The organism is Bradyrhizobium cedriense (assembly GCF_054602315.1).
The window spans coordinates 796,737-852,587 of sequence record NZ_JBTSWB010000002.1; the positions used below are offsets into that span (position 1 = coordinate 796,737).

At 65.8% G+C, this 55,851-nt stretch carries 51 protein-coding genes (2 of these 51 running past the window's edge); 25 read left to right on the forward strand and 26 right to left on the reverse strand.

Annotation, left to right across the window (positions count from 1 at the left end; all coding sequences use genetic code 11):
* Both ACYCVF_RS09965 and ACYCVF_RS09970 read right to left on the reverse strand, forming a co-directional pair.
* Positions 1-846 carry the 5' portion of a bifunctional helix-turn-helix transcriptional regulator/GNAT family N-acetyltransferase gene (locus ACYCVF_RS09965; RefSeq protein WP_459602100.1) on the reverse strand. Its footprint begins 114 nt before the window's first position, so only the first 846 of its 960 coding nucleotides appear in the window; it begins with the start codon at positions 844-846; its stop codon lies off the left edge, out of view.
* A gap of 62 nt (positions 847-908) precedes the next feature.
* Entirely contained in the window at positions 909-1,484 is a 576-nt protein-coding gene (locus ACYCVF_RS09970; protein ID WP_459602102.1) for a glycosyltransferase family protein, read from the reverse strand.
* A 322-nt stretch (positions 1,485-1,806) separates the two neighbouring features.
* Here ACYCVF_RS09970 and ACYCVF_RS09975 point away from each other — a divergent pair, with 322 nt between their 5' ends.
* Entirely contained in the window at positions 1,807-2,646 is an 840-nt protein-coding gene (locus ACYCVF_RS09975) for an RMD1 family protein (RefSeq protein ID WP_459602104.1), read from the forward strand.
* Here ACYCVF_RS09975 and ACYCVF_RS09980 read toward each other — a convergent pair.
* Positions 2,640-3,839, reverse strand: a complete 1,200-nt coding sequence (locus ACYCVF_RS09980) for an acetate/propionate family kinase (protein WP_459602106.1) — start codon at positions 3,837-3,839, stop codon at positions 2,640-2,642. The genes ACYCVF_RS09975 and ACYCVF_RS09980 overlap by 7 nt on opposite strands.
* A 4-nt stretch (positions 3,840-3,843) precedes the next feature.
* Positions 3,844-6,258, reverse strand: coding sequence for a phosphoketolase family protein (locus tag ACYCVF_RS09985; RefSeq protein ID WP_459602108.1), 2,415 nt, complete (start codon positions 6,256-6,258; stop codon positions 3,844-3,846).
* A gap of 209 nt (positions 6,259-6,467) precedes the next feature.
* On the opposite strand from ACYCVF_RS09985, the gene ACYCVF_RS09990 reads away from it, so the two are divergent.
* The 4 genes from ACYCVF_RS09990 (at position 6,468) to ACYCVF_RS10005 (ending at position 10,826) form a co-directional block, all read left to right on the forward strand.
* A complete protein-coding gene (locus ACYCVF_RS09990) occupies positions 6,468-7,631 on the forward strand; it encodes a PA0069 family radical SAM protein (protein WP_459602110.1) in 1,164 nt (387 codons plus the stop codon).
* 24 nt (positions 7,632-7,655) lie between these two features.
* Positions 7,656-8,111, forward strand: coding sequence for a VOC family protein (locus tag ACYCVF_RS09995; RefSeq protein WP_459602112.1), 456 nt, complete (start codon positions 7,656-7,658; stop codon positions 8,109-8,111).
* A 77-nt stretch (positions 8,112-8,188) separates the two neighbouring features.
* On the forward strand, positions 8,189-9,061 hold the full coding sequence (locus ACYCVF_RS10000; RefSeq protein ID WP_459606546.1) for a ribonuclease HII: 873 nt from the start codon (positions 8,189-8,191) through the stop codon (positions 9,059-9,061).
* 256 nt (positions 9,062-9,317) lie between these two features.
* Complete coding sequence (locus tag ACYCVF_RS10005; RefSeq protein ID WP_459602116.1) at positions 9,318-10,826, forward strand: glycosyltransferase family 39 protein; 1,509 nt, start codon at positions 9,318-9,320, stop codon at positions 10,824-10,826.
* Positions 10,827-10,971: 145 nt separating this feature from the next.
* On the opposite strand, the gene ACYCVF_RS10010 is transcribed toward ACYCVF_RS10005, so the two are convergent.
* Positions 10,972-11,778: a uracil-DNA glycosylase gene (locus tag ACYCVF_RS10010; RefSeq protein WP_459602118.1), complete on the reverse strand. Its 807-nt coding sequence runs from the start codon at positions 11,776-11,778 to the stop codon at positions 10,972-10,974.
* Positions 11,779-11,913: 135 nt separating this feature from the next.
* On the opposite strand from ACYCVF_RS10010, the gene ACYCVF_RS10015 reads away from it, so the two are divergent.
* The 3 genes from ACYCVF_RS10015 to ACYCVF_RS10025 all read left to right on the forward strand — a co-directional run bounded on the left by ACYCVF_RS10015 (position 11,914) and on the right by ACYCVF_RS10025 (position 16,576).
* On the forward strand, positions 11,914-13,575 hold the full coding sequence (locus ACYCVF_RS10015) for an electron transfer flavoprotein-ubiquinone oxidoreductase (RefSeq protein WP_459602120.1): 1,662 nt from the start codon (positions 11,914-11,916) through the stop codon (positions 13,573-13,575).
* A gap of 290 nt (positions 13,576-13,865) precedes the next feature.
* Entirely contained in the window at positions 13,866-15,662 is a 1,797-nt protein-coding gene (locus ACYCVF_RS10020) for a tetratricopeptide repeat protein (RefSeq protein ID WP_459602122.1), read from the forward strand.
* 29 nt (positions 15,663-15,691) lie between these two features.
* Positions 15,692-16,576: a 4-(cytidine 5'-diphospho)-2-C-methyl-D-erythritol kinase gene (locus tag ACYCVF_RS10025; protein WP_459602124.1), complete on the forward strand. Its 885-nt coding sequence runs from the start codon at positions 15,692-15,694 to the stop codon at positions 16,574-16,576.
* A gap of 103 nt (positions 16,577-16,679) precedes the next feature.
* Here ACYCVF_RS10025 and ACYCVF_RS10030 read toward each other — a convergent pair whose 3' ends face one another.
* From ACYCVF_RS10030 to ACYCVF_RS10050, 5 genes are all read right to left on the reverse strand, one after another.
* Positions 16,680-17,558 (reverse strand): alpha/beta fold hydrolase, encoded by an 879-nt coding sequence (locus ACYCVF_RS10030; RefSeq protein WP_459602126.1) that lies wholly within the window; start codon positions 17,556-17,558, stop codon positions 16,680-16,682.
* The gene (locus ACYCVF_RS10035; RefSeq protein WP_459602739.1) at positions 17,551-18,183 is read right to left on the reverse strand and encodes a LysE family translocator; all 633 of its coding nucleotides are present in this window, start codon (positions 18,181-18,183) and stop codon (positions 17,551-17,553) included. Before ACYCVF_RS10035 ends, ACYCVF_RS10030 begins: the two co-directional genes overlap by 8 nt.
* A gap of 48 nt (positions 18,184-18,231) precedes the next feature.
* Positions 18,232-19,494 carry a beta-ketoacyl-ACP synthase II gene (gene fabF / locus ACYCVF_RS10040; RefSeq protein WP_459602128.1) on the reverse strand — a complete coding sequence of 421 codons (1,263 nt, stop codon included), beginning with the start codon at positions 19,492-19,494 and terminating at the stop codon, positions 18,232-18,234.
* Between the two features lies 1 nt (position 19,495).
* Positions 19,496-20,011: a winged helix-turn-helix transcriptional regulator gene (locus tag ACYCVF_RS10045; RefSeq protein ID WP_459602130.1), complete on the reverse strand. Its 516-nt coding sequence runs from the start codon at positions 20,009-20,011 to the stop codon at positions 19,496-19,498.
* A gap of 313 nt (positions 20,012-20,324) precedes the next feature.
* Complete coding sequence (locus ACYCVF_RS10050) at positions 20,325-21,332, reverse strand: polyprenyl synthetase family protein (RefSeq protein ID WP_459602132.1); 1,008 nt, start codon at positions 21,330-21,332, stop codon at positions 20,325-20,327.
* Between the two features lie 129 nt (positions 21,333-21,461).
* Here ACYCVF_RS10050 and ACYCVF_RS10055 point away from each other — a divergent pair, with 129 nt between their 5' ends.
* From ACYCVF_RS10055 to glyS, 6 genes are all read left to right on the forward strand, one after another.
* On the forward strand, positions 21,462-21,689 hold the full coding sequence (locus ACYCVF_RS10055; RefSeq protein WP_011085319.1) for a putative signal transducing protein: 228 nt from the start codon (positions 21,462-21,464) through the stop codon (positions 21,687-21,689).
* Positions 21,682-22,446: a tRNA1(Val) (adenine(37)-N6)-methyltransferase gene (locus tag ACYCVF_RS10060; protein WP_459602741.1), complete on the forward strand. Its 765-nt coding sequence runs from the start codon at positions 21,682-21,684 to the stop codon at positions 22,444-22,446. Before ACYCVF_RS10055 ends, ACYCVF_RS10060 begins: the two co-directional genes overlap by 8 nt.
* A 214-nt stretch (positions 22,447-22,660) precedes the next feature.
* Complete coding sequence (locus tag ACYCVF_RS10065; RefSeq protein WP_459602134.1) at positions 22,661-23,569, forward strand: S49 family peptidase; 909 nt, start codon at positions 22,661-22,663, stop codon at positions 23,567-23,569.
* A gap of 104 nt (positions 23,570-23,673) precedes the next feature.
* The gene (locus ACYCVF_RS10070; RefSeq protein ID WP_061029212.1) at positions 23,674-23,865 is read left to right on the forward strand and encodes a hypothetical protein; all 192 of its coding nucleotides are present in this window, start codon (positions 23,674-23,676) and stop codon (positions 23,863-23,865) included.
* 210 nt (positions 23,866-24,075) lie between these two features.
* Positions 24,076-25,011 carry a glycine--tRNA ligase subunit alpha gene (locus ACYCVF_RS10075; protein ID WP_459602136.1) on the forward strand — a complete coding sequence of 312 codons (936 nt, stop codon included), beginning with the start codon at positions 24,076-24,078 and terminating at the stop codon, positions 25,009-25,011.
* A complete protein-coding gene (glyS, locus tag ACYCVF_RS10080) occupies positions 25,011-27,110 on the forward strand; it encodes a glycine--tRNA ligase subunit beta (protein WP_459602138.1) in 2,100 nt (699 codons plus the stop codon). The genes ACYCVF_RS10075 and glyS overlap by 1 nt, the downstream gene beginning before the upstream one ends.
* A gap of 247 nt (positions 27,111-27,357) precedes the next feature.
* Here the strand turns inward: glyS and ACYCVF_RS10085 are convergent, their stop codons facing one another.
* The gene (locus ACYCVF_RS10085) at positions 27,358-27,711 is read right to left on the reverse strand and encodes a DUF1236 domain-containing protein (RefSeq protein ID WP_459602140.1); all 354 of its coding nucleotides are present in this window, start codon (positions 27,709-27,711) and stop codon (positions 27,358-27,360) included.
* A gap of 223 nt (positions 27,712-27,934) precedes the next feature.
* On the opposite strand from ACYCVF_RS10085, the gene ACYCVF_RS10090 reads away from it, so the two are divergent.
* The 3 genes from ACYCVF_RS10090 to ACYCVF_RS10100 all read left to right on the forward strand — a co-directional run bounded on the left by ACYCVF_RS10090 (position 27,935) and on the right by ACYCVF_RS10100 (position 33,054).
* A complete protein-coding gene (locus ACYCVF_RS10090) occupies positions 27,935-28,090 on the forward strand; it encodes a DUF3096 domain-containing protein (RefSeq protein WP_008562090.1) in 156 nt (51 codons plus the stop codon).
* A 96-nt stretch (positions 28,091-28,186) separates the two neighbouring features.
* Positions 28,187-31,114 carry a pyruvate, phosphate dikinase gene (gene ppdK, locus ACYCVF_RS10095; RefSeq protein WP_459602143.1) on the forward strand — a complete coding sequence of 976 codons (2,928 nt, stop codon included), beginning with the start codon at positions 28,187-28,189 and terminating at the stop codon, positions 31,112-31,114.
* A gap of 488 nt (positions 31,115-31,602) precedes the next feature.
* Positions 31,603-33,054, forward strand: coding sequence for a cell wall hydrolase (locus ACYCVF_RS10100; protein WP_459602145.1), 1,452 nt, complete (start codon positions 31,603-31,605; stop codon positions 33,052-33,054).
* A gap of 123 nt (positions 33,055-33,177) precedes the next feature.
* Here the strand turns inward: ACYCVF_RS10100 and nadC are convergent, their stop codons facing one another.
* From nadC to nadA, 3 genes are read right to left on the reverse strand one after another with little or no spacing between them, the layout of a single operon-like run.
* Positions 33,178-34,056, reverse strand: a complete 879-nt coding sequence (nadC, locus tag ACYCVF_RS10105; protein ID WP_459602147.1) for a carboxylating nicotinate-nucleotide diphosphorylase — start codon at positions 34,054-34,056, stop codon at positions 33,178-33,180.
* 10 nt (positions 34,057-34,066) lie between these two features.
* Positions 34,067-35,674: an L-aspartate oxidase gene (locus ACYCVF_RS10110; RefSeq protein WP_459602149.1), complete on the reverse strand. Its 1,608-nt coding sequence runs from the start codon at positions 35,672-35,674 to the stop codon at positions 34,067-34,069.
* A gap of 9 nt (positions 35,675-35,683) precedes the next feature.
* Positions 35,684-36,790 carry a quinolinate synthase NadA gene (gene nadA / locus ACYCVF_RS10115; protein ID WP_459602151.1) on the reverse strand — a complete coding sequence of 369 codons (1,107 nt, stop codon included), beginning with the start codon at positions 36,788-36,790 and terminating at the stop codon, positions 35,684-35,686.
* Between the two features lie 333 nt (positions 36,791-37,123).
* Between nadA and ACYCVF_RS10120 the strand changes: the two genes are divergently transcribed.
* From ACYCVF_RS10120 to ACYCVF_RS10140, 5 genes are all read left to right on the forward strand, one after another.
* Positions 37,124-38,377: an MFS transporter gene (locus tag ACYCVF_RS10120; protein ID WP_459602153.1), complete on the forward strand. Its 1,254-nt coding sequence runs from the start codon at positions 37,124-37,126 to the stop codon at positions 38,375-38,377.
* A 40-nt stretch (positions 38,378-38,417) separates the two neighbouring features.
* Positions 38,418-39,404: an acrylyl-CoA reductase (NADPH) gene (gene acuI, locus ACYCVF_RS10125; protein ID WP_459602155.1), complete on the forward strand. Its 987-nt coding sequence runs from the start codon at positions 38,418-38,420 to the stop codon at positions 39,402-39,404.
* Positions 39,405-39,519: 115 nt separating this feature from the next.
* The gene (locus ACYCVF_RS10130; RefSeq protein ID WP_459602157.1) at positions 39,520-40,107 is read left to right on the forward strand and encodes a hypothetical protein; all 588 of its coding nucleotides are present in this window, start codon (positions 39,520-39,522) and stop codon (positions 40,105-40,107) included.
* A 162-nt stretch (positions 40,108-40,269) separates the two neighbouring features.
* On the forward strand, positions 40,270-40,515 hold the full coding sequence (locus ACYCVF_RS10135) for a DUF6894 family protein (protein WP_459602159.1): 246 nt from the start codon (positions 40,270-40,272) through the stop codon (positions 40,513-40,515).
* Positions 40,516-40,738: 223 nt separating this feature from the next.
* On the forward strand, positions 40,739-42,427 hold the full coding sequence (locus tag ACYCVF_RS10140; protein WP_459602161.1) for a methyl-accepting chemotaxis protein: 1,689 nt from the start codon (positions 40,739-40,741) through the stop codon (positions 42,425-42,427).
* Positions 42,428-42,430: 3 nt separating this feature from the next.
* On the opposite strand, the gene ACYCVF_RS10145 is transcribed toward ACYCVF_RS10140, so the two are convergent.
* The 6 genes from ACYCVF_RS10145 to ygfZ all read right to left on the reverse strand — a co-directional run bounded on the left by ACYCVF_RS10145 (position 42,431) and on the right by ygfZ (position 49,151).
* Positions 42,431-45,133 (reverse strand): DUF2339 domain-containing protein, encoded by a 2,703-nt coding sequence (locus ACYCVF_RS10145; protein ID WP_459602163.1) that lies wholly within the window; start codon positions 45,131-45,133, stop codon positions 42,431-42,433.
* A gap of 51 nt (positions 45,134-45,184) precedes the next feature.
* Positions 45,185-46,150, reverse strand: coding sequence for an NUDIX hydrolase (locus ACYCVF_RS10150; RefSeq protein WP_459602165.1), 966 nt, complete (start codon positions 46,148-46,150; stop codon positions 45,185-45,187).
* A gap of 235 nt (positions 46,151-46,385) precedes the next feature.
* On the reverse strand, positions 46,386-46,892 hold the full coding sequence (locus ACYCVF_RS10155; protein ID WP_459602167.1) for a tyrosine phosphatase family protein: 507 nt from the start codon (positions 46,890-46,892) through the stop codon (positions 46,386-46,388).
* Positions 46,893-47,035: 143 nt separating this feature from the next.
* On the reverse strand, positions 47,036-47,650 hold the full coding sequence (locus tag ACYCVF_RS10160) for a YfbR-like 5'-deoxynucleotidase (protein ID WP_459602169.1): 615 nt from the start codon (positions 47,648-47,650) through the stop codon (positions 47,036-47,038).
* On the reverse strand, positions 47,647-48,273 hold the full coding sequence (locus ACYCVF_RS10165; protein WP_459602171.1) for a DNA-3-methyladenine glycosylase I: 627 nt from the start codon (positions 48,271-48,273) through the stop codon (positions 47,647-47,649). Before ACYCVF_RS10165 ends, ACYCVF_RS10160 begins: the two co-directional genes overlap by 4 nt.
* Positions 48,270-49,151: a CAF17-like 4Fe-4S cluster assembly/insertion protein YgfZ gene (ygfZ, locus tag ACYCVF_RS10170; protein WP_459602173.1), complete on the reverse strand. Its 882-nt coding sequence runs from the start codon at positions 49,149-49,151 to the stop codon at positions 48,270-48,272. The genes ACYCVF_RS10165 and ygfZ overlap by 4 nt, the downstream gene beginning before the upstream one ends.
* 101 nt (positions 49,152-49,252) lie before the next feature.
* On the opposite strand from ygfZ, the gene ACYCVF_RS10175 reads away from it, so the two are divergent.
* Positions 49,253-50,584, forward strand: a complete 1,332-nt coding sequence (locus ACYCVF_RS10175; RefSeq protein ID WP_459602175.1) for a dihydroorotase — start codon at positions 49,253-49,255, stop codon at positions 50,582-50,584.
* Between the two features lie 159 nt (positions 50,585-50,743).
* A complete protein-coding gene (locus tag ACYCVF_RS10180; protein WP_459602177.1) occupies positions 50,744-51,613 on the forward strand; it encodes a sulfurtransferase in 870 nt (289 codons plus the stop codon).
* A gap of 169 nt (positions 51,614-51,782) precedes the next feature.
* On the opposite strand, the gene ACYCVF_RS10185 is transcribed toward ACYCVF_RS10180, so the two are convergent.
* From ACYCVF_RS10185 to ACYCVF_RS10200, 4 genes are all read right to left on the reverse strand, one after another.
* Complete coding sequence (locus ACYCVF_RS10185) at positions 51,783-52,049, reverse strand: hypothetical protein (RefSeq protein ID WP_025034564.1); 267 nt, start codon at positions 52,047-52,049, stop codon at positions 51,783-51,785.
* Positions 52,050-52,259: 210 nt separating this feature from the next.
* A complete protein-coding gene (locus ACYCVF_RS10190; protein WP_459602180.1) occupies positions 52,260-52,637 on the reverse strand; it encodes a TIGR02301 family protein in 378 nt (125 codons plus the stop codon).
* 45 nt (positions 52,638-52,682) lie between these two features.
* Positions 52,683-53,117, reverse strand: a complete 435-nt coding sequence (locus ACYCVF_RS10195; protein ID WP_459602182.1) for an NUDIX hydrolase — start codon at positions 53,115-53,117, stop codon at positions 52,683-52,685.
* A 3-nt stretch (positions 53,118-53,120) separates the two neighbouring features.
* Entirely contained in the window at positions 53,121-53,621 is a 501-nt protein-coding gene (locus tag ACYCVF_RS10200; RefSeq protein WP_459602184.1) for a hypothetical protein, read from the reverse strand.
* Between the two features lie 63 nt (positions 53,622-53,684).
* Here ACYCVF_RS10200 and ACYCVF_RS10205 point away from each other — a divergent pair, with 63 nt between their 5' ends.
* On the forward strand, positions 53,685-54,443 hold the full coding sequence (locus ACYCVF_RS10205) for an SOS response-associated peptidase (protein ID WP_459602186.1): 759 nt from the start codon (positions 53,685-53,687) through the stop codon (positions 54,441-54,443).
* Positions 54,444-54,523: 80 nt separating this feature from the next.
* Here ACYCVF_RS10205 and ACYCVF_RS10210 read toward each other — a convergent pair whose 3' ends face one another.
* A complete protein-coding gene (locus ACYCVF_RS10210) occupies positions 54,524-55,717 on the reverse strand; it encodes a CaiB/BaiF CoA transferase family protein (protein ID WP_459602188.1) in 1,194 nt (397 codons plus the stop codon).
* A 37-nt stretch (positions 55,718-55,754) separates the two neighbouring features.
* A protein-coding gene (locus ACYCVF_RS10215) for a glycine/sarcosine/betaine reductase selenoprotein B family protein (protein WP_459602190.1) crosses the window boundary here: on the reverse strand, positions 55,755-55,851 show its 3' portion. It continues 833 nt past the right edge of the window; the window shows 97 of its 930 coding nt (coding positions 834-930); its start codon lies off the right edge, out of view; its stop codon occupies positions 55,755-55,757.

Consider the following 55,851-nt stretch of genomic DNA (forward strand, 5'->3'; position numbering starts at 1 on the left):
AATGCTCTGCGTCCACAGCGTCATCTTGCTGTAGCCTCGCTCGCGTGCGCCATGAATGCATTGCTCGACCAGCGCGCGCCCGACACCGAGCCCCCGTGCATTCTTCTCCACCAGCAACAGGCGCAGCTTGGCGATCTCGTCCGTGGCCTTGACCAGAAAGATCGAGCCGACCGGCTCGCCGCCGGCCTCCGCGATCCAGCAATGCTCGCGCGCGGCGTCGTAGTTCTTGATGAACTGTGCGCAGATCTCGGCGACCAGCGCCTCGTAGCTGATGTCCCAGTTGTACTCCGCGGCATAGGCGATGGCCTGCCGGGAGACGACCCAACCCATGTCACCGACGCGATGGCTGCGCAGGATGAAAGCCGCGGGCTGGCTTCGACGTTGCTCCAGCACGGACTCGATGGTTGCCATGGCCTGCGTGAGCCGCGTCACGTCGCTGGCCGAAAGCCGAGCCAGCATGGCGGCGACCTCGTTTTGCGAGTTCAGGTTCAGCTTGGCAAAGGTCTGGCGGCCCTTGGCGGTGAGGCTGAGCTGGTATTGCCTGCGATCTGCGGGCAGGGGCCTTCGCGTGATCAGTCCCTTTTCATCGAAGCTCTGGACGATGCGGCTGAGATAGCCGGGGTCCAGACCCAGCTCGGTTCCGATCTCTTTTGCCGCGAGGTCGTCGCGATGCGCCATTTCATAGAGCACCCGGGCTTCGCTGAGCGAAAACGGGCTCTTTCCAAGGTGCTGGTCGAGCACACCCAGCTTGCGGGTATAGAAACGATTGAAGGCTCGGACGGCTGCGATGTGGTCGTCGGCGACCTGTCCAGCCGCTGGGCTTGATGGCGAAGATTGGGACGGCATGGGACACCTCGATAGTTGCCATTGTCAATTAATCGATTGACTTTGGCAAGTATCAGGCCGCTTCAGCCGACCATGACGATCCGGCTGCGCAGCAGAGTCCGGGACGACCGACCGAGCCGCCTGAGCAACCGCGCCTCGGAATGGCGGGCTTGGGGCGGGTATCCGCCGATCCGGTCATAGTGATCACGTGCGATCAACAGCCCCTGATCGCCGAGCGGACCGACCAGCCTGCGCGCCACGGCCCGGAGGACGTCGCGCAACGAGGTATTCCTGTAAGGCGAGCGCGCATAGCGGAATACCGCTGCACGATCCCGGCCGCTGGTTGCGACGGCCTGGATGAACTGCGTGGTTTCCTCGATCCAGCCGGTCTCCAGCACGGCGCCGGCGGGCAGGAACATCAACCATGGCGACCGGGCCTGGAGTGCGCCGGCGGCGAGCGCAGCGCCTTGCGAGGGTCCCTCGAACCCTATGAAACGGCAGCCTGCGACGTCGGCAACGCGCTCAATGACGCCGTTGCGGGTGCCGTCGACCAGAAGGACCTCCCGGATGACGCCTGCAGCAGCGCCGGGGACCAGCGCGGCCAGGGTTGCGACGGCCGTCTGCTCGACACCTTCGGTCGCAATGATGACGCTCAGCATGATTGAGGCTTCGGTGTCTGCACTTCGGGAGAAGCGTAGCGTTATATGATGTTGTCATAAACCCGTAGCGCTGCCGAGTGCAACTTTCCGGCGGAGCTTCGGCGTGCGATGGTAAACTGCAGCCAGTCATCGCAGCCAAATGTGTCACGCGCGGGCTGGTAATATTGCCGAATGTTTCGGCACAAGCTCATCCTGACGGAATTGACCCGAAGCTTCATGGCGCCATTTCGCTGTGTGCGGTCGGTAGTCCTCTCGGAGGGAGATGCAGCTTGCAGGCAGGTGGAAAGAAGATGTGCGATCTTGGCGCCGGCGGAGGCCTCACATGAACGCCGACCAACTCCCCGTTGGCACGGCATCGACGCCGCCGAAGCCGGAGGCTGTGCCGACCTTGCGGATCCGGGCGCTGATGCTGGGCGACCGCATCAATGCGTCTGGCCTGGAGATCGGCACGCTAGTGTCCTCGACGCCGGCCGCCTTCCGCGTCCATGCCGGTCTTGCCGTGATCTTCCGCTACGGCGTCGTCGTGTTGATCGGGCTGCTTCCGTCCGAGGAGAAGGTCCTGATCGACACCTTGAAGTCGCGCGTGACCGGAGAGCTCAGCCCGTACGAGGAGGAGATCGCGCAGGCGCAGCTGTGCAACGATGAGGCGGCAGAGGCGATCCAGCCGGGCGGGCCGATCTGCCTCGCCAAATTTTCCGACGACCGGCTGCTGCTGGTTGCGGATGCGCTCGCCAAGAGCACGTCGCTGGCGCGTGACGAGCGCCGCGTCGCCGCGGTCTTCGATGTGATCGAGCCGTTTGCGCGGGAGCTCGCCGAGCACGGCCGCACGCCGCCTGGCCGCAAGGGCATCCTGCAACTGATCGGAAGCGCGCTGCTGGTGCAGCAGCGCGTCGCCGGCCGCGTCGCCGTGGCCGAGAAACCCGACGTGCTCTGGGAAAAGCCCGAGCTCGACCGGCTCTACTCACGTCTCGAGGACGAGTACGAATTGAAGGAGCGCCTCGACACGCTCGAGCGCAAGCTCACGGCCATCTCGGAGACCGCCAACGCGCTCACCGACATCATCGACACCCGGCGCTCGCTCCGCCTCGAGATCGCGGTTGTGGTGCTGATCGTGATCGAGGTCGCGATCAGCTGTTTCCAGATCCTGACCGGCACTCACTGAGGCGCGGCGGCGTGGCATCCGCGGATCAGTGCCGCGCAATGGCGTGCGATCGTCTTCTCTTCGTCGGTCGGAATGACGAAGACTTCGACGGCGCTGCCGCTGTTGTTGATGCGCTCGCGCGCGGCATCGTTCGCCGCGGTATCGATGCGCACGCCCATCCATGCGAGACGCTCGCCGATCGCGCGGCGGATGTCGCTGGCATGCTCGCCGATGCCGCCGGTGAAGATCAGGCAGTCCAGGCCACCGAGCGTGGTCGCCATCATCGCGACCTGCTGCGCCGCGCGGAAGGTGAAGAGATCGACGGCATCGCGTGCTGCAGCCGTGCCGCTCGCGAGCAGCGTGCGCATGTCCGCGGAAATGCCGGAGACGCCGAGCAGGCCGGATTCGTGATAGAGCAGGCGCTGGACCTCCTCGACCGACATGTTCTCGTGCTGTTGCAGATAGAGCAGCACGCCGGGATCGATTGTGCCGCAGCGCGAGCCCATCACGAGTCCGTCGAGTGGCGTCAAGCCCATCGTGGTGTCGATGCTGCGGCCGCCGCGCAGCGCACAGAGGCTTGCACCATTGCCGAGATGCGCGATGACGGTGCGCTTGGCAGCTAGCTCCGGTGCGATCTCGGCGAAGCGCCCGGCGACATATTCGAACGAAAGGCCGTGAAAGCCATAGCGCCTGACGCCATGCGCCTCGAAGCGCCGGGGAATGGCGAAGCGGCTCGCCGGCGGCGCGAGGCCGTGGTGGAAGGCGGTGTCGAAACAGGCGATCTGCGTCAGCTCGGGCCGGATCGCCGCGAGCGTGCGGACTGGCGCGAGACTGCGCGGCTGGTGCAGCGGCGCCAGCGGCGTCAATGCCTCCAGCTTCGCGGTGATGTCGTCCGTCAGCGCGACGGGGCCTGAATAGTCCGGCCCGCCATGAACGATGCGGTGACCGACCGCCCGCAGGCTGCGTTCGCCGAACCGGTCCCCGATGAAGGCGAGCACGTCGGCGAACAGATGGCCGCCAGCAGGGTCCGGTGCCTCCCTCCGCGTCTCGAACAGGTCTTCGCCGGCGGGGCCCTTCACCACAAGCCGGGGTCTCGCCTCGTGCTCGTCGAGCAGGCCCTTGCACAGGAGAACGGGGGCGGTCGCGGAGATGTCGAACAGGCCGAACTTGATGCTCGACGATCCGGAGTTGAGCACGAGCACGGTGTCCGGCATGGCGTCAGTCTCCGGCTTCCGCGGGCGTGGTCCCGCCTGCGCTGTTGGGCCAGACCCAGTCCCGGATCTCGGGCATGTCCTCGCCGTGCTCGCGGATATAGCGGGAGTGTTCGATCAGCTTGTCGCGGAATTGCTGCTTCACATGCGCCGCCTTGGTCGCGAGCCCCGGCACGCGCTCGATCGCCTCGATCGCGAGATGGTAGCGGTCGAGCTCGTTGAGCACGACCATGTCGAACGGCGTCGTCGTGGTGCCTTCCTCGGCGAAACCCCGCACGTGCATGCCGGCATGATTGGTACGGTTGTAGGTCAGCCGATGGATCAGGTAGGGATAGCCATGATAGGCGAAGATCACGGGCTTGTCCGAGGTGAACAGGCCGTCGAAGTCGCGATCGGAAAGGCCGTGCGGGTGCTGCTTCCTGGGTTGCAGCGTCATCAGGTCGACGACGTTGACGACGCGGATCTTCAAATCAGGCAGCGCCTTGCGCAGGAGGTCTACGGCCGCGAGCGTCTCCAGCGTCGGCACGTCGCCGGCGCAGGCCATCACCACGTCGGGCTCGCCCTTTCCATCCTCCGTTCCGGCCCAGGTCCAGATACCAATGCCGGCATCGCAGTGTGTCGCTGCGTCCTGCATCGAGAGCCATTGCGGCGCCGGCTGCTTACCGGCGACGATGACGTTGATGCGGTTGTAGGTGCGCAGGCAGTGATCGGCGATCCACAACAGCGTGTTGGCATCCGGCGGGAAGTAGATGCGGACGATGTCGGCCTTCTTGTTGGCGACGAGGTCGACGAAGCCGGGGTCCTGATGGCTGAAGCCGTTATGGTCCTGGCGCCAGACATGCGAGGTCAGGAGATAGTTGAGCGAGGCGATCGGGCGCCGCCACGGCAGTTCGCGCGTGACCTTCAGCCATTTGGCATGCTGATTGAACATGGAATCCACGATGTGGATGAAGGCCTCGTAGCAGGAAAAGAAGCCGTGCCGTCCGGTGAGCAGATAGCCCTCGAGCCAGCCCTGGCAGAGATGCTCGCTCAAGACCTCCATCACGCGGCCGTCCTGGGCGAGATGCACGTCGTAGGATTCGATCGGCTCCATCCAGACGCGTTCGGTGGCCTCGAACACGGCATCCAGCCGGTTCGACGCCGTCTCGTCCGGGCCCATGATGCGGAAATTGCGCTCTTGGGCGTTGAGGCGGATGACGTCGCGCAGGAATTTGCCGAGCTCGCGCGTCGCTTCGGCCGTGGAGCCGCCGGGCTGCGGCACCTCGATTGCGAAGCGGCGGAAGTCCGGCAGCTTCAGCTCTTTCTCCAGGAGGCCGCCATTGGCATGTGGATTGGCGCCCATGCGCCTGACACCTTCGGGCGCGAGTGCTTGAAGCTCGGGAATGAGAGCGCCGCTCGCGTCGAACAGCTTTTCGGGCTCATAGCTGCGCATCCAGTCTTCGAGGATCTTCAGATGCGCCGGATTTTCGCGGCAGCCGCTGACCGGCACTTGATGCGCGCGCCAGAACCCCTCGACCTTCTTGCCGTCGACTTCCTTCGGTCCGGTCCAGCCCTTCGGGCTGCGCAACACGATCATCGGCCAGCGCGGCCGCTCGACGCTTTCCCGCCCGTCGCGGGCATGCTGCTGGATCGAACGGATACTGGCGAGCGCGACGTCGAGCGCGTCCGCCATGGTCTGGTGCATCAATTTGGGATCGTCGCCCGCGACGAACAGCGGCTCGTGGCCGAACCCGCGGAAGAGATCGCGGATCTCTTCGTCCCGCATCCGCCCGAGCACGGTTGGATTGGCGATCTTGTAGCCGTTGAGATGCAGGACCGGCAGCACCGCGCCGTCATGGGCCGGGTTCAAGAACTTGTTCGAATGCCAGGACGCCGCGAGCGGGCCGGTCTCGGCCTCGCCGTCGCCGACCACGCAGGCGACGATCAGATCAGGATTGTCGAAGGCCGCGCCATAGGCATGGACCAGCGCGTAGCCGAGTTCGCCGCCTTCGTGGATCGAGCCCGGGGTTTCCGGCGCCGCATGGCTCGGGATGCCGCCGGGGAAGGAGAACTGCCTGAACAGCTTGCGCAATCCGTCCGCATCGCGCGCGATGTCGGGATAGATCTCGCTGTAGCTGCCTTCCAGATAGGTGTTGGCGACCATGCCGGGGCCGCCATGGCCCGGGCCGCAGACATAGATGACGTCGAGGTCCAGCGCGCGGATGACGCGGTTGAGATGGGCGTAGATGAAGTTCAGCCCGGGCGTCGTGCCCCAATGTCCCAGCAAACGCGGCTTGATGTGCTCGGGCCGTAACGGCTCGCGCAGCAGCGGATTGTCGAGCAGGTAGATCTGCCCGACGGAGAGGTAGTTCGCGGCGCGCCAATAGCGATCGAGCAGATCGAGGTCGCTGCTCGCGGCAGCCGATTGTTGTTGATTTGTCATGTTGTTGCCGACCTTCACCCAGCGATCGTCACCAACTTTGTTCCGGCGCGATCGATCCGTCGCGGGATCAAATCGGATCGCGGTGACAGGGGTGTTGCGTGAGGTCAAAGGCGTGCGCCCGAAGTTTGGGCGGCTACTGTGCATGGGGTTGTTTTCACGTTTTTTGTTTGTGTTCTTGATTTGTTCCTTTGTCATGCTATCTTGGCTTCATGAGTCCAGCATCTTCACATGCTCTCAAGCACCCGCCGGTCACGGCGCCCTCCGAGCCGGCGGGTGCGCCTTCAGATTTCCCCGAGCTTGGCGTCGCCATCGACCGCGCGCGCAGGCGAGGGCGGGGTGCCCAGTCCAACGCCAGCGGCCGCTATGAAGCCGAGGCCCGCGTCGCCTTCGACGATGGCTGGCAGAGCCTGGAAGAGCTGCCGCCGTTCAAGACCAGTGTCGGTATCGACACCTCGCGCAAGGTGATCACCCGCAACGATTCCCCCGACATCGGCTTCGACCGCTCGATCAATCCCTATCGCGGCTGCGAGCACGGCTGCGTCTACTGCTTCGCGCGGCCGACCCATGCCTATCTCGGCCTCTCGCCGGGGCTCGACTTCGAGTCGAAACTGTTCGCCAAGCCCGAGGCGCCGGCGCTGCTGGAGAAGGAGCTCGCCGCCTCTGGCTACGAGCCGCGGATGATCGCGATCGGTACCAACACCGATCCCTACCAGCCCATCGAGCGCGAGCGGAAGATCATGCGCGGTATCCTCGAGGTCCTGGAACGCGCCGGCCATCCGGTCGGCATCGTCACCAAATCGGCGCTGGTGATGCGCGACATCGACATTCTCGCACGCATGGCCAAGCGCAACCTCGCCAAGGTCGCGATCTCGGTGACCTCGCTCGATCCGAAGCTGGCGCGCACCATGGAGCCGCGGGCCTCGACACCGCCCAAGCGGCTGGAGGCGCTGAAGCTGCTTTCGGAGGCCGGCATTCCCACCACAGTGATGGTCGCGCCCGTGATCCCCGCGCTCAACGATTCCGAGATCGAGCGCATCCTCGATGCCGCCGCCCATGCCGGCGTCAAGGAAGCCTCCTACGTGCTGCTGCGGCTGCCGCTGGAGGTGCGCGATCTCTTCCGCGAATGGCTGATGGCGAACTATCCGGACCGCTATCGCCACGTCTTCACCCTGATTCGCGACATGCGCGGCGGGCGCGATTACGATGCGAAATGGGGCGAGCGGATGAAGGGCACGGGGCCGATGGCCTGGACGATCGGCCGCCGCTTCGAGATCGCTTGCGACAGGCTCGGCCTCAACAAGCGTCGCTCCCGGCTGACGACGGATCACTTCGCGCGGCCGAAGCGGAACGGCGATCAGCTCAGCCTGTTCTGAGACGGGAAGCGAGCGAGGTGTGTCATGAGCGAGGAATTGCCGGCCCCGGTGCCGAGGCTCACCGTCATCACGCTTGGTGTGAGCGACATGCGCGCCAGCATTGCCTTCTACGACGCGCTCGGCTTTTCGCGTCGGCTGAAGGCGACCGGCGAGGCGGTCGCCTTCTACGACACCGGCGGTCCGGTGCTCGCGCTGTACCCGTGGGATCAGCTCGCGGCCGATGCGAACTTGCCGGGCCAAGCGAGGCCGACGAGCTTCCGCGGCACGACGCTCGCCTGGAATTGCGCCACGCGCGAGGAGGTCGACGCGGTGCTGTCCTTCGTAGTCGACAAGGGAGCCGCGCTGCTGAAGGCGGCGCACGAGACCGACTACGGCGGCTATTCCGGCTACTTCGCCGACCCCGACGGCCATCCTTGGGAGGTCGTGGTCGCGCCCGGCATCGAAGTGGGCGAGGACCGCCGGGTGCATCTGGCGGAGTAGGACGGTCGGCCTGAATAACGGGAATTATCCTGGGTTCCCGGTTGCGCTGACGAAGCCTCTTGCGCACGATCCCGGCCATGATTCGGGACAAGTCCGCCAAGAACCCAGCCAGAGACGCGCCGAAACAGGAGGCTGCGAAGAAGGCCGCGCCTGCCAACGCGGCCAAGATGCTTGCGGCGAAGACGCCTGCGGCCAAGGCTCCGAAGGTTCCTGTCGGCAAGAAAGGTATCATTGCCGTTGCTCCGCCGACCTTCCGCCGCGAGCGCGCGCTGATCAAGCGCGGCGTCTGGCCGGTCGCCGGGTGCGACGAGGCCGGCCGCGGCCCGCTGGCAGGTCCCGTGGTGGCAGCGGCGGTGATTCTCGACCCCGACCGTATTCCGCGTGGCATCGATGATTCCAAGCGGCTGACCGCCGAGGAGCGCGAGAAGCTGTTCGACAAGATCTGCGCCACCGCGCAGGTCTCGGTCGCCGTCGCCTCGCCCTCGCGGATCGACCGCGACAACATCCTGCGTGCCTCGCTGTGGGCCCTGAAGCGCGCCGTGGTGGCGCTGCCCGAGACGCCCAGGCACGTCTTCGTCGACGGCCGCGACCGGCTGGACACCGAATGCGAGTGCGAGGCCGTGATCGGCGGTGACGGTATCGTGCTGTCGATCGCCGCGGCGTCCATTGTCGCCAAGGTGACGCGCGACCGGCTGATGTGCGCCCTCGCGCAGGATTGCCCCGGCTACGGCTTCGAGCAGCACAAGGGCTACGCCGTGCCCGAACATCTCGATGCCCTCGACCGGCTCGGCCCCTCCATCCACCACCGCAGCTTCTTCGCTCCCGTGGCCGCCGCCCGCGCCAAGCACATGCCCTGGACGGTCGAGCCGGTGCAGGACTCGTTCTCCGTCGCCGAGGTCGATGTGCAGGTGGACGCCCAGATCGAGATCAGCGCTTCCACGAATCTCTAGGACTCGCCCCGCAGCTTCCGCCTCGTCATGAGCGGGCTCGACCCGGCCATCGCGACTTGGCCGCCTGCTTTGCAGAACGTCGATGCGCGACAAGCCCGGGAATGACGACCTGCCGCGCAAGAGCCCTTGTGCGTCACTCCGCAAGAACGGGGAGAGCGGCCAGACCGAAGTTGCCACGACGCGCAGTGCCCCTTATCAAAGTATTCGTGGGCGAATAGGGCCGGCTGGACGGTTGGCTGCATCTTTCGGACGTTGCATGCGGTTTACCTCCCTGGTCATCGAGCTCATTCGCGCCCGGCCGCGGCTGATCGTCTGGATCGCCGTGCTGCTCCAGGCCGCGATGTGGCTGTTCGTGGCGCTGGTGTTCTACCGCAGCCCGCCGGGCAGCCTCGCCACGCTGCTGGCCTTCGGCAGGGAATACCAGGTCGGCACCGATCTCGGCCCGCCGCTGCCGGTCTGGCTCGCCGACATCGCCTATCGTGCCGCCGGCGGCCACATGCTGGGCGTCTATGTCCTCGCCCAGCTCTGCGAGATCGCGACCTTCATCGCACTCTACCATCTCTCCCGCGCCGTGATCGGTTCGCAGCAGGCGGTGCTCGCCGTGCTGCTGACCATGACGGTGCTGGCCTTCTCCTCGCCTGTGCTCGACTTCGGCCCCCTGGTGCTGGCGCGGCCGCTCTGGGCGATGTTGCTGCTGCATTCCTGGCAGATCATCGGCCAGCGCCGCGGCAACGCCTGGTTCGCCTGGTCGATCGAAGCAGGCCTGTTGCTGCTGACGACGCCGGCGGCGATCTTTCTGCTCGGGCTGATCGTCGTCCTCGCGGTTTCGACCGCCCGCGGCCGCAGGACGCTGCGCGGGCTCGATCCGCTGTTTGCACTGATCGTCGTCGCCGTGCTGGCGCTGCCCTATGCGGTCTGGCTGATGCGGGCCGAGACGCTGGTTCTCCCGACCCTGCCCCAAATCGCCGAGTTGAACGCTCGCGCAATCCACGCGGCGTGGCTGCTCGGCGGGCTCGTGCTAGGGGCAGCGGCGATTCCGGCCCTGACCTTTCTCAACAGCGGGCTGTTCGCCGGCAAGGGCGAGGAGCCGCCGATCATCTACCGCCCGCCGGTCGAGCCGCTCGCGCGCAACTTCGTCTATTTCTTCGCGCTGGCTGCGCCGCTCGGCGCGGTGCTGGTCTCCGGCCTGCTGGGGCTCGAATCCGTCGTCGGCGGCGCCGGCGTCGTGCTGGTCATGTCGGGGCTCGCCGTCGTCGTCGCGGCCGGCGACCTCATCGCGATGCGCCGCGCGCGGATGCTGCGCATGGTATGGGCCGCCGCCGTTGTCGCACCCGCCGCCGGCGTGGTGCTGGCCGTCCTGTTGCTGCCCTGGACCGGCGCCAACGAGATTGCGACCTCGATGCCGGCCCGCGCGATCTCGGACTTCTTCGACGAGAGCTTTGCCCGTCGCACCAACCATCGCCTGCGCGCCGTGGCCGGCGAGACCCAGCTCGCCAGCCTGATTGCGCTGCATTCGGGTCGGCCGCATCTCTTCATCGACGCCAACCCCGCGCGCACGCCCTGGATGAATCAGGCCAAGTTCAGCGAGACAGGCGGCGTCGTCGTCTGGCGCGCCTCCGACACCGCCGGCACTCCGCCGCCGGAGATCCTCAAGCGCTTCCCGGGCATCGTGCCGGAAGTCCCGCGCGCCTTCGAATGGCTGGTGACGGGCCGCCAGCAGCTGCTGCGCATCGGCTGGGCTATCGTGCGGCCGAAAGGGACGTGACACTCTCGTGCCCCGGACGCTGCGCAGCACGAAGTGATGCGCTGCAGAGCCGGGGCCTATCTTGCCGCACGGTACGTGGTGCTTTTTGGGTCCCGGTTCTGCGGAGCGTCACTACGTGCCGCACCGCGTCCGGGACACGAGAGCATCAACCCGCCAACACCTTCGCGATCGACCGCAGATCCTGCCAGGCCAATCGCTTGTAGGATGGTGAGCGGAGCAGATAGGCCGGGTGAAACGTCGGCAGCGCGCGGATGGTGCGCCCACCCGTCTCGTAATCGAACCAGCGTCCGCGGGTGCGCATGATGCCCTCGCGTGTTCCAAGCAAAGTCTGCGTCGAGGGATTGCCGAGTGTCACCAGCACGTCTGGATTCACGAGCTCGATATGGCGCTGGATGAAGGGCAGGCAGATTTGGGTCTCCTGCGGCGTCGGCGTGCGGTTGCCGGGCGGCCGCCAGGGAATGACGTTGGCGATATAGGCGGTGGTGCGGTCGAGGCCGATGGCGCCGATCATGAGGTCGAGCAGCTTGCCGCTTCGCCCGACGAAAGGCAGCCCCTCGATGTCCTCGTCGCGGCCCGGCGCCTCGCCGACGAACATAATCCGCGCCTGCGGATTGCCGTCGGCGAACACCAGCCGTGTCGCGGTGTGCTTCAGCGCGCAGCCCTCAAAGCCCTGCATCAGCTCGCGTAGCGATTCCAGCGTCGGCGCGCTGCGCGCGGCCTCGCGTGCGGACGCGATCGCGACGTCCGGCGCCGGCGCGCTCTCGCCCCGCAACACCGCGGGTGCGGCCGGCGGCCGTGGCGTTTCGATCGGAGGTGTCGCGCGAGGGGCCGGCGGCGGGGCATCCAATTCCGCCAGGCGGTCGATCGGTTCCTCCGCGAGCGCGCAGTCGACACCGGCCTCCAGATAGAAGGCGAGAAGCTCTCGGACGGTGGGCGCGGGTTCAGGGATCATGGGAAAGTCTGACTTTTATACCACCTTGGGCGGCCTTGCATCCCAGCGGAATGCATTTCCGTGGTTGTCCTACCCGGAAAAATCGGAAACAAGGGGGCGCAAACGATGAAGGACCGTCTCGAGGGCTGAGATCAGATGAGCACCGAAGAACTTCCCCCGCGCGAATCCATGGAATTCGACGTCGTCATCGTCGGCGCCGGCCCCTCGGGCCTCGCCGCGGCGATCCGGCTGAAGCAGGTCAACGCCGATCTCAACGTGGTCGTGGTGGAGAAGGGCTCCGAGGTCGGCGCGCACATTCTCTCCGGCGCCGTCATCGATCCGGCCGGGCTCGACAAGCTCATTCCGGATTGGCGCGAGGATTCCGATTGTCCGCTGAAGACGCAGGTGAAGGACGACCGCTTCTTCTGGATGACCGGCGCCGGGGCGATCAAGCTGCCGAACTTCATCATGCCGCCGCTGATGCACAACCACCATTGCTACATCGGTTCGCTCGGCAATGTCTGTCGCTGGCTGGCGCGCAAGGCCGAGGCGCTCGGGGTCGAGATCTATCCGGGCTTCGCCGCCGCGGAGGTGCTCTATGACGAGGACGGCAGGGTCAAGGGCATCGCGACCGGCGACATGGGCGTCGGCCGCGACGGCAAGCCGAAGGACTCCTTCACTCGCGGCATGGAATTGCTCGGCAAGTACACGCTGTTCGCCGAAGGCGCCCGCGGCAGCCTGACCAAGCAGCTCATCAACAAATTCGCGCTGGATGCCAAGAGCGAGCCGCCGAAATTCGGCATCGGCCTCAAGGAAGTCTGGCAGATCGATCCCGCCAAGCACCAGAAGGGCTTGATCCAGCATTCATTCGGCTGGCCGCTCGATATGAAGACCGGCGGCGGCTCGTTCCTCTATCACTACGACGACAATCTCGTCGCCGTCGGCTTCGTCGTGCATCTCAACTACGACGATCCCTACCTCTCGCCCTTCGACGAATTCCAGCGCTTCAAGACCCATCCCTCGATCCGCGGCACTTTCGAGGGCGCCAAGCGGCTCGCTTACGGCGCGCGCGCCATCACCGAGGGCGGCTATCAGTCGGTGCCGAGGCTCAGCTTCCCCGGCGGCGCGCTGATCGGCTGTGCCGCCGGCTTCGTCAACGTGCCGCGCATCAAGGGCGTCCATAATGCGATGGGCACCGGCATGCTCGCGGCCGAGCATGTCGCGGCCGCGCTTGCCGCCGATCGCAGCAATGACGAACTCGTCGGGTACGAGGACGCCTGGCGGTCCTCGTCGGTCGGCAAGGATCTGTTCCTGGTCCGCAACGTCAAGCCGTTGTGGTCGAAGTTCGGGACGGTGCTCGGCGTCGCGCTGGGTGGCTTCGACATGTGGTGCAACACGCTGTTCGGCGCGTCGCTGTTCGGCACTCAATCCCATCTCAAGCATGATCGTGCCACGCTCGATCCAGCCAGGCAGCACGCGCCCAAGAACTACCCGAAGCCGGACGGCAAGATCTCGTTCGACAAGCTATCCTCGGTGTTCCTGTCCAACACCAATCACGAGGAGGATCAGCCGATCCATCTGAAGGTGACCGACATGAACCTCCAGAAGACGTCGGAGCACGACGTGTACGCCGGTCCCTCGAACCGCTATTGCCCGGCTGGAGTCTATGAGTGGATTGAGGAGGGGTCTGGCCCGCGCTTCCAGATCAACGCGCAGAACTGCGTCCACTGCAAAACCTGCGACGTGAAGGACCCCAACGGAAACATCACGTGGGTTCCCCCCGAGGGCGGCGGCGGTCCCAACTACGAGGCCATGTAAGGCCGGGTCACGCCTGCGATTTGGCGCACGTTCGCGTGAGGATCCGGCTGCGGCCAGCCGCCGCGGCCACGATAAGGCCATAGTAGCGGCGTCTTGGGGCGTTCCTGTCGGATTGATTTGGCCGATTTCGGGGCGTGCGGCGGGATCGCCCGGTCCGAATCCTTGCGGCGAAGCGCCAAAAGCGGCATTGTCGGCCAGACGGTTCCGGGTCCCGATGCCACCGGCCGCGTTCGCATGCGATACGGCCTTCCGCTGCAAACCCAGGCACTACCAACTCAAGGCGAGCCCTGATGTTTTCAAATCGTTTCAACCGCTGGACAGTTGCCGCCATCGCCCTCGTGAGCACAGCGATCGCGACGGTCCCCGGCAAGGTCCTGGCGCAGACGCCGGACCACCCGGAGAACACGGCGGCGCAGTTTCCGACCCGAAACGATCTGAAGTCGCTCACCGGTGCCGGCAGCTACCTCGCCGCCCGCCACGCCAGTGTCGAGCGTGACGCTTCGTCCGCCGCCGCATTCTACCGTTCGGCGCTCCGCACCGATCCCAAGAACAACGAGCTGCTCGACCGTGCCTTCATCTCGTCGGTCGCCGACGGCGACATCGACGAGGCGGTCAAGCTCGCCGAGCGTATCCTGACCATCGACAAGACCAACCGCGTCGCGCGTCTCGTCGTCGGCGTGCACGATCTCAAGCTGAAGAAGTACGCGGCCGCCCAGACCAACATCAACCAGTCGATCCGCGGCCCGATCACCGATCTCGTCGCCACGCTGCTGTCGGGGTGGGCCGCCTATGGTGCCGGCGATTCCAAGGGCGGCGTCGCCACCATCGACAAGCTGGCAGGTCCGGAATGGTATCCGCTGTTCAAGGACCTTCACACCGGTATGATCCTGGAGCTCGCCGGCAAGGAGAAGGACGCCGGCACCCGCTTCGAGCGCGCCTACAAGCTCGACGATTCCATGCTGCGCGTCACCGAAGCCTACGCGCGCTGGCTGTCGCGCAACAAGGATTCGGCCGCCGCAATCACGGTCTACCAGGCCTTCGACAAGAAGCTCGCGCGCCATCCGCTGATCCAGGAAGGCCTGCGCGAGACCAAGGCCGGCAAGAAGATGCCGCCGCTGGTCGATTCCGCGCAGGCCGGCGCCGCCGAGGCTCTCTACGGCATCGGTGCCACGCTGACCCGCCGCGGCGGTGAGGATCTGGCGCTGGTCTACCTCCAGCTCGCACTCTATCTGCAGCCGAGCCATCCGCTGGCACTGCTCTCGCTCGCCGACCTCTATGAATCGGTGAAGCGGCCGAAGATGGCGATCAAGGTCTATGAGCGCGTGCCGGCGACCTCGCCGCTCAAGCGCAATGCACAGATCCAGCTCGCCATCGACCTCGATTCCGCCGACCGCACCGACGAGGCGATCAAGATCCTCAAGGGCGTCACGGCGGAAGATCCCAAGGATCTCGAAGCCATCATGGCGCTCGGCAACATCGAGCGCGGCCGCAAGAGGTTCGGCGACTGCGGCGCGACCTATTCGCAAGGTGTCGAGGTGCTGCCGGCCGGCAACGACAAGGCCAACAGCGTCTGGTACTATTATCGCGGCATCTGCGAGGAGCGCTCGAAGCAGTGGTCCAAGGCCGAGGCCGACATGAAGAAGGCGCTGGAGCTCCAGCCCGACCAGCCTCACGTCCTCAACTATCTCGGTTATTCCTGGATCGACCAGGGCGTGAATCTCGACGAAGGCATGAAGATGATCAAGCGCGCCGTCGAGCAGCGTCCCGACGACGGCTACATCGTCGATTCCCTCGGCTGGGCCTACTACCGCATCGGCAACTACGAAGAGGCGGTGAAGCACCTCGAGCGCGCGATCGATCTCAAGCCCGAGGATCCCACCATCAACGACCATCTCGGCGACGCCTATTGGCGCGTCGGCCGCACGCTGGAAGCGAAATTCCAGTGGTCGCATGCGCGCGATCTCAAGCCCGAGCCGGAAGAATTGCCGAAGATCGAGGCCAAGATCGCCAATGGTCTCGTCGACGACAATTCGAATTCTTCCGCGGCGCAGGCCGAGAAGAAGAAGGACGACGGCAAGGGCGGCTAGACCGGGTGAAGTTTGGGGGCGTGTCGCCGATGCCGGCGTTGATTGAAGAGGGGCGGGCGAAGGTCAATTTGAGCCTTCGCGTCGTCGGCCGTCGGGCCGACGGCTATCATGATCTAGAAAGCGTGGTTGCGTTCGCCGACTGCGCCGACCGGCTCACACTGGAGCCGGGCGCACAGCTGAAGCTCACCACCACCGGACCGCTGGCGGCGGCTTGCGGCGATACCGCCGATAATCTCGTGCTCAAGGCCGCCAGGCTTCTGGCGGAGGAGGTCCCGAACCTGAAGCTCGGTGCCTTCGCGCTCGACAAGGTGCTGCCGGTTGCCGCCGGTATCGGCGGCGGCTCGGCCGATGCCGCGGCGGCGCTGCGGCTCCTGGCGCGTCTCAACGATCTATCGCTCGATGATCCCCGCTTGCAGAAGGTCGCGCTCGCGACCGGCGCGGACGTGCCGGTGTGTCTCGTCTCGCGCGCCTGCGACATGACCGGGGTCGGCGAGCAGCTGTTGCCGCTCGCGCTGCCGAGCATGCCGTGCGTCATGGTCAATCCGCGCGTGCCGGTCGCGACCAAGGACGTGTTCCAGGCGCTGGGCCTGCGCAACGGCGAGCTTCTGGTCGGCGTCACCGACGTCATCCGCGCACCGGCCTGGCCGGAGGAGGGCGCCTCGATCGCCGATTGGGTCGAGGTTCTCGAGACGGTGGGCAACGACCTCGAAGCGCCTGCGATGCGCATCGAGCCTGTCATCGGCGAGGTCCTGGAAGCCTTGCGCGAATCCGCCGGCGTCAAGCTCGCGCGTATGTCGGGGTCGGGTGCGACATGCTTTGCGATCTATGGTGCGCCTGTTGAAGCCCATGCCGCCGCCGAAAAGATTCGGCGCGATCACCCCGGCTGGTGGGTGCATGCGGGGACGCTGAGCTAGATCCTTCTCCGACGACCCTGAGTAGCCCGGACGAGCGAAGCGACATCCGGGATTCCTCCGGCGTCCCGCATGTCGCTGCGCTCATGCGGGCTACGGATCGGGACTATACCGCGCCATCCTCGTCAAGCCCGAGAAACTGCCGGATACTGTTCAATACCTCCTCCGGCTTGTCTTGCTGCAGCCAGTGTCCCGCGCCCGCGATGGTCTCGATGCGCGCCTGCGGGAAGTACCGCTCCAGGCCAGCTGCCCTGGCGCCGGCCAGAAAACTCTCTCCCGCATTCAGCAGCAGCGTCGGACAGGCGATGCGCGACCAGAGCTCGATGTGATCGTCCGGCCAGAGCCGGTGCGGCGCAGAGGCACGCTGGTAGGGATCGAATTTCCAGCTGTAGGTGCCGTCCTCGTTCTGGCGCGCGCCGTGGGTGGCGAGATGCATCGCGAGCTCGCGGGACAGCCGCTTGTTGTGAAGCACCATCTGCGCGGCGGCCTCCTCGAGGGTCGCATAGCGGCGCGGCGTGCGGTCGTGCAGCTTGTCGAGCTGGCCGACCCATTTGCCGATGCGCTCATGGACTGGCGGCTTTGGCGTATCCGGCAACATGGTCACGCCGTCGAGAACGACAAGCTTTTCGACCTGCTCGGGGAATGAGCCCGAAAAGATCAGGCTCACCATGCCACCCATCGAATGGCCGATGAGAGTGACCCGAGGCGCTGCAATGGTGCGAACGAGGCGGGTGAGATCGTAGACATATTCCGTCAGCGCGTAGCTTCCGCCTCGGGTCCAGTCGGAATCGCCGTGACCGCGCAGGTCGGGTGCGAGCACGTGAAAATGCGGCTGCAACGATCGGGCGATGTGATCCCAGCTTCGGCAATGATCGCGGCCGCCATGGACCAGGATGAGAGGAGGCGCGGCCTCATTGCCCCAGTCGGCGTAATGCAGCCGCAGGCCTTGCGATTCGTGGAAACGGCTTTGCGGGGCACTAGCCATTTGCCGGCCGCCGCGCCAGCGCAAGCGAGAGGCCGAGGCCGGCGATGAAGGCGCCCGAGCCCTGGGTGAGGCGCCGCATCAAGTGCGGTCTTCCGATCAGCTGCGTGCGTGTTGCGGAGGCCATCAGCACCACCACCACATCCGCGAGCGTGTTCAGCGCGACCGAGATCGAACCGAGCATGATGAATTGCAGCGTGGGGTTCGATCCCGAGGGATCCAGGAACTGCGGAATGAAGGCGAGGAAGAATGCCGCGGTCTTCGGGTTCAGCGCCTCGACCAGCACGCCGTCACGGAATGCACGCTTGTCGCCGATTGCCTCGCTTTCGAGCGACAGCGCGCGGCCGGCGTTGCGAAACGTCTTGATGCCAAGCCAGACCAGATAGAGCGCGCCGACGAATTTCACGGCGGCAAACAGCTCGGCGCTGGCCAGGATGATCGCGGAGATGCCGAGGCTGCCCGCGACCACGTGAACCAACCCGCCCAGCGCCGTACCTGCGGTCGATGCGACGCCGCTGGCGCGTCCCTCCGACAGGGTCCGTGCCGCCACGTAGAAAATGCCGGGGCCCGGAACTGCGGCGATCAGACAAGCTGCGGCGAGGAATAGCCAGAAATTCGTTTCAATGATCATCCTGTTTTCGTAGCGGAGCGACCGGCGATTGCAAGCCTTCTTCGCTCAGCCGATCCGGCGGAAGATCACGCTGGCGTTCACCCCGCCGAAGCCAAATCCGTTCGAGATGGCGTTCTGCACTGGCATCGCTCTCGCTGCGCCGGCAACGATGTCGATGCCGTCAGCGCCGGGATCCGGATTCTCGAGATTGAGCGTCGGCGGCGCGATCTGGTCGCGCAAGGCAAGCACGGTGAAGATCGCCTCCAGGCCTCCGGCTGCGCCGAGCAGGTGCCCGGTGGCCGATTTGGTCGCGCTCACGGCAATGCCGCGGTTACGGCCGAACAGCGCGGCGATCGCGCCGAGCTCGCTCTCGTCGCCGGCCGGCGTCGACGTCGCGTGCGCGTTGAGGTGCTGCACATCCGCAGGCGCAAGCTTCGCCTGCCGGAGCGCGATCTCCATGGCGCGGCGCGCACCGTCGCCATCGGGCGGTCCCGACGTCATGTGATAGGCATCCGCCGTCGTGCCGTATCCGACGATCTCTGCGATTGGCGAGGCGCCGCGCGCCAGCGCATGCTCCAGCGCTTCGATCACCAGCATGCCGGCGCCTTCGCCCATCACGAACCCGTCGCGGTCGCGATCGAACGGGCGCGAGGCGCGCGTGGGCTCGTCGTTGAACCCGCTCGACAGCGCGCGTGCCGCTGCGAAGCCGCCGAGGCTGACGATGTCGATGCAGGCCTCCGCGCCGCCGCAGATCGCGACATCGGCTTCGCCTGCGCGGATCATGCGTGCGGCATCGCCGATCGCCTGCACGCCGGCGGCGCAGGCCGTGACCGGCGTGCCCAGTGCACCTTTGTAGCCGTATTTGATCGAGACCTGGCCGGCGGCGAGATTGGCGAGGAACGAAGGGATCGTGAACGGCGAGAGCCGGCGCGCCCCGCGCTGCTCTGTGATGCGCACCGCTTCCGCCATAGCCGGAAAGCCGCCGATGCCGGAGGCGATGATCGTCGCGGTGCGCTCCAGCGCGCTTGAGTCCTGCGGCATCCATCTGGCTTGCGTGACGGCTTCTGCGGTGGCGAGCAGTGCAAACAGGATGAAGCGGTCCATCTTGCGCTGGTCCTTCGGCGCCGCGGCCTGCGCCGGGTCGAATCCGCCTTCGGCATCATCGGCCTTGTCGGGTACGAGGCCGGCGATGCGTGCCGGCAGCGCCTCGGCCCATTCGGGCAGGGGCCGCAGCCCGCTTTGGCCGGCTAGCAGCCGCCGCCAGGACAGTTCGACACCGCAGCCGAGCGGCGACACCGCGCCCATTCCCGTCACGACGATGCGACGCATGTCAGTCTCCAGCCGGCGCAATGGCCGGGTTCATGGCTTTGAGCGAAGCGAGCCGCGCGCGCATCCCGCGGCTGGCGCGCGGCCCCGCGATGACGACCGCATTGGCGAGCGTGATCGGGCGCATGTCTGCAGCATCGACCACGACCGGATCGAGCGGGCGAACGTCGCTCCGGTTCGCCAGCAGGATGGACTCGCCTTTCGGCGCGAGATGTTTGTTGCCCCAGGCGAGCAGCGCGACGATCACCGGAAAGAAATCCCGCGCCCTGTCCGTCAGCACATATTCGTAGCGCGGCGGGCGCTCGTGATAGCGGCGCCGGACGAACATGCCGCTCGCTGTGAGATGGGCAAGACGCCTCGACAGGATGTTCGGCGCGATGCCGAGGCTTTGGGAGAACTCGTCGAATTTCGTCGCGCCCTGAAACGCATCGCGCAGGATCAGGATGCTCCACCATTCGCCCACCGTTTCAACGGCGCGACGGACGGGGCACTCCTGGATAGACGAGGATTTTGGCTGCATGCCGGGAAGCTAGGGCAGTAACTTGCAAAATGCAAGTAACCAGGCTGCCAACCGTAATGCGAGGGGAATGGGCCGTTTGAGCTGGCCTCGACAAACTTGCTCTCGTGCCCCGGACGCAGCGCAGCGCCTCTTGGCGGTGCGCTGCAGAGCCGGGGCCATGTCGCAGATGATTGCGGATGTCGCGTGGGTCCCGGCTCTGCGCAGCAGCGTTTCACGCTGCAGCGCGTCCGGGACACAAAAGTGAGCGGTGTTGATGCAGTGTCGGCGCTATCTCAGGAGTGCCGTCCCGGCCTGGTAAGCTGCAGGCACAGTCCTAATGCGACCGTGCCAGACAGAACGCCACCACCTGCTCCAGCGCGCTCTTCATCGGCGATGATGGGAACAGCGCCAATGCGTCCACCGCCATCGCGCCGTAGTGGTGGGCGCGGCTGATTGTGTCCTCGAGCGCACGGTGCTTGTTCATCAATCCGATGGCGTGGTCGAGATCGCCGTCGCCGATCTCGCCGCGCTCCAGCGCGCGGATCCAGAAGGAGCGCTCGGTGTCGTTGCCGCGGCGGAAGGCGAGCACGACCGGCAGGGTGATCTTGCCCTCGCGGAAATCGTCGCCGGTGTTCTTGCCGAGCTTGGCGCTCTTGCCGCCATAGTCGAGCACGTCGTCGACGAGCTGGAAGGCGATGCCGAGATTCATGCCGACCGAGCGGCAGGCGGTCTGCTCCGCCTTCGGGCGATTGGCGATGACGGGCCCGACCTCGCAGGCGGCGGCGAACAATTCTGCGGTCTTGCCGCGGATCACGGCGAGATATTCGTCCTCGGTGGTCGCTGTATTCTTGGCGGCGGCGAGCTGCATCACCTCGCCTTCGGCGATGGTCGCGGCTGCCGCGGAGAGGATGTCGAGCGCGCGGAGCGAGCCCACCTCGACCATCATGCGGAAGGCCTGCCCGAGCAGGAAGTCGCCGACCAGCACGCTGGCCTCGTTGCCCCAGAGCATCCGTGCCGACAGCTTGCCGCGCCGCATCTCGCTCTCGTCCACGACGTCGTCGTGGAGCAGGGTCGCGGTATGCATGAACTCGACGGAGGCGGCGAGCTTGATATGACCGTCGCCGGTGTAGCCGGCGAGGTTGGCCATCGCGAGTGTCAGCATCGGCCGCAGCCGCTTGCCCCCGGAGGAGATCAGATGGTTGGCGACCTCCGGGATCATGGTCACCTCGGAGCCGGTCCGCGACAGGATCGTGGCGTTGACGCGCTCCATGTCAGGGGCGACAAGGGCAACCAGCTCTTCGATCGACGCGCCGGGAGTTTCGAAAGGTACGATGACGGCCACGCCGGTCTCCAATATTTGCCCCGGAAGGGCTATTCTGATGGAAAGACAATAGAAACTGGCGGCGGACGCGGCAAGACCTTGGAACCATGACATTTGCCGCATCCCCCTTTCAGGCAGGAGATCTGCGTTTTGCGTGAACTGGTTCGGACCAACGACATGGTGCTGGTATCGGCGATTGGTGCGCTGCTCGACGGTGCCAACATCCATCATCTGGTCCTGGACCAGAACATGAGCATCATCGAGGGCTCGCTCGGCATTTTGCCGCGGCGGATCCTGGTTCATGAGGACGACGCCCAGGAGGCCCGGCAGCTGCTCACCGAAGCCGGCCTCAGCCACGAACTGCGTGGCGATGATTGAGGCCGCAGACATCACCCTGGACGCCTTTCTCGGCGGGCAATTGCGGCTGCAACAGATGCGATCCGGCCATCGCGCCGGGCATGACGCCATCTTGCTTGCAGCGGCGACCGACGCGCGGGCGGGGGACCGCGTGGTCGATTTCGGCGCCGGCATCGGCGCCGCCGGTCTGGCGCTGGCCTGGCGAATCCCCGGGATCAGGCTCAGCCTCGTCGAGATTGATCCGGAACTGGCTGAGCTCGCCCGCGCCAATGCGCAGGCGAATGCGATAGCCGCCGAGACGATCGTGCTCGACGTCACGGCCGAGCCGAAGGTCTTCGCGTCAAGCGGGCTGGCGCCCGACAGCATCGACGTCGTGCTGATGAATCCGCCCTTCAACGATCCGGACCGGCATCGCGGCTCGCCGGATCGGGCGCGTCACACCGCGCATGTGGCGACGGAGCATACCTTGGACGCGTGGGTGCATGCAGCGCGGCGCATCCTCCGATCGAATGGTGTGCTGACGTTGATCTGGCGTGCAGATGGAATCGCGGATGTTCTCGCGGCGCTGTCGCGCGGCTTCGGCAGCCTCTCGATCCTGCCGGTTCACGGCGAAGCGGAGCGGCCGGCGATCCGCGTGCTGGTGCGCGCGGTGAAGGGCGGCCGGGCCCCAACGCGATTGCTGCCGGGACTGCTTCTCAACGAGGGGTCGCGCTTGCTCAAGAACGATGTGACGGAAATTCTGGAGGGGAGAGCGGCGTTGCCGCTGGCGGAACCGTGACGGTTTACCGCGGGAGCGATTCCGGCTGTTGCTCTTGTGGCGTCGTCAGCCTGATCGCCATGAACAGCGCACCGATCAGCAGCATCAGCAGGTAGATTTTCATGGTGTTCTCCGCTGCCTCATTGCAGCTTCCCAAGCGGAAATCTGCAAAACACGTTACGGGCATTTCCAATGACACTCGCGTGATAAGAAATGGTTAATCAGAGGTAACGGCATGGCCGAACAATTGAACGATCGAGAGAGTTCCGGCCTGGCCGACAAGCTCATGCAATATCTGCCGGCACGCTTCCGGCCCGGCACGGCAGTGGTGCCGGTGGTGCGGCTGTCAGGCGTGATCGGTGCGGTGACGCCGCTGCGGCCCGGCTTGACGCTCGCCGGCGTCGCGCGGGTGCTCGAGCGCGCGTTCTCCTATCGCCACGCCAAGGCCGTGGCGCTGGTGATCAATTCTCCCGGCGGCTCGCCGGTGCAGTCGCGCCAGATCTACTTGCGCATCAAGCAACTCGCAGCGGAGAAGAAACTGCCCGTGCTCGTGTTCGTCGAGGACGTCGCGGCCTCCGGCGGCTACATGATCGCCTGCGCCGGCGACGAGATCATCTGCGATCCATCCTCGATCCTTGGCTCGATCGGCGTGGTCGGCGGAAGTTTTGGCTTCCAGGAGGCGATCAGGCGGCTCGGCATCGAGCGGCGCCTCTATACGGCCGGCGAACACAAGGCGATGCTCGACCCCTTCCTTCCCGAAAACCCTGACGACGTCGCCAGGCTGAAGGCGATTCAGCGTGAGATCCACCGGATCTTCATTTCGCTGGTCAAGGAGAGCCGCGGTGCTCGCCTGAAGGGAGAGGACGACACGCTGTTCACGGGCGAGTACTGGGCGGGCGACAGTGCCGTCGGGCTGGGGCTCGCCGACAGCATCGGCGATCTCCGCTCAACTCTTCGTGCCCGCTATGGCGAGAAGGTTCTCACCCCCGTGATAGCGCAGCCGACCGGGCTGCTCTCCGGCCTTCTGGGTCGGAAATCGCCCGGCGCGGGGCAGCTTTCGGCCCTGGAATCAATGGCCGGCCTGCCGGATGAGCTGATCTCGGCCGTCGAGACGCGCGCTATTTGGGCGAAATTCGGGTTCTAGGCGGCGCCGTGCCGCGCCATTTGGCCCTCGACCCTCCGATTGCGGCGCAGGCCCGTCTGCGCAACAATGCAGGTGGGGGCTGAGCACTAGACGAGGATCGACCGATGCCGCCGTTCGTCGCTTTCGCAGGCGTCCTGGGCGGGCTTGCCGTGGTCCGCTGGGCCTGCAAGACCGCCGTCAGGATCAACCAGGAGCTGGAGGAGATGCGCTTGTCGCGCGTCACCGAAGCCGCCCGCATGGGGGACATCCAGACGCTGAAGCGTGACCCCGTGACCGGAGCTTACCGGCCGGGTTAGGAGCCCTCCGCTCAATCGTCATTCCGGGGCTCGCGAAGCGAGAACCCGGAATCCATCGAACCACGGAGCAAGCGGCGCAATGGATTCCGGACTCGCCCTGCGGGCGCCCCGGAATGACGGCCGAATCCGCCCCCTTCGCCTTGATTCCCATCCCCGCCGTCGATACGGTCCCGCGCGATTCAGAACCCCCCGCGAGAGCCCGATCTGACGATGGACGACTCATTGCCCGCCCATATGCGCCCGGAACGCTCGTTCCAGGGCTTCATCCTCGCGCTCCAGCGGTTCTGGGCCGAGCAGGGCTGCGTGATCCTGCAGCCCTACGACATGGAGATGGGCGCGGGCACCTTCCATCCGGCGACCACCCTGCGCGCGCTCGGGCCAAAGCCCTGGAACGCAGCCTATGTGCAACCCTCGCGACGGCCCAAGGACGGCCGTTACGGCGAGAACCCGAACCGGCTGCAGCACTATTACCAGTTCCAGGTGATCATGAAGCCATCGCCGCCGAACCTTCAGGAGTTGTACCTGAAGTCGCTCGCCGCGATCGGCATCGATTCCGCCGTGCACGACATCCGCTTCGTCGAGGACGATTGGGAGAGCCCGACGCTGGGCGCGTGGGGTTTGGGCTGGGAATGCTGGTGCGACGGCATGGAGGTCAGCCAGTTCACCTATTTCCAGCAGGTTGCGGGCTTCGAATGCGCGCCGGTCGCGGGCGAGCTGACCTACGGGCTCGAGCGGCTCGCGATGTATGTGCAGGGCGTCGATCGCGTCTACGACCTCAACTTCAACGGACGCGAGGGCGATGCCAAGGTTACCTATGGCGACGTCTTCCTGCAGGCGGAGCGCGAATACTCGAAGCATAATTTTGAAGTGGCCGACACCGCGATGCTGTTCGAGCAGTTCAAGATGGCGGAAACAGCCTGCCGGAAATATCTCGACGCAGGCTGGAAGGACGATAAGCGCGAGGCGCATCTGATGGCGCTGCCGGCCTATGACCAGTGCATCAAGGCGAGCCATGTCTTCAATTTGCTGGATGCGCGCGGCGTGATCTCCGTGACGGAGCGGCAGAGCTACATCTTGCGCGTGCGCGAATTGGCAAAAGCCTGCGGCGAGGCCTGGATCCATACTGAAGCGGGCGGAGCGGCCTGATGCCCGATCTTTTGCTTGAATTGTTTTCGGAAGAGATTCCCGCGCGCATGCAAGGGAAGGCGGCCGACGATCTGCGCCGCATGGTCACCGACAAGCTCGTCGCCGAAGGCCTCGTCTACGAGGGTGCGAAGGCGTTCGCGACGCCGCGCCGCCTCGCGCTCACCGTGCACGGAATCCCTGCGCGCCAGCCCGACCTGAAGACCGAACGCCGCGGCCCGAAAGTCGGAGCGCCCGATGCGGCCGTGCAGGGCTTCCTGAAGGCGACGGGATTGAAGTCGCTGGACGAAGCCAAGATCCAGCGCGACCCCAAGGGTGATTTCTACATCGGCTTGATCGAGAAACCCGGCCGCGACGCGATCGAGGTGCTCGCGGAGATTCTTCCCGTCATCATCCGCACCTTCCCCTGGCCGAAATCAATGCGCTGGGGTGCTCGGTCCGGAAAACCCGGCTCGCTGAACTGGGTGCGTCCGCTGCATGCGATCACCGCGACCTTCGGGCTCGAGACCGAAGAGCCCGACGTCGTGAAGTTCTCGGTGTATGGCATCGAGGCCGGCCAGACCACATACGGCCATCGCTTTCTTGCGCCGGCGCCGATCTCTGTGCGCCGCTTCGAGGACTACGAAGCAAAACTGCTCGACGCCAAGGTCGTGCTCGACCCCGAGCGCCGCAAGGACGCGATCCTCACCGACGCCAAGCAGTTGGCCTTCGCGCAGGGCTTTGAACTCGTCGAGGACCAGAACCTGCTCGACGAGGTCGCAGGCCTCGTCGAATGGCCGGTCGTGCTGATGGGCTCGTTCGAAGAAGAATTCCTGGCGACGCCAGCGGAAGTGATCCGCGCCACCATTCGCAACAACCAGAAGTGCTTCGTGGTGCGCGACCCCAAGACGGGCAAGCTCGCCAACAAGTTCATCCTGGTCGCCAACATCGAGGCCACCGACGGCGGCAAGACCATCATCGCCGGCAACGAGCGCGTGATCCGCGCGCGTTTGAGCGATGCGAAGTTCTTCTACGAGACGGACCTGAAGACCAAGCTCGAGGATCGGTTGCCGAAGTTCGATCAGATCGTGTTCCACGAGAAGCTCGGCACCCAGGCGGAACGCATCAAACGCATCGAGCGCCTTGCTGCGGAGATCGCTCCGCTGGTCGGCGCCGATGTCGCCAAGACGACGCGTGCAGCGCATCTGGCGAAGGCGGATCTGCTGACCGAAGTCGTCGGCGAATTCCCTGAGGTGCAGGGCCTGATGGGCAAGTATTATGCGCTCGCGCAGGGAGAGGATGCCTCCGTCGCTGCCGCCTGCGAGGAGCACTACAAGCCGCAAGGCCCCGCCGATCGCGTGCCGACTGATCCGGTCAGCGTTGCGGTGGCGCTCGCCGACAAGCTCGATACATTGGTTGGCTTCTGGGCAATCGATGAGAAGCCGACGGGCAGCAAGGACCCCTATGCGCTGCGGCGCGCGGCACTCGGCGTAATCCGGCTGATTGCCGAGAACGCGTTGCGTCTGTCGCTCGTGAAGGTGGCGGCGTCCGCACTCGCTGACTTGTCAGCAAAGTCGGCCGACGCCCAGAAGCTTCCGAGCGACCTGCTCGCCTTCTTCGCCGATCGTCTCAAGGTGCAGCTTCGCGAGCAAGGCGCGCGGCACGATCTCGTCGATGCCGTGTTTTCGCTCGGCGGCCAGGACGATCTCCTGATGATCGTCCGCCGCGTCGAAGCGCTCGGCAAGTTCCTCGAGAGCGATGACGGCAAGAACCTGCTGGCCGGCATCAAGCGCGCCAGCAATATCCTCGGCATCGAGGAAAAGAAGGACAAGCGCACGTTCGACGGTGCGCCTGATCCTGCGCTCTACGGTCTCGACGAAGAAAAGGCGCTGGCGAAGGCGATTGACGAGGTAACAGCGGACGCCAGCGCTGCCGTCGCCAAGGAAGACTTTGCCGCCGCCATGAGCGCGATGGCGAAGCTGCGTTCGCCGGTCGATGCATTCTTCGACAAGGTTCGCGTCAACGACGACGATGCGAAGGTGCGCGAGAACCGCCTGAAGCTTCTGAACGAGATCCGCAGCGCCACGCGTGCGGTGGCGGATTTCTCGAAGATCCAGGATTGAGGCGCGGTAGCGCAACAAGCACAACCGTCGTTCCGGGGCGCGCCACTCGGCGCGAACCCGGAATCCATTTTTCCTCATCACGCGCGGCACGATGGATTCCAAGCTCGCGCTTCGCGCGCCCCGGAACGGAGCGTAAAAATGCCCCGCCCGGCGGGGGGAGGACCGGGCGGGGCCTGATGTCCGATTTGAACTGCTCGCGCCAGCCTGATTTGGCGCGCCGGACATCTAGTCGATCGCTATCGGTCGATCAGTCCAGCACCTCGACGATGCGGCGCGAGCGCGGCTCGACCAGCACGGTCTCGCCGTTCACGACGGTGTAGCGATAGGTGGTGGCTCCGAAGCGTTGCGGCACGTCATAATAAGTGACGCCGGCCTCGGGTAAGGTGGTGCCGACCACCACGCGATCCGGAATCCGGAAGGGCGGCACACGTTGCTCGACGACATATTCACGGAAGGCCGGCCGCTGTTCGACCGCAATGGTCGGGCCGCCGTCGATCACGGCGGGCGCGCGTCCGACCGTGACACCGCTTTGCGCCTGCGCCGCCAGAGGCGAGCCGATCGCGGCCGCGAGCGCTGCAAGAGCAAGAATCCTGTTCCGCATGGACAACTCCTTCGACGTGATTTTTCGGGCGCCAATGGCGCAACCGGTTGGCCAATGCATGCCTGCTGGCAATGTTCCGGGAAAAGGCCTGCCGCATTCGCGGCAATTTCGGGCAGTTTTCGCGAAGCCGGGAACTCGCGGCGTGTGTTGCGCATCTCTACTCCCGGAACCGGTCCGGCTATGATCCGCGCGCGATTCGCCTCACTCCACAGAAAGATAGTTCATGCACATCACCGTCGCCCACATTTCGCCGATCCTGTCGTTGATTGCGGGCGTGCTCATCCTGATCATGCCGCGGCTTCTCAACCTCATTGTCGCGATCTTCCTCATCGTGAACGGCGCGATCGGGCTCGGGCTCCTGAAGTGGCTGCGCTTCTAGGCGTTCACTTTTCGGAACTGTCCGTCTTGCGCGGGCCCGCCCAAAGTGGTGTAAGGCCCGCGATTTCCCATTCCTCTCGCAGGTTGTGTGCAAGCTATGGCCAAAGCCGCCTCGAAGCCCAAGAAAATGCCAGCGAAATCAAAGTCATCTGCCGCCGCGAAAGCCGCACCGCCGGCCCGCAAGGCGTTGGCCAAAAGCGCGCCGAAGGCTGTCGCCAAACCCGCTGCAAAGTCCGCAGCCAAGCCGTTGTCAAAGGCCGTGGCCAAGGCCGCTCTGCCGAAGGTCGCCGCGAAGCCCGCACCGAAGAAGGCTGTTCCCGCCAAGGTGGCTCCCGCAGCTGGCAAGGCGGGCAAATGGGTCTACACGTTCGGTGACGGCAAGGCCGAAGGCCGCTCGGAGATGCGCGACCTGCTTGGCGGCAAAGGCGCCAACCTCGCCGAGATGGCCAATCTCGGACTGCCTGTTCCTCCCGGCTTCACCATCCCGACCTCGGTCTGCACCTACTTCTATGCACACGACAAGACCTACCCGAAGGAACTGCAGTCGCAGGTTGAGAAGGCGCTGGACCATGTCGGCAAGTTGACCGGCAAGATCTTCGGCGACACCAGGAACCCGCTGCTCGTCTCCGTGCGCTCCGGCGCGCGCGCCTCGATGCCGGGCATGATGGACACGGTGCTCAACCTCGGCCTCAACGACCAGACCGTGGAAGCGCTGGCCGACCTGTCAGGCGACCGCCGCTTCGCCTATGACAGCTATCGCCGCTTCATCACCATGTATTCCGACGTCGTGCTCGGCTTCGAGCATCATCACTTCGAGGAAATCCTCGACACCTTCAAGGACAGCCAAGGCTACACGCTCGACACCGATCTGTCCGCCGAGGACTGGGTCTCGCTGGTCGGCAAGTACAAGGACGCGGTCGCGCGCGAGACCGGCAAGGAGTTCCCGCAGGATCCGCACGACCAGCTCTGGGGCGCCATCGGCGCGGTGTTTTCATCCTGGATGAACGCGCGCGCGGTGACCTACCGCAAGCTGCACGACATTCCGGAATCCTGGGGCACCGCCGTCAACGTGCAGGCCATGGTGTTCGGCAACATGGGCGAGACCTCGGCAACCGGTGTCGCGTTCACGCGCAATCCCTCGACCGGCGAGAGCAAGCTCTACGGCGAGTTCCTGATCAACGCGCAAGGCGAGGACGTGGTGGCGGGCATCCGCACGCCGCAGGACATCACCGAGGAGGCGCGGAAGGAGTCGGGCTCCGACAAGGCGTCGATGGAATCGGCGATGCCGGAGGCCTTCAAGGAGCTGACGCGGATCTACACGCTGCTCGAAAAGCACTACCGCGACATGCAGGACATGGAGTTCACGGTCGAGCAGGGCAAGCTCTGGATGCTCCAGACCCGCGGCGGCAAGCGCACCGCGAAAGCGGCGCTGCGCATCGCGGTCGAGCTCGCCAATGAAGGCCTGATCTCGAAGAAGGAAGCGGTGATGCGGATCGATCCGGCCTCGCTCGACCAGCTGCTGCACCCGGCCATTGATCCCGACGCCAAGCGCGACGTGATCGCGACCGGCCTGCCGGCCTCGCCCGGCGCGGCTTCCGGCGAGATCGTGTTCTCCTCCGATGAAGCGGCCAAGCTTCAGGCCGACGGGCGCAAGGTGATTCTGGTTCGCATCGAGACCAGCCCGGAAGACATCCATGGCATGCACGCCGCCGAAGGCATTTTGACCACCCGCGGCGGCATGACCTCGCATGCGGCGGTGGTCGCGCGCGGCATGGGCAAGCCCTGCGTCTCCGGCTGCGGCACCATTCGTGTCGACTACGGCCGCGGCACCATGAGCATCGGCTCGCGTACCTTCAAGACGGGCGACGTCATCACCATCGACGGCTCGCTCGGCCAGGTGCTCGCCGGCCGCATGCCGATGATCGAGCCGGAGCTGTCCGGCGAGTTCGGCACGCTCATGACCTGGGCCGACCAGGTCCGCAAGATCGGCGTTCGCGTCAATGGCGATACGCCGGACGACGCGCGCACCGCGATCAAGTTCGGCGCGGAAGGCATCGGCCTCTGCCGCACCGAGCACATGTTCTTCGAGGAGACGCGCATCCGCACGGTGCGCGAGATGATTCTCTCCGAGGACGAGCAGTCGCGCCGCGCGGCGCTCGCAAAGCTGCTGCCGATGCAGCGCGCCGACTTCGTCGAGCTGTTCGAGATCATGAAGGGCCTGCCCGTCACGATCCGGCTTTTGGATCCCCCCCTCCATGAGTTCCTGCCGCACACCCACGCCGAGGTCGAGGAAGTGGCGCGCGCCATGAATACCGACCCGCGGCGCCTGGCTGACCGCGCGCGCGAGCTGTCGGAGTTCAACCCGATGCTCGGCTTCCGCGGCTGCCGCATCGCGATCGCCTATCCCGAGATCGCCGAGATGCAGGCGCGTGCGATCTTCGAGGCCGCGGTCGAGGCCGAAAAGCGCACCGGCAGGGCCGTCGGCCTGGAGGTGATGGTGCCGCTGATCGCGACCAAGATGGAGCTCGATCTCGTCAAGGCGCGCATCGACGCCACCGCGAAGGCTGTGATGCGCGAGACCAACACCAAGCTCGCCTATCAGGTCGGCACCATGATCGAGCTGCCGCGCGCCTGCCTGCTGGCGGCAGAGATCGCGGAGAGCGCCGAGTTCTTCTCGTTCGGCACCAACGACCTGACGCAGACCACCTACGGCATCAGTCGCGACGATGCGGCGAGCTTTCTCGGGACCTACGTGTCCAAGGGCATCCTCCCGATCGATCCCTTCGTCGCGCTCGACCAGGAAGGCGTCGGCGAGTTGGTCAAGATCGGCGTCGCACGCGGCCGCAAGACCCGCCCGAAGCTCAAGGTCGGCATCTGCGGCGAGCACGGCGGCGATCCCGCCTCCGTCGCGTTCTGTCACCATATCGGGCTCGATTACGTCTCCTGCTCGCCCTACCGCGTGCCGATCGCCCGCCTCGCCGCCGCGCAGGCTGCACTCGGCAAGGCCGTCGCAAGCCAGGCATAGGCCGAAGAGCAATTCTTGGAGCTTAAAGAGGCGGGGCCAAACCCCGCCTCTTTCATTTGAGGCGACTTCTCGCCACGTCGTCATTGCAAGCGCAGCGAAGCATTCCAGAATCCTTCCGCGGCGACAGTCTGGATGGCTTCGCTGCGTTCGCAATGACGAGCTTGTGGCCCGCTCTTGCCTCCACACATTCACTGTCATTCCCGCGAAGGCCGGCGATCCGGGAACTCATCGCACGTCCCGTATTGGCACGCTCGCGCAAGAGTTCCTTCACCATCCACGTTGACGGGTCGTTTACCGCCTTACGTCAGGCGGCATTTACCAATGCGCGACGTCGCCCCGTGAAAACACCCGTGTTTGCTTGAGTGTGCGGTATGCGCAACGCGGATTAACGCCCCGGCAACCTAAATTAGATACTCACGATAAAGATCGAAATTGCACGGATGTACTGAGTTCGATCGGACGAGCGTAAGCGTAGCGTGAGCGTATCGATGTCAGTGTTGCGTAACCATCCGAAGGGCGCGCGGTTCGCGTCCTTCGGAATCGGTCTCTGCATCTTCGCATTGATGCCGAGAGAGACCGGCTATCAGGATATTGCCTCGCTGCTGGCGCGCCAACCCGGCGTCGCCGAGCGTTGGCAGAAGCAGGTGTTCTCCGCGGCGTCCTCCATACAGCTGGCCACCTACAGCTTTTCCCGCCCCATCGGCACGTCGGTTCCGCAGAGCGCGATGGTTCGCCTGGCGAGCCTCGACGGCCGCGACGTCACCGGCGCGATCAGCCGAAATCCCGCTCTTCAGGCGCCGCCGCGCTACCAGGCTTCCGACTTTCCCAAGGTCGATCGCTCCATGAAGGGCGATCGCCTCGCCATCGTTGCACCGACCCAGCCTCCCGAGACGGTCGCGCCAGCTGCGGCACCGGCGCAGGAAGATCCCGCGACGTCCAACCGCTCGGTGTTCGGCGCCAAGACTGCCGCCTTGCCTGACGCGATGTCGCCGGAATCCGCGGCCGCGCTCGATCCCGAGCTCCAGGAAGCGCTGCGCGCGCCGCCGCTGCCGCAATATTCCAATCCACCACAGGCCAGTGACGCTGCGCGCGCGCTCGCGACCGCACCGCTGGAGGCCTTGAAGCGCACGCCCGCACCCGCGCCGGCGCGCGATCCTTTCAGCGTCAAGACCTCGAGCCTGTTCTTCGGCAGTTCCTCGCTCGGCGGCAATCTCGAGCCCATCGAGAGCTGGCAGCCCGGCGCCGAGCCGCTGATCGTGATGCCAGACCCCGACATGAAGGTGACGGCCTCGCTGTCGCCGCCGACGGCGGAGATTGCCAAGGACATCGAGAGCGGCGAGAGCGTTGCGCTCAAGGGCGAGGTCAACGCCGACAACCAGCGCGCCAGGTCGCCGGCGGAGCGGCTCGCGCTCGACGAGAAGTCGCGCGCGAAATCCGAGAAGTGCCTCGCCGAGGCCGTCTATTTCGAATCCCGCGGCGAAGCTGTGCGCGGGCAGATGGCGGTGGCGCAGGTGGTGATGAACCGCGTGTTCTCCGGCAAATATCCCGACAACGTGTGCGGCGTGGTTTACCAGAACAAGTACCGGCATCTGGCCTGCCAGTTCACCTTTGCCTGCGACAACAATGCCGACGTGATCCGCGAACCCGAAATGTGGGAGCGCGCCAAGAAGATCTCGAAGGCGATGCTCGACGGCCAGATCTGGCTGCCCGAGGTCGGCAAGTCCACACACTATCACGCCTATTGGGTGCGTCCGTCCTGGGTCGCCGAGATGAAGAAGCTGTACAGGACCGGCGTGCACACCTTCTACCGGCCGCGCAACTGGGGCGACGGCAGCGAGGAACCGAGCTGGGGCACCCCGGCCCAGACCGCCGCGCTGTCCGCTGAACTCGCGCAGGAGGCCAAGAGCTCGGCCGAGATGGGTGGGACCGAGCGGAGGTAGCTATTCACGAGAGGTCGTCATGCCGGGCTTGTCCCGGGCATCCACGTTCTTCGTGCGATGTGGAAAGACGTGGATAGCCGGGACAGGCCCGGCCATGACGCTGTAGAAGCTTTGGCGCTCCCATCACGCCTCGATATCCAGCGCACAGTCGAAATTGGGCGCCGAATGCGTCAGTGCACCCGCCGAGGCGTAGTCGACACCCGTCGCCGCAATCGCGGCGATCGAGTCCAGCGTGACGCCGCCGGATGCCTCCAGCGCGACCCGACCTTCCGTCATTCTCACCGCTTCGCGCAGCGTCGCAAGGTCCATGTTGTCCAGCAGCACGGCGTCGGCGAGGCCGCTGCCCAGCACCTCGCGCAGCTGCGCCAGCGTATCGACCTCGATCTCGATCTTGACGAGATGGCCCGCATGGGCACGGGCGCGCTCCAGTACCGGACCGATGCCGCCGGCGACCGCGATGTGGTTGTCCTTGATCAGGATGGCATCGTCGAGGCCGAAGCGGTGGTTGAAGCCGCCGCCGCAGCGCACCGCGTATTTCTCTAGTGCGCGCAATCCCGGCGTGGTCTTCCGCGTGCAGCAGATGCGCATCTTCGTGCCTTCGGTGCGCGCGACATAGTCGGCCGTGAGCGTGGCGACGCCAGAGAGGCGCCCGACGAAATTGAGCGCGGTGCGCTCCGCCGTGAGAATGGCGCGCGCGGGCCCCGAGATCGTCAGCACATGCTGCCCGCGGGCAACCCGGGCGGCATCGCGGACATGTGCGCGCAGCTCGATGTCGGGCGACAGCTTCTGCAAGGTCGCGAGCGCCAGCGGCAATCCGGCGATCACGCCGGACTGGCGCGCGACCAGGATCGCTTGCGCCCTCGTCGCTTCTGGAATCGTCGCAAGCGAGGTGATGTCGCCGGCTCGGCCGAGATCCTCGTCGAGCGCGCGAGTCACGGCCTCGTCGATCGCGAGCGGAGAGAGAAAGGCGTCGGGATAGAGCAGTGAGGTCGGGGTGATCATGGGGCCTCCTTCAGGCGATCATGGATTGCGCAATGCGCGGCAACGGGCGTTCGTCCAGGCTCTCCGCCACCCCGCGTGCAGCGGCGAGCGTGGTCATCGTTCTCCGGGCCTGTCCGGACGCGTCCGCCGGATGATCGGAGCGGAAATGCGCACCCCGGCTCTCGCGCCGCGTCCAGGCCGCAGCGGCGACGAGCAGGGCCGAAATCGCCATGTTGCGGAGGGCGATGTTGCCCGCCTCGGCTTCGAGCATGGCGAAGTGGCGCACGGCTTCCGCAAGCCCGTCGCCCTCGCGGATCACGCCGACATGGGCGCTCATGATCGTGCGCAGCCGCTTCACCGCTGCGGCATCCAGCGTGCCGGCGCGCGGCATCACCAACGCGTCGGGCAGGCGGGCGGGCGAGGGCACTGTGCGGCCGGCGATGTCGTCGGCAATCCGCGCGGCATAGACCACGGCCTCCAGCAACGAATTGGAGGCGAGCCGGTTGGCGCCATGCGCGCCGGTCGAAGACACTTCGCCGCCGGCCCAGAGCCCGTCGATCGAGCTGCGGCCGTGCGCGTCAACTGCGATTCCGCCCATGTGATAATGCGCGGCGGGCGCAATCGGAATCGGTTGCGTCGCGGGATCGATGCCGGCGGCGATGCAGCTCGCATGCACGGTCGGAAACCTTTCGGCGAAGCGGGGACCCAGTGCCTGCCGCGCATCGAGGAAGGCGCCGCGCCCGGCCGCGATCTCGGCGAACACCCCGCGAGCCACGATGTCGCGTGGTGCGAGCTCGGCGAGCGGATGGCGCGCCCTCATGAATCGCTCGCCACCGCCGTTGATCAGCGTCGCGCCTTCGCCACGCAGGGCTTCGGTGGCGAGCGGCGCCGGATCGCTTCCGACCATGATGGCGGTGGGGTGGAACTGCACGAATTCAGGGTCGGCGATCACGGCGCCGGCGTGGGCCGCGATCGCAAGGCCGGAGCCGCTCGCTTCACACGGATTGGTGGTGACGGCGTAGAGATGGCCGAGTCCGCCGGTTGCAAGCACGACCGCGCGCGAGGCGAGCACGACCGGCCATGCCGCGGGATCGCCGGCCTCGCGCAACTGAAGGCCGGTGACGGCGCCGTCCTCGGTCAACAGCGCTTCGGCGACAAAGCCTTCGATCAGGCGGATCGAGGGTGTGCGTCGCACGGCTTGGCTCAGCGCTGCGATGATCGCGGCGCCAGCACCATCGCCGCGCACATGGACGATGCGCCGCGCGGAATGCGCAGCTTCCCGTCCGACGGCAAGCCTGCCGCCGGGATCGCGATCGAACGGAACGCCATAGGCGAGAAGATCGTGAATGCGCGGCGCCGCTTCGCGTGAGATTCCGAGTGCTATGGCTTCATCGACGAGGCCGCCGCCGACCGCGACGGTATCGGCGGCATGTGCCTCCGGCGTATCGCCTTCGGCCACCGCCGCGGCAATGCCGCCTTGCGCCCATGCGGACGATGCGCCCTGTCCGAGCGGTGCGGCCGAGATCAACGTCACCGGCCGCGGCGCGAGCTTCAGCGCGCAGAACAATCCGGCAAGGCCGCCTCCGACGATGACGACGTCGCCGGTGTTGCGGGTGAGGTTGTGGACGCTGTCTTGCATGCTGTGCTCTCAGTTCTTCAGATTGATCATCCGCTCGACCGAGCGCCGCGCACGTTCCGCAAGCGCGGGATCGATCGTCACCTCCTCGCCAAGCGTCAGCAGGCTCTCCAGGATGTTGGCGAGCGTGATGCGCTTCATGTGAGGGCAGAGATTGCAGGGCCGCAGCATCTCCACGTCGGGAAGCTCCGCCCGCACATTGTCGGCCATCGAGCATTCGGTGATCATGACGAGGCGCCGCGGCCGCTTCGCGCGCACCCAATTGATCATGTGCGCGGTCGAACCGGTGAAGTCGGCTTCCGCCAGCACGTCCGGCTGGCATTCCGGATGCGCGATGATCTGGACGGACGGATCGGCCTCGCGGAGGGTCCGCAGCTCCTCGCCCGTGAAGCGCTCATGCACCTCGCACGCGCCTTTCCAGGCGATGATCTTCACGTCGGTCTTCGAAGCCACGTAAGTGGCGAGATAGCGGTCGGGCAGGAAAATCACGCTCGGCGCGTTCAGGCTCTCGACGACCTGCACCGCGTTCGAGGACGTGCAGCAGATATCGACCTCCGCCTTCACCTCCGCCGAGGTGTTGACATAGGCAACCACGGGCACGCCCGGAAATCTTTCCCGGAGCAGCCTCACGTCCGCGCCCGTGATGCTCGCTGCGAGCGAGCAGCCCGCGCGCGAATCCGGGATCAGAACGGTCTTGTCCGGATTGAGCAGCTTCGAGGTCTCCGCCATGAAGTGCACGCCGCACTGCACGATGATGTCGGCCTTCACCTTGGTGGCCTCGACTGCGAGCTGAAGCGAGTCGCCGCCGATATCTGCAACGCAGTGGAAGATCTCGGGGGCCTGGTAGTTGTGGGCGAGGATGACCGCGCCCCGCGCGCGTTTCAGCTCGTTGATCGCGTTGATGGCCGGCGCCATCAGCGGCCATTCGATCGGCGGGATCACGTGTCTCACGCGGTCGTAGAGCGGGCCGGTGGCGCGTTCGACCCGCGGCGTCCATTCCAGCGAGGGCATCGGCAATTTCGGTCCCCTGGGCGCCGGCTCGGCCCGGGGGGATGTGTTGAGCTCAACGTGCGGCCGGTTGGCGAAGTCGTCGGGGCCGTAAATTCCAGTGATCGGCATTGAAGCCTCCCATGTGCGCTACTTTTGCTCATTTTGAGAATATTTGAGGCCCGAGAAATCCGGCCAAGGGGCCGGCCGAACTCCGCCGCTGCTTAATATGCTCAATATGAGTAAATCAAACCTAACACGCTCCGAGGCGTGCCGCTAGGTCCTGCCGCACACATTCCCGTTAGTTCGGATGCGTAGAGCGAGGCCGTATTGAAACGCAATGCTCCCGCGGCAGCTCCTCATGGAATGCAACCGTTTTTGACTTGGGATTTTCATGCACATGCATTAAACGGCTCACCCGCGGCTGCTCATTTGCGGATCCGCCAACGACAGACGAGGAAGACCATGTCGGCACAGATCGGCGAACTCGCACCGGCCTCACGTTCCTCCAACTGGCGCACCCCGGCCGTCATCATTCTCTGCGGTTGTGCGATCGGCATGCTCGGCTTCGGTCCGCGCTCGGCGCTGGGCTTTTTCGTGCAGCCGATGAGCCATGAGTTCTCCTGGGGTCGCGACGTGTTTGGCCTCGCGATAGCCGTGCAGAATCTGTTGTGGGGCCTGGGTCAACCGCTCGCCGGCGCGGTCGCGGATCGCTTCGGCCTGTTCCGAGTGATGTGCGTCGGCGCTCTGCTCTATGCCGGCGGCCTTCTCTTGATGCGCTATTCCTCGACGCCGCTGTCGCTCGACATCGGCGCAGGCGTGATGGTCGGCTTTGGTCTTGCCGGCTGCTCGTTCAATCTGGTGCTGTCTGCATTCAGCAAGCTCTTGCCGCCGGAGAAGCGTGGCCTCGCGCTCGGTGCCGGCACCGCGGCCGGGTCGTTCGGGCAGTTCCTGTTCGCGCCGATTGGCGTCGCGTTGATCGACAATTTCGGCTGGCAGCAGGCGCTCTCCGTGTTCGGCTTCCTGATGCTGCTGATCATTCCGCTGTCGCTGGCGCTCTCGACGCCGCCGGTCGCAAATGCGGGCAACGCGACGCCCGCGGATGAGCAGACTTTCACCAAGGCGCTTGCCGAAGCCTTCGGCCACCGCTCCTACGTGCTCTTGGTCCTCGGCTTCTTCACCTGCGGCTTCCAGCTCGCCTTCATCACCGTGCATCTGCCGGCCTTTCTGGTCGATAGCGGCATCTCCACGCAAACCGGCGGCTGGGTGATCGCGGCGATCGGCCTGTTCAACATCATCGGCTCGCTCAGCGTCGGCTATCTCCAGAACTACCTGCCCAAGCGCTACATCCTCTCGACCATCTACTTCACCCGTGCGCTGGCGACCCTCGCCTTCATCGCATTCCCGATCACGCCGTTCTCGGCGATCGCGTTCGGCGCGATCTCCGGCCTGACCTGGCTGTCGACGGTGCCGCCGACCTCGGCGCTGGTGGCGCTGATGTTCGGCACGCGCTGGCTCGCGACGCTGTACGGCTTCGCCTTCGTCAGCCATCAGGTCGGCGGCTTCCTCGGCGTCTGGCTCGGCGGCATCGTGTTCGAGCGGTTCGGTTCCTACACGCCGATCTGGTGGCTCTCGATCCTGTTCGGCGTGCTTTCGGCGCTGATCAATCTTCCGATTGTGGAGAAACCTGTCGAGCGGGCGGTTGCACAGCCTGCCTGATCGGCTAAACAATCCCTGAAACAAGTCAGGGAGTTCAGTCGTGGCCACATTCAAGGCGATCCGGATCGACAAGGCGGACAAGGGCACCACCGCGCAGCTTACGCAGTTCGACGAAGCCGAGCTGATGGATGGTGACGTGACCGTCCGTGTGGAATGGTCGACGCTGAACTACAAGGACGGGCTTGCGCTCACCGGCAAGGCGCCGGTGGTGCGCCGCTTCCCGATGATCGCAGGGATCGACTTCGCCGGCACGGTCGAAGCATCCTCGCATCCGCAGTGGAAGACGGGCGACAAGGTGGTCTGCACCGGTTGGGGCATGGGCGAGACCCATCTCGGCGCCTATGCCGAGAAGGCGCGGGTGAAGGGCGACTGGCTGGTCGCCTTGCCCCAAGGCCTATCGGCGCGGGACGCCATGGCAATCGGCACCGCCGGGTTCACCGCAATGCTCGCGGTGCTGGCGCTCGAGAAGCACGGTCTCTCGCCGAAGAGCGGCCCGGTGGTGGTCACCGGCGCCGCCGGCGGCGTCGGCTCGGTCGCGATCGCCGTGCTCTCGAAGCTCGGCTACCACGTCGTCGCTTCGACCGGACGGGCCTCGGAGGCCGATTACCTGAAGCACCTGGGAGCGGCCGAAATCATCGATCGCAACGAATTGTCGGGACCGGCAAAACCCCTCGCCAAGGAGCGCTGGGCTGGCGGCATCGACAGCGTCGGCTCGACCACTCTCGCCAATCTGCTCTCGATGACCAGATATGGTGGAGCGATTGCAGCTTGCGGCCTGGCGGCCGGCATGGACCTGCCGTCCTCGGTGGCGCCGTTTATTTTGCGCGGAGTGTGCCTTCTCGGCATCGATTCCGTGATGTGCCCGATTGAGCCCAGGAGAGTCGCCTGGCAGCGTCTGGCGTCCGATCTGGATCGAACAAAACTCGTTGAAATCACGAAGGAAATACCGTTGACCGAGGTAGGGGATTGGGGCGCGAAAATCCTGGCTGGTGAGGTCCGCGGCCGCATCGTGGTAAAAATTGTCTAACGGCGTTCAGACTTTACCAACCAAGCTGCTTCAATGTCGCCATGGTTCGTATGGTAAGCAACGGGTAAAGAGATAAAGGCATCGCCCGCTGCGGGGGTTGGGTTCGGAGTTGAGCATGCTTGCGCGTATTGTGTTGGGGGCTGTCACGGCGGCAGCAACGTTTGCGCCGGCCATTGCAGGAAGCATGAACGCCGACGAGGCGCGCCGCTTCGTGGCCGGCAAGGTGTTCGCCTTCACCTGTTTCGACGGCACTCGCGGCGCCGGCCGTATCTTGGAAGATCTCGGTGCCGCCGGCGCGGTGCAGTTCTCCGGCGCAGGCCCGGTCAAACATCTCCGCCTGCCCGGCAATACGCTCCAGATCCGCGGCCAGAACGTCTGTGCCTCGATCAAGGGCATACCCTTCGAGCCCTGCTTCAACCTCGAAAAGACCGACGACCGCAGCTTCCGCGGCTCGGTGTCGGGCATGGGCTTCGCCTATTGCGACTTCCGCCATCAGGGCGGCAATCAGATGCTGATGGCGCGCGCTGCGGCGCGGCCACGCTCGCTGCGGACCCCGGAGCACACCGGTTCGGTCGGACCGTCCAATACCGAAGTCGCCGCGCGCGTCGAGACGCCGCGTGTCGAGAGCAGCCGGCTCGAGCCGGTGAAATCCGAGCCAGCGAAGAACGAGGGACCGCTGGAGTTGCGCCGGTCGACCCAGTGAGCCGGCCTGCGCGGACGATCCGCGCGCTTTGTCGTTGAAACATTTGGTCGAACACGAAGCCGCCGCGCCGTAATCATACGGGCGGCGGCTTTCATGCGTTGGTAGCTTTCGCGCCTCAGTTTGCGTGCGGCCGGTGGGCGCTCCCACGCAAGGGGTTCAACGATGTCGCTCTACTTCTTCCGCATCAGCACCGGCCGTTATTCCGGCGCCGCCGACCAGCCGTACGAGTTCGAGGATCGCGCAACCGCCTGGACCGAGATGACCGAACTGTGCGCCAATCTGCTTGGCGGCATCTCGCGCAGCCTGAAGCCGAACGCGGAGTGGTGCATGGAGCTGCTCGACGAGAACAAGAGGCCGGTCTTTCGCATCAGCCTCGTCGGCGAGACCGTCGGATGCAAGGCTTCCTAGATCCGACCTGAAGTTGCCATTTGAAGCTGTGTCGAGATCGCCCCGCACTCGCGCCCGTAGTTTTACGTAGGATCATGTTAACGCCTGTTTGCAATTATGGGCTTAGTCCTCACGGGATAAGAACCAGCCAGCATTGCTGAACTGACCTCCGCCCGGCCGTCCGTCGTGACGCCCTGCGGCGCAGGTGACGTGCGCCTTGCCGGGTATCATCGGGATTGTCGTGATGTCGAAATTGTCGATCGTCTTCAAGCTGCTGACCGTGCTGTCGGTGCTCGTGCTCTCGCTCGCAGGCGTCGGCGTGATGGCGATCGGCACGATGCAGAACATCAACGCCCACACGGTCGAGATTGCGGAGAGCTGGCTGCCGAGCGTGCGTGCGCTCGGCTCGATGCGCGCCGACATCAACGAGCTGCGCGTCGTCCTGCGACTGCACCTGATGCAGGAGAGCATTCAAGGCAAGGACGCTGCCGAGAAACGCATGGCCCCGCTGCGCGAGCGCATCGAGAAGACGCGCAAGGTCTACGAAGGCCTGATCACCTTGCCGGAGGAGCGTTCGATCTACGAGCAGTGGACCAAGGCCTGGGCCGAATACCTGAACGGCGTCCAGGAGACGATGGCGCTGTCGCGCAAGAGCCCTGGCCGCTTCCCGACAGAGGCCAACGAGCTGTTGCAGACCAAGGTCGCGAAGATGGCTCAGGCGGCGGATCCCCTGCTCCTGAAGAGCATCGAGCTCAACAACAGCGGCGCGGAAGCTGAAACGAAGGAGGCGGCAGCCAGCTACGCCACCATCTTCCGCGTGCTCGTCGGCATCATCGTTGCAGCCGTCGCGATCGCGATCGCCGCCGCCTACTATCTCGTGCGCGACGTGTCTCGTGGCATCGCCTCGATCATCCGTCCGATGCAGTCGCTCGGCGAGGGCGACCTCTCGGCCGAGGTGCCGCACCGCGGCGAGAAGACGGAGATCGGCTCGATGGCGGATGCGCTCCAGATCTTCAAGGAGGCGTTGATTGCCAAGAAGGCCGCCGACGAGGCGGCGGCGCGCGACGCCGAGGCCAAGATCGAGCGTGGCCGCCGCGTCGACGCCATCACCCGCAATTTCGAGGTCATGATCGGCGAGGTCGTCGAGACCGTGTCGTCGGCCTCGACCGAACTCGAGGCCTCCGCGGCCACGCTGAGCGGCACCGCGCAGCGCGGCCAGGAGCTCGCAACCGTCGTTGCGGCTGCGTCGGAGGAGGCCTCCACCAACGTCCAGGCGGTGGCGTCTGCCTCCGAGGAACTGTCGTCCTCCATCACCGAGATCAGCCGCCGCGTGCAGGATTCGGCGCGGATGGCCGCGGAAGCCGTCGAGCAGGCGGCGCGGACCAACGAGCGCGTCAACGCGCTGTCGCAGGCAGCCTCGCGCATCGGCGACGTCGTCGAACTCATCAACACCATCGCGGGCCAGACCAACCTGTTGGCGCTGAACGCGACCATCGAAGCGGCCCGCGCCGGCGAGGCCGGGCGCGGCTTCGCCGTCGTCGCTTCCGAGGTCAAGGCACTGGCCGAGCAGACGGCGAAGGCGACCGGCGAGATTGGCGCGCAGGTCGCGGGTATCCAGACCGCGACGCAGGAATCCGTCAGCGCCATCCAGGAGATCGGCGGCACCATCGAACGGCTGTCGGAGGTGTCCTCGGCCATCGCCGCCGCCGTCGAGGAGCAGGGCGCGGCCACGCAGGAGATATCGCGGAACGTTCAGCAGGCCGCGCTCGGCACCGAGGAGGTCTCCTCCAACATCACCGACGTGCAGCGCGGCGCGATCGAGACCGGCTCGGCCTCGGGCGAAGTGCTGTCGGCAGCGAAGTCGCTGGCGACCGACAGCACCCGCCTGAAGGTCGAAGTCGCGCAGTTCCTGCAATCCGTCCGCGCAGCCTGATCCTCAACTGCCGGTCTGCGGCGCGGGCGGCGGCGGTGCGACCTGGCGCCGGAACAGGATCCGTTGGTACAGCCAGCCGATCGCGACCAACACGATGCCGAGGCACATGAACGACAGCGCGCGGTAGACGCCCGTCAGCGTCGACATATCGATGACGAAGGCCTTGAGGATCGTCAGCGCGATGACCGCGGCCGACGCGAGCCGTGCCCGTTCCGAATTGACGAGGATGCCGACGCCGAGCAGCACCACGCCGAAAGCGAGCCAGCCGATCGAGTAGGTGTATTGCTCGGCGCCCGTGGTCGACCCGGTGGACAGGATCGGGCCGTTATAGAAGCGGCGGATCTCCAGCGTGACATAGGCGAGCGCGAACACGAGCGCGCCGCCTGCAATCGTATTGGCATAGACCTTGCCGCGCTCGCCGGCCACGGCATAGGACAGCAGCAGCAGCAGCACGGCCGGCAGCGCATAGCCGAGCAGCAGCAGGTTGAACACCGCGCCGCCGACGTCGGTGCGCCACAGCAGCGGATTCTCCAGGATCAAGAGACCGAACACGCTGATGAGCCCGGCGATCGCCGTCAGCACGACCGCGCCGACATTGTGCACGATGCTGCGGCTGCGCAGCCGCAGGCGCTCCAGCCCGATGGCCATCGACAGCGTGACACAGACTTGCAGTGCGAATTCGAGCAAGGAGGGGGCGTCGGTCATGCGGCCGCCGGTCGCAAAGTGCCGGATCTCCATGAAGACGAGCAGCGCGGTGAACAGGATCGCCGCGGTCTCGACCATGCGCAGCGGCGCATCGTCGGAGCGGCGGCGCAGGAAGACGCTCGCAGCCCAGAAGGAAAGTGCCGGCAAGCCGTAGCCCCATAACAGCCAGTTCAGAATCGGCGTGGTGCCGACGGCGTCGCCGACGATGCGAGGATCGTAGGCGATGCGCGCGGTGACGAGCCCCGCGAAGATCGCGGCCAGCCAGCGCAGGAACGGAATCGGCCGCTGCATCGAGATCCAGGCGGTGCCGAGCGACATCAGCGCCAGTGCGATCGTCAGCCAGCCCTTCTCCAGCGCGAAGGTCAGCGCCAGCGCCAGTGCGCCAAGCGTGCCGGTCGCGAACAGGGCCGTGGAGATCGCGACGCCCGGCCGGGCCTCGCGGCGCGTGAGCGCCTCGGTCGCAGCGCCGAAGGCGCCGGCGAGCAGCACCGCCAGGATCGCGAACGGGATCGAGCGGTCGAGATGAGCGATACGCGCGTAGAGCGCGACCAGGATCGCGATCGGCGTCGCGACCCCGGCCGCCGACCACACCACCGGAATGATTGCCGAGTTCGAGCGGCCTTGTGCCAGGAAGCCGGCGATGCCGAAGCCGGCGGCGAAGATCACGGCCATCACCAGGTGCAGCGTCACCGCGCTGTCGGTCGCTGTCGGCCCGATGCCGGGCATGGGGCCGCCCGGCAGCACCAGCATATCGGGATTGGCGCGCACCGCCCATTCGGCGAATACTATGAAGACCGTCGCCGCGGCTGCACCCAGTGCGGCCGTGGCCGCCGGCGCTCGCCAGGCGACGAACAGCGTTCCCGCGACCAGCAGGGCGAAGGCGATCAACGCCAGATCGGCATGCGCGCTCGACAGCACGATCAGCATCGCGCCGAACAGATACGCGCCGAGCGCGCCCGACGAGACCGGCTCGATCTCGCCGTCCTCAATGGTCGGGCCGAACATGAAGCCGCAGACGACGAGGAGCGCGGCCAGCACGAAGCCGGCGATGACATGGAAGGCGTGCGGCGCGACCTGCAGTTCGGCGGCGTCGAGACCCGGGAAGACCCAGAGCACGGCGAACACGATTGTCGTGACCGCGAGCCAGCGCCATAGCCGGATACGGGCGAGACCAAAACTCGCGGCGGTGACGATCGCGAGATAGACGTAAAGCGCCCAATAGTCCGGCTTGCCGCTGGAGACGAGGATCGGCGTCACGAAGGCGCCGACCACGCCGAGGCCGGCGAGTGCCGGGCCGTGCAACAGCGCTGCGGCCAGCGTGCCCATCGCGACGATGCCGAGCAGCACGAAGGCGGTTGCGGGCACCAGGAAGCCATAGAGCGCATAGGCCGCGTAGATCGTGGCGAACGCCACCGCCGTGCCGGCCGCGGTGAGGATCGCGGGGATGTTGGCGATCGGCAGCGCCTGGATGCTCGAGATGGCCTCCTTGCGCCGCGTCCATTCGCCGGCGCCGAGCAGCGCCACCGCGAACAATCCGCCGAGGAACACGCGCACTCCGGGGCCGAGGAGGCCAGCCTCGATCGAATAGCGCACCATGAAGAAGCCGCCGAGCGCGAGCGCGAGCCCGCCGATCCACACCACCCAGCGGGTGCCGAGCCGCTCCTCGAAACCGGGCGCCGGCGCGGGCAGCGGCGGCGGTGCGTCGGCCTCGGTGCTGGTTTCGAATGAAGGCGAGGGAGCTTCTTCCGTGACGAGCGGGGGCAGCTGCTCGACTTCCGGGGCAAGCGGCGGCGGCTCTGCGGCGGCCTCCGCCGGTGCGGGCGCCTCCTCCCAGAAAGGCGTGAGCGGCGGCGGCTGGACCGGCCGTTGGGCGGAAAACAACTCCTCGAGCGAGTTCAGTCGCCGGCGTAGCTCGGCCGCCTGGTTTGAGGCCTTGATCGCGATCAGGAAGGCGACGATCGCAATGATCAGCGCAAAGACGTCGAACGGGCCGTCGAACATGAAGCCTCCAGGCAACCGGCGGGCAGGGGCCGGCACCCCAAATATCAGGATCTAGCGCCGGGAGCGCACGCGCAAGCCCGGCGCGGGTCGTTCCTGGAGCACGTCGCGGCGGAAGCGATAGAGCGCCGCCGGCCGTCCGCCCGTCTGTGTCGACATGACCCCGGTCGGTTCGACCAGGGCTTCCATTTCGACCAGGCGACGGAAATTTTGCTTGTGCAGATGCCGGCCGGAGATCGCCTCCACGGTGTGCTGCAGTTCGGTGAGTGTGAATTCAGGCGGCAAAAGTTCAAAGACGACAGGGCGATACTTCAGCTTTGCGCGCAGCCGCGCAATGGCCGTGGCGAGAATCCGGCGGTGGTCGAACCGCATCGAGGTCCCGAGCGGGGGAAGCGTCACGCGCGCCAATGCCGCGGGGCGGCCATCGCGCCGCGCCTCCTCGATCAGCCCGGCCTCGTACAGCAGCTCATAGCGGTCGAGCACGCGTTCCTCATCCCAGGGCACGCCGTCGAGACCGAAATAGAACCGCACGCGGTCCTTCCGCGGCAGCGCGCGCGTCGTCTCCGGCGTCTCCTCCTCCGCCCACTTCGTCAGTGCCGGGATGATGTCGCGGGCGATGATCCCCGGCGGCTGCTCGCGCCAGTCTTCCCACGGGAAGAAGCGGTACCATGGCTCGAAGCTCGCGCCGGTCGCGACGAGCTCGCCGCCGATCGCGCGCGTCAGCGCGAGATAGCCGATCGACACCATATGGGCGCCGGTGTCGCCGGCCTCGGCATGACGGCCGCGATCGCCGAACGTGTAGAGCTGCTCGACATAGCCGAGACGCAGGCCCGCCTGTTGCTCGACCCAGGCGCGCAGGCCGATCTCGAAGGTGCGATGGGCGAGCGCATCGAACGGGCCGAATGGCAGGCCGGCAAGCCCGTCAGCACCGCGTGCGGTCAGGATCAAGGGTTCGTGGTTCTCGATCGCAACGATTGCGGCGGTGAGGCCGATCTCGATCGGCGTCAGTCTGTCGTTCATGCGGCTGAGGTCACAAACGTTGCCACAAACTCGTCATGCCCGGGCTTGTCCCGGGGATCCACGTTCTTCGTGCCCCGGGACAGGTCTTGGATGGCCGGGACAAGCCCGGCCATGACGACGTGGAGGCATGTGCGCATAAGCCCACCAAAGGCATGCGCAATGCCCTCTCCCGCAAGCGCAAGCGCAAGCGGGAGAGGGAGCGCAGTTCCGTTGCGGCTGCTATTCGATGCTCGCCTCATTCGAGCTCGATCACGAAGGGACGGCCCTCGACCATCATCGAACCCGGGCCCATCTCGTCGAGCGCGCGCAGCATGCGGCCGTTGCGCCCGAGAGCACGATCGGCAAGGCTGACGATACGCCGGTTCGGCGAAGCGATCGGCGAGGCCGCGCGGATCTTCCTGGCGATCTCGGTCTCGTCACGGTTCGGATTGAGCGCGCAGACGGCCGCGAATGCACTCGCGGTGGAGCGGCTGATGCCGGCGTAGCAATGCACCACCAGTGGTGCGCTGCGATCCCAGCCGCGCACGAAGGTCAGCACCTGCTCGATATGCATTTCTGATGGTGCGACGAAACCGTCAATCTCCTCGGTGATGTCATCCATCGACACCTTGAGGTGGTTGGCGGGGAGCACCGACACCGGACGGGCTACCTGCTCGACATTGGCCATCACCGTCAACACATGGCTGGCGCCTGTGGTACGGACAGTCTCGGGAAGCGCGGCGAGGGAACAGACGTGGATCATGGCGGACCTTTTTGGCGCCGATTATAGCCAGCCCGCGTAGGGTGGGCAAAGGAGCATCGCGCCGTGCCCACCATTTCGTGCTGCGCACGTCTCGCCTTGTTTGGCGGCACGCTTTGCTTTGTCCGCCCTGCCAAGGGACGATGCTACGCAAACAGCGCGCCAAACCGCTCCAGAAACTGCTTCTCCGCCCGCGCCGCGGTCCATGGCGTCAGATAGTCGCGCCGGACGCTGTCGGACAGGCCGGGATCCTTTCCGAACAGGCGCTTCGCCTCGCTCATCTCAAAACCGGCGAGTTCGGTCGCCTCGAGGTAAGCCGCGCCGCGATCGGCGGCCTTGATCGCCGCCGTGATCTCCTCCGGCAGCACCGGCGGCAAGCCGAAACGGATATGGATGGCGCCGAGCAGGCGTTTCTCGACCGCCTTGTAGTGGCCATCGAGCACGGCCTTGAACGGCGAGATCATGTCGCCGATCACATATTCCGGCGCATCGTGCAGCAGGGCTGCGAGCCGCAAGCGCTGGTCGGCTCGCGGCATCTCGTGCCGCAGCACGGTTTCCACCAGCAGCGTGTGCTGCGCGACCGAAAAGATATGCGCGCCGACGGTCTGCCCGTTCCAGCGCGCGACGCGGGCGAGGCCGTGCGCGATGTCGGCGATCTCGATGTCGAGCGGGGAGGGATCGAGCAGGTCGAGCCGGCGGCCCGACAGCATGCGCTGCCAGGCGCGGGACGGCGCATCGCGCGCGGTCTTCTTCGTCGTCATCTGGCCTTGAGGCGCGGCTTGCGTTGCGTCTTGCCGCAGCTTGCGTGGCAGTGGCAGTCGACGAGATGGTCGTTGACCATGCCGGTCGCCTGCATGAAGGCGTAGACGATGGTCGGGCCGACGAACTTGAAGCCGCGCGAGGACAGCTCCCTGGAGATCTGCACCGACAGCGGCGTCGAGGCGGGCACGCTCGCGGTGGTCTTGAACTGGTTGACCAGCGGCCTTCCGTCCATGAAGTCCCACAGCAGCTTCGAGAAGCCCGGGCCCTTCTCCATGATGTCGAGATAGGATTTCGCGCTCAGGATCGCGCCATCGATCTTGGCCTTGTTGCGCACGATGCCGGCATCATTCATCAGCGCATGGACCTTCTTCGCGTTGTAGCGCGCGATCTTCTCCGGCTTGAAATCGTCGAAGGCTTTGCGGAAATTGTCGCGCTTGCGCAGGATCGTGATCCAGGACAGGCCGGCCTGGAAGCCGTCGAGCATCAGCTTCTCGTAGAGCGCGCGGTCGTCATATTCCGGCACGCCCCATTCGGTGTCGTGATAGGCGACGTAAAGCGGATCTTCGCCAGGCCAGGGACACCGTTTCAGGCCGTCGGGATGCAGGCGGGCGGCACGGCTCATGCGATGGGCTGCTTGGCTGGAATGCGAACGGCGTCTGGTTCAGCGAGCGTCAAAGCCAGCCCCCCAGCGGTGAGCGGCTGGCCCGCGTCGAGCGCGTCGGCAACACGGTCGATGCGCACGAGGGCAATGCCCTTGCCGCCCGCGGTCGAGCCGATGGTTCCGACGTGTTTGTCGCCGGCGAGAATTGTGGCCCCGATCTCGGGCGAGGGCCCGTCGAGCAACACTTTGACGCTGCGGGTGCGTGCCGTGCCGCGATGCTGCATGCGAGAGACGACCTCCTGGCCGACATAGCACCCCTTGTCGAAATCGACGCCGGCGAGACGATCCATGTTGGACTCGTGCGGGAAGGCATCGCTGTACATGAAATCGAGCCCGCCACGGGGCACGCCGAGCGCGATACGGTGCGTCTCGTATTCGGCCGCTTCGACCAACTCGGCGCCGATGAGGTCGGACAGCTTCTGCTTGAGATCTTCCGGGATCAGGATGCGGTAGCCGAGCGCGTCATTGCGCGGGTCGGCGAAGGCGAGGTCCGGCTGGGCCCCGGGCTGGCCGTCCCAGGCCGCGAGCACGCCGAGATCGCCGGACAGGTTGTCCACCGTGACCTTGGCGCGCAGCTTGTAGAATTTCAGCTTGGTGGCGAGGGTGTCCGCCAGAGCTTTTGGGCAATCGATCAGGAACCCGCCGCCGTGACCCGCGGGCGCTTCCGTGATCAGGAAATCCACGATGATCTTGCCTTGCGGCGTGAGCAGCGCGCCGAATCGTCCCAGGCCCGGTTTCAGCCTGTCGACGTCGGTCGTGATGAGGCCGTTGAGGAAATTGCGCGCATCCTCGCCTGCGACCTTGACCACACCCCGGTCGGGAAGAAACGCCGATCTCATGCGAAAATCTCTTGCGACATGTTGCTCCGGAACGTAAGCCCGCAACGCATAAACGACAAGACCTCAAGCCCCGCGCTTGGGGATGAGAGAGGCCTTCAGCCATGAGCCAGCGTTTCGATGTGATCCTCAAGGGCGGCACCGTGGTCAACCAGGACGGCGAGGGTGTTCGCGATATCGGCATCGCGGGCGGCCGCATCGCCGAGCTCGGCCCGCTGCAAGGCAGCGCCGCGGAGGTGATCGACTGCAAGGGCCTGCACATCCTGCCCGGCGTGATGGATACGCAGGTGCATTTCCGCGAGCCCGGGCTGACGCACAAGGAAGACCTCGAGACCGGCTCGCGCAGCGCGGTGATGGGCGGCGTCACCGCGGTGTTCGAAATGCCGAACACGGCGCCGCTGACGGTGACGGAGGCCGAATTCACCGACAAGGTGAAGCGGGCCCATCACCGCATGCATTGCGACTTCGCCTTCTTCATCGGCGGCACCCGCGAGAACGTGCAGGACCTGCCGGTGCTCGAACGTGCACCCGGCTGCGCCGGCGTCAAGGTGTTCATCGGCTCCTCGACCGGCGCGCTCCTGGTGGAGGACGACGAAAGCCTGCGCCGCATCTTCCAGGTCATCGGCCGCCGCGCCGCTTTCCATGCCGAGGACGAATATCGCCTCAACGAGCGCAAACCGCAACGCATCGAGGGCGATGCGCGCTCGCATCCGGTCTGGCGTGACGAGACCGCCGCGCTGATGGCGACGCAGCGGCTGGTCAAGCTCGCGCACGAGACCGGCAAGCGCATCCACGTGCTGCACATCTCGACCAAGGAGGAGATCGAGTTCCTGCGCGACCACAAGGACGTCGCGTCCTGCGAAGCGACGCCGCACCATCTCACGCTGGTCGCGCCCGAATGCTACGAGCGGCTCGGAACGCTGGCCCAGATGAACCCGCCGGTGCGCGGCGCCGATCACCGCGCCGGCATCTGGCGCGGCATCGAGCAGGGCATCATCGACGTGCTCGGCTCCGACCATGCTCCGCATACGCTCGAGGAGAAGCAGAAGACCTACCCGGCCTCGCCCTCCGGCATGACCGGCGTGCAGACGCTGGTGCCGATCATGCTCGATCACGTCAACGCGGGTCGGCTCTCTCTGGCGCGCTTCGTCGATCTCACCAGCGCCGGCCCCGCACGCCTCTACAACATGGCCTGCAAGGGCCGCATCGCCGCCGGCTATGACGCGGACTTCACCATCGTCGATCTGAAGCGCAGCGAGACCATCACCAACAAATGGGTGGCCTCCAAAGCCGGCTGGACTCCCTATGACGGCATGCGCGTGACGGGTTGGCCCGTCGGCACCTTCATCCGCGGCCGCCGCGTGATGTGGCAGGGCGAACTGGTGACGGCCTCGCAAGGCGAGCCGGTGCGGTTTCTGGAGACGCTGAAGCAGTAGGGAATTGGTGTCGGGAGACGGACGGTGTTTCCCCACCCGTCATTGCGAGCGCAGCGAAGCAATCCAGAATCCCTCCGCGGTGGCAGTCTGGATTGCTTCGCTATGCTCGCAATGACGAGGGGAGGGAGCTACAATTCCGCTCGAATGGGAGTGCAGTGAATGTCCCAGCCGACACCCCTCATCACCACCGAACAACTCGCCGCCATGCTCGGCGATCCCAACCTCCGCCTGTACGACTGCACGACGTACAACGAGCCCGTGCCACCCGGTAGCGACGTGCCTTATCGCGCGGTGCCAGGCGACAAGACCTTCGCCGCCGGCCACATTCCCGGCGCCGATTTCCTCGACCTGCAAGGCGAGTTCTCCGACGCTTCCGCGCAACAATTCTTCATGATGCCTGGTGTGGCCCAATTGGAGACCGCCTTCGGCCGCCACGGCGCCGACGCATCCAGGACCATCGTGCTCTACAGCATCGGCACGATGATGTGGGCGACGCGGTTCTGGTGGATGCTGCGCTCGCTCGGCGTCGATGCGCTCGTGCTCGATGGCGGTTTCGACAAATGGAAGGCGGAGGGACGGCCGGTGGAGACAGGCGCGCCGAAGGGCTATCCAGCGACCATCTTCAAGGCGACGCTGCGCGGGGACTTCTTCGTCGACAAGGAAGCCGTGCTGGCGCGGATCGGTGACCCCGCGACGGTCATCGTCAACGCACTCGGGCCGCAGTTTCACCGCGGTCTCGAGCCGAGCCGCTATGGCCGGCCGGGCCGCATTCCCGGCAGCGTCAACGTGTCAGCCGCAACGCTCGTGAACGCCGACAAGACGCTGACGAATCCTGCGGATGCGGAAGCCAGGTTCGCGGCCCAAGGCGTCACGCGCGACAAGAATGTGATTCTCTATTGCGGCGGCGGCATCTCGGCAACGATCGACCTGTTGCTGCTGACGCAGCTCGGCTTCGACAAGCTGACGCTCTACGATGCCTCGATGGGCGAATGGGCGAGGGATCCGGCGCTGCCGATCGAGACGGATTGAGGCGCGCATTCCCGATACTGCCGGGAACATCTCCCGCTCATCGCGAGACTAATGCTTGTCCGCAAGGAACGACTTCCGTGCGATAATCGGGGCAGACTTCGCGACCTCTTCGCAGAGTCATTCATCCGTCGACTGGCCCCGCCGCGTGGCGGGGTCATTTTCGACAGGCTTACTGCCTGGAGATGCCGACCGAGAACTCGCCGTTGCGGATGCGGCCAGGAAAGCCCTCGACGAACTTCGCCACCGCGTCCTCGCCATAGGTGCCGACCAGCTCGGCCAACGCCGCAAACAGGCTTGCCTGGGCCAAGCAATCGCCGTCGACGCCGTCATGGCGCGCCTCGGCCCAGGCCTCGTTGAGATAGCTCAGGGCAGCCTGTTTCTGCTCGTGATCGGGCAGCGGCGCGCGGGCGGGGGCGTAGGAAATCGGCTGGCTCATGAAACTCGATCAGGGCTGGGGCGCGATCCACGGCGATGCGCTGTGCGAGAGGTGTAGCACGAGCGTTAACGACCGCTAGGCCACATCTTTAAGAACGGTTAACGGCTGTGCACAAAGTCGATGACAGGGGTCAAGCCGCGCCGCCGCGTCGATCCTCTCTCGTCATTCTGGGGCGCGCGTAGCGCGAGCCCGGAATGACGGGGAGAGAGCTCAGTTCGCGTAACGTGCCGTGAGATCGCGCGAGATCTTCGAGCCTTCCTCGATATAGCGGCGGATCGCCACCGTCGCGGCCGGCGTGCAGCTGCGGTAGGTCTGCTGAAAGCCGTTATAGCCGCGGTTGAATCCGGCAATCATGCGGGTGCGGCGCTCCCCCGAGGGGGTTTCGGCATCAATCAGCGCCTGCATCTCGTTGCGCCATTTGTTGCCCTCGTTGGCCCCGCAGATGCCGCGCAGGTAGTGCAGCCCGCCGAGGATTTCCGCCAGCCGCTGCAAATCGCCGTCAAACGGCGCCGCCGCGTCCTGGGCCCGGGCGGGCACGAGGACGCAGGCGAGAATCAGGGCAAAAATGGCCAGAAATCGTGTGGACATCGGCGGGTGTATGCCCCGTCGAGGCTAGGGACGCAAGGCAGCGCGTCAGTGTCCGATCAGGCGCGCCGCGGACTGGATCACCTCTTCCAGTCCCCCGGTCAGCTTGAGGTCGCCGAGGTTCGCCAGAGCATCGGGAGCGATCCAGCGGTAATCGTCGAGCTCGTCGTTCAGGGTCGGCTCCTTGGCCAGCCAGCGGGCGGCAAAGGACATGATCAGGTAGTGGCCGGCGCCGGCTGCGGCCGGCAGCACCTCGCGCCAGCCGGCAAGGCCGACGATCTCGATGCCGAGCCCGGTCTCCTCGTCGACCTCGCGCGCCAGGGCCTCGTGCAGCGATTCGCCGAATTCGACCCGGCCGCCCGGAAGCGAATAGAACCCCTTGGCGGGAGAGCGGGCGCGGCGGACCAGCAGCACTTGGCCGTCGCGGAAGATGGCGGCGGAGACCGCGAGCTGGGGATGGGACGGCTGGACGGGCGAAGCCAAGGCCTAATTCGCCATGATGGTGTCGACGTCGGCTTCCGCCCCGCCATTGATGATGCCGCCGCAGGCCGCGATCAGCGGCTTGACCCATGCCGTGGCCTGCTCGGCGAGGCGGACGCGGGTGGTGTCCTTCTCGACCTCGCGCATGGCCGAGCCGACCGCGGTGAGGATCGAGGTCATGGTGTCGGTGATGTGGTCGAACTGGGCGCGCACGGTGGGATCGGCCTTCTCATAGGCCTCGATCGCCAGATCCCGCGCCTTGAAGTTCGATGCCGTGAAATGCTCGGCATACGACAGCGGCGTCCAGGTCAGGAAGTCTTCGGCGCATTCCGGCATGTCCGGGACCATTTCCAGCAGCATCACGGCTTCATTGAAATGGTTGAGATAGTCGGTGGCAAGCCCGGTGCGCGGGTTGATGTTGGCGACGCGCAGCCGCTCGGCCCAGGCGGCGGCCTCGGGGCCCGTCTGTACATGCGTCCGCGCGGGTTGGGAGGCCGTTGAGCTCATCGGCCGCAGTGTTAACGTTCGGGGTTAAAAGGACCTGAACGGACCCTATATAGACCCCCAAGCATGTGTGGACGCTTCGTCATAACTTCTGCCCCCGCGGCTTTGCGGCAACTGTTCGGCTATGTCGAGCAGCCGAATTTCCCGCCCAGGTACAATGTCGCTCCGACGCAACCGATTCCGGTCGTGTTGGTCGAGAGCGGCGCGCGGCATTTCCGCCTGATGCGCTGGGGTCTCTTGCCGGGCTGGGTCAAGGATCCCCGCGGCTTCACGCTCCTGATCAACGCGCGTTCGGAGACGGTTCTGGAGAAGCCCGCCTTCAAGAGAGCCATACGCCGGCGCCGAGGCCTGATCCCGGCCGACGGCTACTACGAATGGAAGGCGGAGGACGGCCGCAAGCAGCCCTTCTTCATCCATCGCGCCGATGGCGAGCCCCTTGGTTTCGCTGCGGTGTTCGAGACATGGGTCGGGCCGAACGGCGAGGAGCTCGACACGGTCGCGATCGTCACCGCGGCGGCAGGCGAGGACCTCGCCGCGCTGCATGACCGCGTTCCCGTCACCATCAGCCCGCGCGATTTCGAGCGCTGGCTCGACTGCCGCGGCGACGAAATCGACGAGATCCTGCCGCTGATGACCGCACCGCGCATCGGCGAATTCGCCTGGCACCCCGTCTCCACCCGCGTCAACCGCGTTGCCAATGACGACGAGCAGCTCGTGCTGCCGATCAGCGCGGAGGAAATGGAGGCGGAGGCGGCGAAGCCGAAGAAGGTGGCGCGCAAGGCGGCGAACACGTCCGCCGATGACGGACAGGGATCGTTATTTTAGAAAGCTGGTGCCTCTTACTCCGCTGTCGTCGCGGATCTGCGCTGCGCGCGCCCCGGGAGGAAAGCCGAGTGCGAGGCGCTCTACACTATCTCCTGCGCCCGCAGCGCAGCGATCTCCGCCGCACCGAACCCCAGCTCGCCCAGCACGGCATCCGTATCGGCCCCCAGCTCGGGCGCCATCCGGTCCAGCTTTCCGCCGCCATGGGCGAGCTTGAAGCCGCTGCCGGCGAAGCGCAAGGGGCCGTAAGGCGTGTCCAGCTCCTGGATCGCCCCGCGCGCCTTCACCTGCGGATGGTCGATGACCTCCTCGACCTTCCAGATGCTGGCGCAGGGCGCGCCGGCGTTTTCCAAAATCGTCTCCCATTCGCGCGCCGGTCTGGCCGCGAGCGCTTCCTCGATGATGGCACGCAGCGCCGGTTCGTTCTCGTTGCGCGCGAACCAGTCGGCAAAGCGCGGGTCGGCGAGCGTGTCCTCGCGGCCGAGCGCCGACATCAGCGCGCGGTACTGCTTCTCGTTGTTGACGGCGAGCAGGATGTGGCCGTCGCCGCATTTGAACAAATTCGCCGTGGTCCTACGGCTGACCGCCTGATTGCCCGAGAGCTGCTGGCGATGGCCGGCAACCGACCAGTCCGCGATCTGCCCGGAGAGAAATGCCAGCGTTGCCTCCAGCATGGAGACGTCGATGAGCTGGCCCTTGCCGGTGCGGTCACGCTGATACAGCGCGCTCGACACGCCGAATGCGGCCGTCGCCCCCGAGAGCACGTCGCACACCGCAAATCCGGCGCGCGTCGGTCCCGTTTCGGGGTGGCCGGTGATCGCCATGATGCCCGACAGCGCCTGCATCTTGCCGTCATAGCCAGGCCGCAGGCGGTCCGGGCCGGTCTGGCCGAAGCCGGACACCGCGCAATAGATCAGCTTGGGATTGATCGCCGACAGCGCCTCATAGCCGATGCCGAGCTTGTCCATCACGCCGGGGCGGAAGTTCTCCATGACCACGTCGACCTGCGCGGCCAGCTTCTTCACGATCGCGATCGCCTCCGGCTTCTGCAAATCCAGCGTCAGGCTGCGCTTGTTGCCGTTGACGGCCTGGAAGGCCGGTGCCAGTCCGCGCTCGGCCCATTCGCGGGAAAGCGGCGTGCGGCGCATGTCCTCGCCCTCGCGCCGCTCGACCTTGATGACGTCCGCGCCCAGGAGCGCGAGCTGGTAGCTCGCATAAGGGCCGGCCAGCACTTGCGTGAAGTCCAGGATCTTCACGCCCTCGAACGGTCGCGTCACGTCGCTCTCCCCGCTTTGCTATCGTTGCCGGAGGACGTCAGGCGGCGCGGTTGCCGCGCGCGATCTCCTTCTGCTTGTCGAATTCGGCGCGACGCCGCGCCAACTCTTCAGGGCTCAGCTGCGCGACGTTGTTG

Excerpts from the sequence above, each read along its gene's own strand:
- ACYCVF_RS09970 (WP_459602102.1), bottom strand. The coding sequence starts at position 1,484 with ATGCTGAGCGTCATCATTGCGACCGAAGGTGTCGAGCAGACGGCCGTC.
- ACYCVF_RS09975 (WP_459602104.1), top strand. The coding sequence starts at position 1,807 with ATGAACGCCGACCAACTCCCCGTTGGCACGGCATCGACGCCGCCGAAG.
- ACYCVF_RS09980 (WP_459602106.1), bottom strand. The coding sequence starts at position 3,839 with ATGCCGGACACCGTGCTCGTGCTCAACTCCGGATCGTCGAGCATCAAG.
- ACYCVF_RS09985 (WP_459602108.1), bottom strand. The coding sequence starts at position 6,258 with ATGACAAATCAACAACAATCGGCTGCCGCGAGCAGCGACCTCGATCTG.
- ACYCVF_RS09990 (WP_459602110.1), top strand. The coding sequence starts at position 6,468 with ATGAGTCCAGCATCTTCACATGCTCTCAAGCACCCGCCGGTCACGGCG.
- ACYCVF_RS09995 (WP_459602112.1), top strand. The coding sequence starts at position 7,656 with ATGAGCGAGGAATTGCCGGCCCCGGTGCCGAGGCTCACCGTCATCACG.
- ACYCVF_RS10000 (WP_459606546.1), top strand. The coding sequence starts at position 8,189 with ATGATTCGGGACAAGTCCGCCAAGAACCCAGCCAGAGACGCGCCGAAA.
- ACYCVF_RS10005 (WP_459602116.1), top strand. The coding sequence starts at position 9,318 with ATGCGGTTTACCTCCCTGGTCATCGAGCTCATTCGCGCCCGGCCGCGG.
- ACYCVF_RS10010 (WP_459602118.1), bottom strand. The coding sequence starts at position 11,778 with ATGATCCCTGAACCCGCGCCCACCGTCCGAGAGCTTCTCGCCTTCTAT.
- ACYCVF_RS10015 (WP_459602120.1), top strand. The coding sequence starts at position 11,914 with ATGAGCACCGAAGAACTTCCCCCGCGCGAATCCATGGAATTCGACGTC.
- ACYCVF_RS10020 (WP_459602122.1), top strand. The coding sequence starts at position 13,866 with ATGTTTTCAAATCGTTTCAACCGCTGGACAGTTGCCGCCATCGCCCTC.
- ACYCVF_RS10025 (WP_459602124.1), top strand. The coding sequence starts at position 15,692 with ATGCCGGCGTTGATTGAAGAGGGGCGGGCGAAGGTCAATTTGAGCCTT.
- ACYCVF_RS10030 (WP_459602126.1), bottom strand. The coding sequence starts at position 17,558 with ATGGCTAGTGCCCCGCAAAGCCGTTTCCACGAATCGCAAGGCCTGCGG.
- fabF (WP_459602128.1), bottom strand. The coding sequence starts at position 19,494 with ATGCGTCGCATCGTCGTGACGGGAATGGGCGCGGTGTCGCCGCTCGGC.
- ACYCVF_RS10045 (WP_459602130.1), bottom strand. The coding sequence starts at position 20,011 with ATGCAGCCAAAATCCTCGTCTATCCAGGAGTGCCCCGTCCGTCGCGCC.
- ACYCVF_RS10060 (WP_459602741.1), top strand. The coding sequence starts at position 21,682 with ATGATTGAGGCCGCAGACATCACCCTGGACGCCTTTCTCGGCGGGCAA.
- ACYCVF_RS10065 (WP_459602134.1), top strand. The coding sequence starts at position 22,661 with ATGGCCGAACAATTGAACGATCGAGAGAGTTCCGGCCTGGCCGACAAG.
- ACYCVF_RS10070 (WP_061029212.1), top strand. The coding sequence starts at position 23,674 with ATGCCGCCGTTCGTCGCTTTCGCAGGCGTCCTGGGCGGGCTTGCCGTG.
- ACYCVF_RS10075 (WP_459602136.1), top strand. The coding sequence starts at position 24,076 with ATGGACGACTCATTGCCCGCCCATATGCGCCCGGAACGCTCGTTCCAG.
- glyS (WP_459602138.1), top strand. The coding sequence starts at position 25,011 with ATGCCCGATCTTTTGCTTGAATTGTTTTCGGAAGAGATTCCCGCGCGC.
- ACYCVF_RS10085 (WP_459602140.1), bottom strand. The coding sequence starts at position 27,711 with ATGCGGAACAGGATTCTTGCTCTTGCAGCGCTCGCGGCCGCGATCGGC.
- ACYCVF_RS10090 (WP_008562090.1), top strand. The coding sequence starts at position 27,935 with ATGCACATCACCGTCGCCCACATTTCGCCGATCCTGTCGTTGATTGCG.
- ppdK (WP_459602143.1), top strand. The coding sequence starts at position 28,187 with ATGGCCAAAGCCGCCTCGAAGCCCAAGAAAATGCCAGCGAAATCAAAG.
- ACYCVF_RS10100 (WP_459602145.1), top strand. The coding sequence starts at position 31,603 with ATGTCAGTGTTGCGTAACCATCCGAAGGGCGCGCGGTTCGCGTCCTTC.
- nadC (WP_459602147.1), bottom strand. The coding sequence starts at position 34,056 with ATGATCACCCCGACCTCACTGCTCTATCCCGACGCCTTTCTCTCTCCG.
- ACYCVF_RS10110 (WP_459602149.1), bottom strand. The coding sequence starts at position 35,674 with ATGCAAGACAGCGTCCACAACCTCACCCGCAACACCGGCGACGTCGTC.
- nadA (WP_459602151.1), bottom strand. The coding sequence starts at position 36,790 with ATGCCGATCACTGGAATTTACGGCCCCGACGACTTCGCCAACCGGCCG.
- ACYCVF_RS10120 (WP_459602153.1), top strand. The coding sequence starts at position 37,124 with ATGTCGGCACAGATCGGCGAACTCGCACCGGCCTCACGTTCCTCCAAC.
- ACYCVF_RS10130 (WP_459602157.1), top strand. The coding sequence starts at position 39,520 with ATGCTTGCGCGTATTGTGTTGGGGGCTGTCACGGCGGCAGCAACGTTT.
- ACYCVF_RS10135 (WP_459602159.1), top strand. The coding sequence starts at position 40,270 with ATGTCGCTCTACTTCTTCCGCATCAGCACCGGCCGTTATTCCGGCGCC.
- ACYCVF_RS10140 (WP_459602161.1), top strand. The coding sequence starts at position 40,739 with ATGTCGAAATTGTCGATCGTCTTCAAGCTGCTGACCGTGCTGTCGGTG.
- ACYCVF_RS10145 (WP_459602163.1), bottom strand. The coding sequence starts at position 45,133 with ATGTTCGACGGCCCGTTCGACGTCTTTGCGCTGATCATTGCGATCGTC.
- ACYCVF_RS10150 (WP_459602165.1), bottom strand. The coding sequence starts at position 46,150 with ATGAACGACAGACTGACGCCGATCGAGATCGGCCTCACCGCCGCAATC.
- ACYCVF_RS10155 (WP_459602167.1), bottom strand. The coding sequence starts at position 46,892 with ATGATCCACGTCTGTTCCCTCGCCGCGCTTCCCGAGACTGTCCGTACC.
- ACYCVF_RS10160 (WP_459602169.1), bottom strand. The coding sequence starts at position 47,650 with ATGACGACGAAGAAGACCGCGCGCGATGCGCCGTCCCGCGCCTGGCAG.
- ACYCVF_RS10165 (WP_459602171.1), bottom strand. The coding sequence starts at position 48,273 with ATGAGCCGTGCCGCCCGCCTGCATCCCGACGGCCTGAAACGGTGTCCC.
- ygfZ (WP_459602173.1), bottom strand. The coding sequence starts at position 49,151 with ATGAGATCGGCGTTTCTTCCCGACCGGGGTGTGGTCAAGGTCGCAGGC.
- ACYCVF_RS10175 (WP_459602175.1), top strand. The coding sequence starts at position 49,253 with ATGAGCCAGCGTTTCGATGTGATCCTCAAGGGCGGCACCGTGGTCAAC.
- ACYCVF_RS10180 (WP_459602177.1), top strand. The coding sequence starts at position 50,744 with ATGTCCCAGCCGACACCCCTCATCACCACCGAACAACTCGCCGCCATG.
- ACYCVF_RS10185 (WP_025034564.1), bottom strand. The coding sequence starts at position 52,049 with ATGAGCCAGCCGATTTCCTACGCCCCCGCCCGCGCGCCGCTGCCCGAT.
- ACYCVF_RS10190 (WP_459602180.1), bottom strand. The coding sequence starts at position 52,637 with ATGTCCACACGATTTCTGGCCATTTTTGCCCTGATTCTCGCCTGCGTC.
- ACYCVF_RS10200 (WP_459602184.1), bottom strand. The coding sequence starts at position 53,621 with ATGAGCTCAACGGCCTCCCAACCCGCGCGGACGCATGTACAGACGGGC.
- ACYCVF_RS10205 (WP_459602186.1), top strand. The coding sequence starts at position 53,685 with ATGTGTGGACGCTTCGTCATAACTTCTGCCCCCGCGGCTTTGCGGCAA.